At 62.9% G+C, this 57433-nt stretch carries 50 protein-coding genes and 1 tRNA gene (2 of these 51 cut by a window edge); 42 read left to right on the top strand and 9 right to left on the bottom strand.

Features of this window, described 5'->3' with window-relative positions; genetic code table 11:
- From KVP10_RS00255 to dsbG, 5 genes are all read left to right on the top strand, one after another.
- Positions 1-1863, top strand: the 3' portion of a protein-coding gene (locus tag KVP10_RS00255; RefSeq protein WP_217962443.1) for a type IV pilus assembly protein FimV. The gene continues 27 nt to the left of window position 1, outside the view; only the last 1863 of its 1890 coding nucleotides appear in the window; its start codon lies beyond the left edge, outside the window; the stop codon is at positions 1861-1863.
- A 14-nt stretch (positions 1864-1877) separates the two neighbouring features.
- A complete protein-coding gene (gene truA, locus KVP10_RS00260; RefSeq protein WP_217962444.1) occupies positions 1878-2675 on the top strand; it encodes a tRNA pseudouridine(38-40) synthase TruA in 798 nt (265 codons plus the stop codon).
- Positions 2676-2977: 302 nt separating this feature from the next.
- Complete coding sequence (locus KVP10_RS00265; protein ID WP_217962445.1) at positions 2978-3649, top strand: phosphoribosylanthranilate isomerase; 672 nt, start codon at positions 2978-2980, stop codon at positions 3647-3649.
- 171 nt (positions 3650-3820) lie between these two features.
- Complete coding sequence (locus KVP10_RS00270) at positions 3821-4798, top strand: M14 family metallopeptidase (protein ID WP_217962446.1); 978 nt, start codon at positions 3821-3823, stop codon at positions 4796-4798.
- Positions 4799-4833: 35 nt separating this feature from the next.
- Positions 4834-5688 (top strand): thiol:disulfide interchange protein DsbG, encoded by an 855-nt coding sequence (gene dsbG / locus KVP10_RS00275; RefSeq protein ID WP_246600219.1) that lies wholly within the window; start codon positions 4834-4836, stop codon positions 5686-5688.
- A 31-nt stretch (positions 5689-5719) separates the two neighbouring features.
- On the opposite strand, the gene KVP10_RS00280 is transcribed toward dsbG, so the two are convergent.
- The gene (locus KVP10_RS00280; protein WP_217962447.1) at positions 5720-6712 is read right to left on the bottom strand and encodes a Bug family tripartite tricarboxylate transporter substrate binding protein; all 993 of its coding nucleotides are present in this window, start codon (positions 6710-6712) and stop codon (positions 5720-5722) included.
- A gap of 91 nt (positions 6713-6803) precedes the next feature.
- Entirely contained in the window at positions 6804-7901 is a 1098-nt protein-coding gene (locus KVP10_RS00285) for a mandelate racemase/muconate lactonizing enzyme family protein (protein WP_217962448.1), read from the bottom strand.
- A gap of 126 nt (positions 7902-8027) precedes the next feature.
- Here KVP10_RS00285 and KVP10_RS00290 point away from each other — a divergent pair, with 126 nt between their 5' ends.
- Positions 8028-8933: a LysR family transcriptional regulator gene (locus KVP10_RS00290; protein ID WP_246600220.1), complete on the top strand. Its 906-nt coding sequence runs from the start codon at positions 8028-8030 to the stop codon at positions 8931-8933.
- Between the two features lie 65 nt (positions 8934-8998).
- On the opposite strand, the gene KVP10_RS00295 is transcribed toward KVP10_RS00290, so the two are convergent.
- Positions 8999-9075: transfer RNA gene (locus tag KVP10_RS00295), tRNA-Val, on the bottom strand.
- A 163-nt stretch (positions 9076-9238) separates the two neighbouring features.
- Between KVP10_RS00295 and KVP10_RS00300 the strand changes: the two genes are divergently transcribed.
- Together KVP10_RS00300 and KVP10_RS00305 are read left to right on the top strand one after the other, a co-directional pair.
- Positions 9239-9952 carry a VOC family protein gene (locus KVP10_RS00300; protein ID WP_217962450.1) on the top strand — a complete coding sequence of 238 codons (714 nt, stop codon included), beginning with the start codon at positions 9239-9241 and terminating at the stop codon, positions 9950-9952.
- A gap of 105 nt (positions 9953-10057) precedes the next feature.
- Positions 10058-11053, top strand: a complete 996-nt coding sequence (locus tag KVP10_RS00305; protein ID WP_217962451.1) for a tripartite tricarboxylate transporter substrate binding protein — start codon at positions 10058-10060, stop codon at positions 11051-11053.
- A gap of 41 nt (positions 11054-11094) precedes the next feature.
- Here the strand turns inward: KVP10_RS00305 and KVP10_RS00310 are convergent, their stop codons facing one another.
- Entirely contained in the window at positions 11095-11967 is an 873-nt protein-coding gene (locus KVP10_RS00310; protein WP_217962452.1) for a LysR substrate-binding domain-containing protein, read from the bottom strand.
- Between the two features lie 159 nt (positions 11968-12126).
- Between KVP10_RS00310 and KVP10_RS00315 the strand changes: the two genes are divergently transcribed.
- From KVP10_RS00315 to ptsP, 8 genes are all read left to right on the top strand, one after another.
- Positions 12127-12891, top strand: a complete 765-nt coding sequence (locus KVP10_RS00315) for a maleate cis-trans isomerase family protein (protein WP_281421942.1) — start codon at positions 12127-12129, stop codon at positions 12889-12891.
- Between the two features lie 180 nt (positions 12892-13071).
- A complete protein-coding gene (locus KVP10_RS00320) occupies positions 13072-13833 on the top strand; it encodes a glycosyltransferase family 25 protein (RefSeq protein ID WP_217962453.1) in 762 nt (253 codons plus the stop codon).
- Positions 13834-14289: 456 nt separating this feature from the next.
- On the top strand, positions 14290-16236 hold the full coding sequence (gene thrS, locus KVP10_RS00325; RefSeq protein ID WP_217962454.1) for a threonine--tRNA ligase: 1947 nt from the start codon (positions 14290-14292) through the stop codon (positions 16234-16236).
- A gap of 28 nt (positions 16237-16264) precedes the next feature.
- Positions 16265-16810, top strand: a complete 546-nt coding sequence (gene infC, locus KVP10_RS00330) for a translation initiation factor IF-3 (protein WP_217963038.1) — start codon at positions 16265-16267, stop codon at positions 16808-16810.
- Between the two features lie 49 nt (positions 16811-16859).
- A complete protein-coding gene (gene gshB / locus KVP10_RS00335; protein WP_217962455.1) occupies positions 16860-17819 on the top strand; it encodes a glutathione synthase in 960 nt (319 codons plus the stop codon).
- Between the two features lie 4 nt (positions 17820-17823).
- Positions 17824-18252, top strand: coding sequence for a PTS sugar transporter subunit IIA (locus KVP10_RS00340; protein ID WP_217962456.1), 429 nt, complete (start codon positions 17824-17826; stop codon positions 18250-18252).
- A gap of 42 nt (positions 18253-18294) precedes the next feature.
- Entirely contained in the window at positions 18295-18564 is a 270-nt protein-coding gene (locus KVP10_RS00345; RefSeq protein WP_217962457.1) for an HPr family phosphocarrier protein, read from the top strand.
- 122 nt (positions 18565-18686) lie between these two features.
- The gene (ptsP, locus tag KVP10_RS00350; RefSeq protein ID WP_217963039.1) at positions 18687-20378 is read left to right on the top strand and encodes a phosphoenolpyruvate--protein phosphotransferase; all 1692 of its coding nucleotides are present in this window, start codon (positions 18687-18689) and stop codon (positions 20376-20378) included.
- Between the two features lie 54 nt (positions 20379-20432).
- Here ptsP and KVP10_RS00355 read toward each other — a convergent pair whose 3' ends face one another.
- Positions 20433-21662, bottom strand: a complete 1230-nt coding sequence (locus KVP10_RS00355) for an ammonium transporter (protein WP_217962458.1) — start codon at positions 21660-21662, stop codon at positions 20433-20435.
- A 41-nt stretch (positions 21663-21703) separates the two neighbouring features.
- Positions 21704-22042 (bottom strand): P-II family nitrogen regulator, encoded by a 339-nt coding sequence (locus KVP10_RS00360; RefSeq protein ID WP_217962459.1) that lies wholly within the window; start codon positions 22040-22042, stop codon positions 21704-21706.
- A gap of 573 nt (positions 22043-22615) precedes the next feature.
- Between KVP10_RS00360 and KVP10_RS00365 the strand changes: the two genes are divergently transcribed.
- A complete protein-coding gene (locus KVP10_RS00365; protein ID WP_217962460.1) occupies positions 22616-23050 on the top strand; it encodes a hypothetical protein in 435 nt (144 codons plus the stop codon).
- Between the two features lie 118 nt (positions 23051-23168).
- Complete coding sequence (locus KVP10_RS00370) at positions 23169-23438, top strand: accessory factor UbiK family protein (RefSeq protein ID WP_217962461.1); 270 nt, start codon at positions 23169-23171, stop codon at positions 23436-23438.
- On the opposite strand, the gene kynA is transcribed toward KVP10_RS00370, so the two are convergent.
- Positions 23421-24263, bottom strand: coding sequence for a tryptophan 2,3-dioxygenase (gene kynA / locus KVP10_RS00375; protein WP_217962462.1), 843 nt, complete (start codon positions 24261-24263; stop codon positions 23421-23423). The genes KVP10_RS00370 and kynA overlap by 18 nt on opposite strands.
- A gap of 321 nt (positions 24264-24584) precedes the next feature.
- Between kynA and KVP10_RS00380 the strand changes: the two genes are divergently transcribed.
- The 20 genes from KVP10_RS00380 to KVP10_RS00475 all read left to right on the top strand — a co-directional run bounded on the left by KVP10_RS00380 (position 24585) and on the right by KVP10_RS00475 (position 51464).
- Positions 24585-25064, top strand: a complete 480-nt coding sequence (locus KVP10_RS00380; protein ID WP_217962463.1) for an Lrp/AsnC family transcriptional regulator — start codon at positions 24585-24587, stop codon at positions 25062-25064.
- A gap of 186 nt (positions 25065-25250) precedes the next feature.
- Complete coding sequence (purT, locus tag KVP10_RS00385) at positions 25251-26453, top strand: formate-dependent phosphoribosylglycinamide formyltransferase (protein ID WP_217962464.1); 1203 nt, start codon at positions 25251-25253, stop codon at positions 26451-26453.
- Between the two features lie 275 nt (positions 26454-26728).
- On the top strand, positions 26729-27529 hold the full coding sequence (locus tag KVP10_RS00390) for a basic amino acid ABC transporter substrate-binding protein (RefSeq protein ID WP_217962465.1): 801 nt from the start codon (positions 26729-26731) through the stop codon (positions 27527-27529).
- A gap of 140 nt (positions 27530-27669) precedes the next feature.
- Entirely contained in the window at positions 27670-28338 is a 669-nt protein-coding gene (locus KVP10_RS00395) for an amino acid ABC transporter permease (RefSeq protein ID WP_217962466.1), read from the top strand.
- On the top strand, positions 28325-29047 hold the full coding sequence (locus KVP10_RS00400; RefSeq protein WP_217962467.1) for an amino acid ABC transporter ATP-binding protein: 723 nt from the start codon (positions 28325-28327) through the stop codon (positions 29045-29047). The genes KVP10_RS00395 and KVP10_RS00400 overlap by 14 nt, the downstream gene beginning before the upstream one ends.
- A 397-nt stretch (positions 29048-29444) precedes the next feature.
- Positions 29445-30731 carry an efflux RND transporter periplasmic adaptor subunit gene (locus KVP10_RS00405; protein ID WP_217962468.1) on the top strand — a complete coding sequence of 429 codons (1287 nt, stop codon included), beginning with the start codon at positions 29445-29447 and terminating at the stop codon, positions 30729-30731.
- 18 nt (positions 30732-30749) lie between these two features.
- Positions 30750-33857, top strand: a complete 3108-nt coding sequence (locus KVP10_RS00410) for an efflux RND transporter permease subunit (RefSeq protein ID WP_217962469.1) — start codon at positions 30750-30752, stop codon at positions 33855-33857.
- The gene (locus tag KVP10_RS00415) at positions 33854-37165 is read left to right on the top strand and encodes an efflux RND transporter permease subunit (RefSeq protein WP_217962470.1); all 3312 of its coding nucleotides are present in this window, start codon (positions 33854-33856) and stop codon (positions 37163-37165) included. Before KVP10_RS00410 ends, KVP10_RS00415 begins: the two co-directional genes overlap by 4 nt.
- Positions 37166-37258: 93 nt before the next feature.
- Positions 37259-38197 (top strand): LysR family transcriptional regulator, encoded by a 939-nt coding sequence (locus KVP10_RS00420; RefSeq protein WP_217962471.1) that lies wholly within the window; start codon positions 37259-37261, stop codon positions 38195-38197.
- Positions 38198-38569: 372 nt separating this feature from the next.
- Complete coding sequence (locus KVP10_RS00425; protein WP_246600269.1) at positions 38570-39634, top strand: flavin reductase; 1065 nt, start codon at positions 38570-38572, stop codon at positions 39632-39634.
- 125 nt (positions 39635-39759) lie between these two features.
- Positions 39760-40749, top strand: coding sequence for a Bug family tripartite tricarboxylate transporter substrate binding protein (locus tag KVP10_RS00430; RefSeq protein ID WP_217962475.1), 990 nt, complete (start codon positions 39760-39762; stop codon positions 40747-40749).
- Between the two features lie 45 nt (positions 40750-40794).
- Positions 40795-42177: an LLM class flavin-dependent oxidoreductase gene (locus KVP10_RS00435; protein ID WP_217962476.1), complete on the top strand. Its 1383-nt coding sequence runs from the start codon at positions 40795-40797 to the stop codon at positions 42175-42177.
- Entirely contained in the window at positions 42174-43535 is a 1362-nt protein-coding gene (locus KVP10_RS00440; protein WP_217962482.1) for an acyclic terpene utilization AtuA family protein, read from the top strand. Before KVP10_RS00435 ends, KVP10_RS00440 begins: the two co-directional genes overlap by 4 nt.
- A 2-nt stretch (positions 43536-43537) precedes the next feature.
- Positions 43538-43855: a DUF4387 domain-containing protein gene (locus tag KVP10_RS00445; protein WP_217962484.1), complete on the top strand. Its 318-nt coding sequence runs from the start codon at positions 43538-43540 to the stop codon at positions 43853-43855.
- 144 nt (positions 43856-43999) lie between these two features.
- Entirely contained in the window at positions 44000-45406 is a 1407-nt protein-coding gene (locus KVP10_RS00450) for an MmgE/PrpD family protein (RefSeq protein WP_217962485.1), read from the top strand.
- A gap of 171 nt (positions 45407-45577) precedes the next feature.
- On the top strand, positions 45578-47119 hold the full coding sequence (locus tag KVP10_RS00455) for a YifB family Mg chelatase-like AAA ATPase (RefSeq protein ID WP_217962486.1): 1542 nt from the start codon (positions 45578-45580) through the stop codon (positions 47117-47119).
- A gap of 113 nt (positions 47120-47232) precedes the next feature.
- On the top strand, positions 47233-48138 hold the full coding sequence (locus KVP10_RS00460; RefSeq protein WP_217962487.1) for a LysR family transcriptional regulator: 906 nt from the start codon (positions 47233-47235) through the stop codon (positions 48136-48138).
- Positions 48139-48244: 106 nt separating this feature from the next.
- Positions 48245-49573 (top strand): arylsulfatase, encoded by a 1329-nt coding sequence (locus KVP10_RS00465; RefSeq protein WP_217962492.1) that lies wholly within the window; start codon positions 48245-48247, stop codon positions 49571-49573.
- Entirely contained in the window at positions 49570-50616 is a 1047-nt protein-coding gene (locus KVP10_RS00470) for a Bug family tripartite tricarboxylate transporter substrate binding protein (protein ID WP_217962493.1), read from the top strand. The genes KVP10_RS00465 and KVP10_RS00470 overlap by 4 nt, the downstream gene beginning before the upstream one ends.
- A 29-nt stretch (positions 50617-50645) precedes the next feature.
- Positions 50646-51464 (top strand): phosphosulfolactate synthase, encoded by an 819-nt coding sequence (locus tag KVP10_RS00475; RefSeq protein ID WP_217962495.1) that lies wholly within the window; start codon positions 50646-50648, stop codon positions 51462-51464.
- A gap of 78 nt (positions 51465-51542) precedes the next feature.
- On the opposite strand, the gene KVP10_RS00480 is transcribed toward KVP10_RS00475, so the two are convergent.
- The gene (locus KVP10_RS00480; RefSeq protein WP_217962497.1) at positions 51543-52274 is read right to left on the bottom strand and encodes a FadR/GntR family transcriptional regulator; all 732 of its coding nucleotides are present in this window, start codon (positions 52272-52274) and stop codon (positions 51543-51545) included.
- 94 nt (positions 52275-52368) lie between these two features.
- Positions 52369-53346 (bottom strand): Bug family tripartite tricarboxylate transporter substrate binding protein, encoded by a 978-nt coding sequence (locus KVP10_RS00485; RefSeq protein ID WP_217962500.1) that lies wholly within the window; start codon positions 53344-53346, stop codon positions 52369-52371.
- A gap of 222 nt (positions 53347-53568) precedes the next feature.
- On the opposite strand from KVP10_RS00485, the gene KVP10_RS00490 reads away from it, so the two are divergent.
- The 4 genes in view from KVP10_RS00490 to KVP10_RS00505 are tightly spaced (at most 21 nt apart) and all read left to right on the top strand, a layout consistent with a single transcriptional unit that may run on beyond the window.
- The gene (locus KVP10_RS00490) at positions 53569-54555 is read left to right on the top strand and encodes a dihydrodipicolinate synthase family protein (protein ID WP_217962501.1); all 987 of its coding nucleotides are present in this window, start codon (positions 53569-53571) and stop codon (positions 54553-54555) included.
- Positions 54556-54571: 16 nt separating this feature from the next.
- Positions 54572-55357 carry an SDR family oxidoreductase gene (locus tag KVP10_RS00495; RefSeq protein ID WP_217962502.1) on the top strand — a complete coding sequence of 262 codons (786 nt, stop codon included), beginning with the start codon at positions 54572-54574 and terminating at the stop codon, positions 55355-55357.
- 15 nt (positions 55358-55372) lie between these two features.
- Positions 55373-56353 (top strand): threo-3-hydroxy-L-aspartate ammonia-lyase, encoded by a 981-nt coding sequence (locus KVP10_RS00500; protein WP_217962503.1) that lies wholly within the window; start codon positions 55373-55375, stop codon positions 56351-56353.
- 21 nt (positions 56354-56374) lie between these two features.
- On the top strand, positions 56375-57433 hold the 5' portion of the coding sequence (locus KVP10_RS00505) for an amino acid aminotransferase (RefSeq protein ID WP_217962504.1). 147 nt of this gene lie beyond the right edge of the window; only the first 1059 of its 1206 coding nucleotides appear in the window; its start codon is at positions 56375-56377; the stop codon falls past the right edge of the window.

Here is a 57433-nt window from a genome sequence, read left to right on the forward strand (position 1 = left end):
ACCAGGCAGTGGCGTGCCATCCCGCTGGCTGCGGCCCTGTCGGCCGCCGCTTTGTCCTGCAATGTCGATGCTGCCTCGCTGGGGCACACGCGCATCGTGTCCGCGCCGGGGCAGCCCCTGCGCATCGATGTACCCATTGTCCGCCTGTCGGCCGAAGAACTGCGCACGCTGCAAGTTGCGCTGGCTCCGGCCGCGTCATGGGCGCAGGCGGGCCTGACGCCGCCCGCGGAACTGTCCAGTTTGCGGCTGGGCATGGATGACGGCCCGCAACCGGGCATGCGCATTGTCCACGTCACGTCCAGCCAGGCCTTCGACAGGCCCGTGGCCGACCTGCTGCTCGAGGTGCGAACCTCTTCAGGCCGCCAGCAGTACCAGGTCAGCGTATTGGCGCCGGCGCCGCGCGCGGCTGCCGCCAGAGGCGCCGCCGGCAGGGCCGCCGATGGCTCGCGCATAGGCAAGCCCGGCCAGGGCCACGCGGCGGCCGTGCGTATTCCTGTGCACAATGGCGATTACCTGTTCACGCTGGCGCGCCGCCATGCGGTGCCGGGCGTGACCGTCTACCAGATGATGGTGGGGCTGCTGCGCGCCAATCCGCAGGCCTTCATTCACGCCAACATGAATCTGGTCAAGGCGGGCGCAACCCTGCGTGTGCCGGATGTCTCCATGCTGACCTCGGTCAGCGACCGCGAGGCGCGCCGCATTTTCGAAGAGCAGGCACTGGAATTCGCGCGCTACCGCCAGCGGCTGGCTGCCGCCGGCGTCGCCGCCGTACCCGCTGCGGCCGCCGATCGCGGCCAGGTCACCGCTGCGGCTTCGGCCTCGGGCAAGCCCCAGTCGGCAAGTCCGCGCGACCGGCTGAAACTTTCCAGCGGCGCGGCGGACGACGCGCGGGCCGACGATGCGGTCGCGCTGCGCAAGGGGATCGCCGATTCCCAGCACAGGATTTCCGAACTCGAAGGCAATATCGGCGCGCTGGGCCAGGCCCTGCATGGGCAGCAAGGGGCCGCGGGCGCCGGCCATGGGGCTTCCGCGGGTACTGCCGAGGGCGGTGCGTTGCGGGCCTCCGCCGCGGGCGCCGCCGGTGCGGGCCTGTCGACAGGGTCTGCAGGTAATGGCTCCGGGACGTCGGCAGGCTCTGGGGTGTCGGCCGCAGGCCCCGATGGCCGCCAGGGCGATACTGCGGCGGGCGGCGCCATGCTGGCGCAGTCCGGACAAGCTGCAAACGGCGGCGATGCTGCCGCACAACAAGGCCACGCTGGCGCAGCGGGCGTGGCGGGACAGGCCGGAACCGGCACGCAGCCGGGGCAGGCCGGCGCTGTGGGACAATCGGGCCAGGAAGCCGGCGCGGCTGGCGCATCGGGCAGCGGCGCTGCCGGCGCAGGGCAGGCCGGCGCCGGATCGAGTTCGAGCGCCAGCGGCGCGTCTTCCGCGGCTTCCGCCGGCTCCGGCGCTGCCGGGGCTGCCGCGGCTTCGTCGGGCTCCGGTACCGCCGGAACCTCCGGCTCGGCTTCTTCGGGTTCCAATGCCGCCGGGGCCGCTTCCGGCTCCGCTGCGCATCCCGGCGGGCAAGCAGGCGCTGCCGATGCCGGCGCGGCCGGCTCCGCTACGCAACAGACTTCGGACAAGGCAGGATTATCGGTGTCGTGGATTCAGGAACATATGCTCGGCGTCATCACGGGATTGCTGGCGCTCATCGTATTGATCATCGCGTGGCTGCTGCGCCGGGCCAATATCGCCCGCGACGATGACGGCGACGACCAGCCCTCGGCCATCACCGAAGCGATGGTCCAGGCAAAGCTCGACAAGATCAATCTCGATCTGAGCCAGGCGCCAAGCGACGAGCCCCCGGCCACGAAGACCTGAGCCGCGGAGCCGACATGACCCGCATGGCATTGGGCGTCAGCTACGACGGCGCCTCGTGGCACGGCTGGCAGACACAGCCCGGCGGGCAGACCGTGCAGGATGCGCTGGAAGCTGCGCTGTCGGAGTTCCTGGCCGAGCCTGCATCCACTATCTGTGCCGGGCGCACCGACACGGGTGTACACGCGCTGGGCCAGGTGGTGCACCTGGATACCGTGGCACAGCGGCGCGACGAATCCTGGGTGCGCGGCTTGAACGCGCTGCTTCCGAGCAGCATTGCCGTGCAATGGGCGCAAGTCGTGCCAGACGATTTCCATGCACGGTTTTCCGCGCTGTCCCGCAGCTACATCTACATATTGCGCAATGCCCGAGTGCGCTCGCCGCTGGCGCACGGCCGGGTAGGCTGGGTCGCGCGGCCGCTGGCCATGGAGCCCATGGCGCAAGCCGCGGCGCATCTGCTCGGCGAGCATGATTTCAGCAGCTTCCGTTCTTCGCAATGCCAGGCCGCCAGCCCGGTGCGCACACTGCACGCATTGGACATCGAGCGGCGGGGCGATTATTTCATCTTCACGCTCAGGGCCAACGCGTTCCTGCATCACATGGTGCGCAACTTGATCGGCGCACTCGTCTATATCGGCCTGGGCAGGCAGCCGGCCGATTGGATGCTGGACCTGCTTGCGCAGAAAGACAGGCGCCTGGCGGCGCCCACCTTCGCCCCCGACGGCCTGTATTTCGCACAGGTGGAATACCCAGCCCGCCATGGCCTGCCCGCAAGCAGCGCGCAAGACGCGCTGGCTCGCATTCCTGCGTGGTAAGGCTCGATATTTCTTCGGCCGCTATGGCCTTTGGCACACCGGGCCGCACCGGCCTCCCGACCTCATCAGTTGCATCGGCCGCAGCAACCGCACCAGCCGCGTCGGCCTCCCGGCCGGCCTGGGCATGAGTATGCATCGCAGCGGTGCCAGGCCACACGACGATATAGTGCGCAAGCCCGACCGCTCGGGGCTGGTAATATAGGTGGGCCCGATACTCCGGCGGCCTATAGGCTGCATCGCCCGCCGCGCGCCTTCGGCGCCTTTTCTTACGTATTCTTTTCTCTTCGTCTCGCCAGGAATTCATGTCGTATCCCCGTACCCGGGTCAAGATTTGCGGGCTCACGCGACCGCAGGACATCATGGCCGCCGCGCGCGCCGGCGCCGACGCCGTGGGCTTCGTGTTTTATCCGCAAAGCTCGCGCCTGCTCGGCCTGGAACAGGCGCGCAGCCTGCGCGCAGCCGTGCCGGCCTTCGTAGACGTGGTGGCCTTGTTCGTCAATGCGCCGAGCCAGGACGTGCAGGCCGTGATCGACCAGGTGCGTCCCGGGCTGCTGCAATTCCATGGCGACGAATCGCCCGAATACTGCGCAAGCTTCGGTCATCCCTATATGCGCGCCTTTCGCCTGGGGGCTCCCGGCCTGGACACGCCGCCGGCGGTGCTGTCGGCCGTGCGCCAGCATGGCGCCGCGGCCGCGTGGCTGTTCGACAGCTACAGCCAGGGCTACGGCGGTAGCGGCAAGACCTTCGACCTGTCCCTGCTCGATGCCGTGCGGCATGCGCCCGATTGCCGGCCAGTGGTGCTTGCGGGCGGCTTGAACGCCGAGACGGTGGCCGCCTCGATCCGCGAATTGCACCCATACGCCGTCGACGTCAGCAGCGGCGTGGAGTCGGCCCCGGGCATCAAATCCGAAGAAAAAATCGAAGCCTTCATGCGCGCCGTGGCCCAGGGCGATGGCGCCCGGGCCGACGGATAACGACTATGGATAAGCCCCATGGGCGCCCGCCATATCGGGCTCGTCCATGAGGCGAATTTGCAATCAGGGCGGGTTTGCAGGCAAAGCGGATTCACGATCGGAGCAACGCTGTATTCTTAGCACTACGTGCTATGCGCCAACCCGCAGCACGCCAGAAAGAGGTATCGCACCATGAATGCCCCCGCACACACCGCTTATCTGCACGCCCAACAGTTCGCCGCGCTCACCCCCGGGCCCAGGCTGATCGTGACAGGGGCGGTGCACGGCAACGAGACCTGCGGCACCCAGGCGATCCGGCGTACGCTGGACGACATCCAGAGCGGGCGGCTGCAACTCGAACGCGGCCTGCTGACTTTGCTGCCAGTCACCAATCCCTATGCCTACGCCAAGAAAGAGCGGCAGGGCGATCGCAACCTGAACCGCAATTTGCGCCCCGGCAATCCCTCGGGCGATTACGAAGACCGGGTCGCAGACGTATTGTGCCCCTGGCTGGACGCGCACGAAGTGCTGCTCGACCTGCATTCCTTCCATACCGGCGGCCAGGCGTTTGCCATGCTCGGCCCGCGCGACAATGCCGGCCAGCTCGAGCCTTTTTCCCATGAACGCCAGGAAGAGCGCCTGGTCGCGCATCTGGGCGCGCGCTGCGTGGTGGAAGGCTGGATGCAGGCCTACGAGCGCGGCGTGCAGCGCCGCCGCCGCGAACGCCCCGATGCGCCCGCCGAGCTGCTGGATGCGGCGTATGGCGTGGGCACCGCCGAATACATGCGCAGCCGTGGCGGCTACGGCGTCACCCTCGAATGCGGCCAGCACGAAGATCCGCATGCGCCCGAGGTCGCCTACCGTGCCATCCGCCAGACCCTGGCCTTGCTGGGCATGGCGCGCATTCCGCTGCAGCCGCCGCCGCCGGAATTCACCGTGTACCACCTGGAAGATGTCGTGGACATGGATCATGCCGGCGACACCCTGGTGAAGCCCTGGGCGAGCTTCGATCCGGTGGCGCAGGGCGAGCCCATAGGCCGGCGCCACGACGGCACGCTGGTGCGTGCCGAACGCGACGGCTTCGTCGTATTTCCCAACCCGCGCGCGCTGCCGGGCAACGAGTGGTTTTATTTCGCGGTGCGCAGCGACCGCACATTGAATATCGAATGAGCCGGCCCGCGATGCGGGTACCCAAGGAACGAGTCATGTCAGCACGTAAATACTTCCTCTCCGTCTTTGCAGGCATATCCATGCTGGCCGCGGCTTGCGGCAGCGCCGCGGCGGCGGACAGCACCGCGAATACGGCCGCGAGCGCTGCGGCGGCTGCGAACCAGCCTGCGGAAAAATCCGCCGACAAAACCGCAAATGCGAATTACCCCGCCGTGATCCGCTCGCTGCAGCAGCAGGGGCTGGGCGATGTCCAGGAATTCAAGGCCGGGCCGGGCTTGCGCGGCTTCGCCGGCATGGCGGGCGAGGATCCCACCACTGTCTACGTCATGCCGGACGGCAACGCCATCGTGGGCACACGCATCAGCCCGGACGGCCGCGTCGTCGACGAAGCGCTGGTGCAGAAACTGATGGCCAAGCCCATGAGCGATGCCCTCTGGGACAAACTGGCGTCTTCCACGTGGATACGCGACGGCAAGGCCGATGCGCCCCGGATCGTGTACATGTTCAGCGACCCGAACTGCCCCTATTGCCACCGCTTCTGGGCGGCAGCCCGCCCATGGGTGGATGCCGGCAAGGTGCAGTTGCGCAACCTGCTGGTGGGCGTCATCAAGCCCGACAGCAGCACCAAGGCCGCCGCCATCCTCGGCGCCTCGGACCGGACCGCCGCCCTGGAACAAAACGAGCGCAATTTCGAGAAGGGCGGTATCACCCCAGCGGCCAGCGTGCCGCCCGACGTCCGCAAGATCCTGGGCAGCAACCAGGCATTCATGGTCGAACTGGGTTTCCAGGGCACGCCCGGCATCGTCTACCAGGACGAAAACGGCCTCGCGCAGCGCCTGACCGGCATGCCCCAGCCCGAAGACCTGGGCAAGATCCTGGGGCCGCGCTGAGCGGCACAAAGAGGGCCAGGGGGCGCCGGGCCTATTCCGCTTTGATGCCTCCTCGTTGAATGACCCGCTTCCATTTTGCGACTTCGCTGCGGATGCGGCTGCTGAATTCGGCCGGCATGCTTCCCACGGCGTCGAAACCCATGCCGGTCAGTTTCTCGTGCAACTGTCCGGTGTGAGCCGATTGCCCGACTGTTCGGGACAACTTGTCGATAATGTCGGCGCTCACGCCTGCGGGCGCGATCAGCCCGAATATGGGCGAAATATCGACTCCGGGCAAGCCCAGTTCGCTGAATGTCGGTACGTTTGGCAAGAGGCGTGTGCGATGTGCGCTGGTGACGGCCAGGGCCCTGAGGCGCCCGGCCTTGATGTATGGCGCCAGGGTGGGCACTGTTGCAAAAGCACATGCCACCTGGCCGCCCAGCAGATCGCTGATTACCGTGCCGCCTCCTCTATACGGTATGTGCTGTATGTCGATGCCGGCCTCTTGCCGCAACTGCTCGCCTGCGAGATGCGGCCCGCTGCCTATGCCCGCCGACCCGAAGGTCAGCTTTCCGGGCTGTGCCTTGGCCAATGCGATGAACGATTCAAGATCCTTTGCCTTCACTGAAGGGTGAACCACCAGAACGAAGGGAGCCGTTGCTATCAACGAAATCGGGGCAAAATCCTTCAGCGTATCGTAGGGCAGTTGCGAGCCCCTCAGCCCGGGGTTGATGGTGAAAGTCGAATCGACCATGCCTATCGTATAGCCGTCGGGACTTGATGTGGCCAGCGCTCGGGTGCCTATTATGGTGCCGCCGCCGCCGCGATTCTCTACGACGAACGGCTGTCCGAACGCCTTGGCGCATACCTCGGCCGCCAAGCGTCCGATCGTATCGGTTGCCGCGCCCGGCGGATAGGGGACATAGAAATGTACGGGCCTGTCGGGGTAACTGGCGGGGCCCGCCCATGTCGTGCGGGGCGCCAGGGATATGCCGAACAGCAGGGGCCATGTCCGGGCCATGAATGATCTGCGTGATGTGTCCATGCTTGTCTCCAGTTGTGAAATCGATAAGGAATGTTGTGCCGGGTTCTTCCTGTCATCGCTCGGATTGCGCCCGCCTCGGTACTCTCAATGCTCAATGGCGGAAATTCCCCTGCGCCAGATCGGGTTCGGGGTCGGCCCCCAGTCCGGGAGTATCCGGTACATGCACCCAGCCCTTTTCGACCGGGACGGTGCTGGCGTAGGGTACGTGCGCAAGCTCGACATAGAGCCGTTCCAGCGACGCCTCGGCCTGCTGGGCGGCAAGAAGGTGCAGGCTGGCCAGATAGCCGGGCCCGAAAAATGCAGTTTGCGGCGCGCAGATGACCGGTGTGCCGCGGCATTGGCTTGCGATATCCCATGCTGCAGTCAGTCCGAGCTTTATGACGCTCGGCTGCACATAGCGCACGGCGCGTTCTTCCACCAATCGGCCCAGGGCATAGGCGCTGCTGGCGTTTTCTCCGGAAGCTAGCGCCACGCCGCAGGTATGGCTGAGCAGGCCGAGAGCCCGGCCATCTTCGGGCGGCCACAGTGGCTCCTCGATCCAGTGCGGTTTGTATTCCGCCATCGAGGCAATGGCGGCCGGCGCCTCGCTGGGCAGCCAGGCGCAATTGGTGTCTACCATGATGGGGATGGATGAGCCTGCCGCACGCCTGGCAGCCTCCAACGCACCCGCGGTTCGCTCATGCAGCTTCAATTCGGTATAGCCATCGTGCAGTGCCCGTGCTGTCACCTGCTCGAGAAGCTGAGCGTTGCCGTAATACTGGAGCAGCGAAGCGTATGCCGGTATCCGGCTTCTGCGCTTGCCGCCCAGAAGCTCATACAGAGGCGCTTGAGCGCGTTTGGCCCGCAAATCCCACAAGGCGATGTCGAGACCGGCGAGTGCGTGGACGACGGGCCCCGATCGGCCCAGATTGTGCAATGTGCGTTGCAGCGTCGGCATTAGTGCCATGTCGTCGGCGTCTTTTCCTTCGGCCAGCGGTGCGACGAGTGTTTCGAAAATTGCCATCAGCGCTTGTGGCTCGACGCAGTATGACTCCCCCCAGGCTACGGTGCCGTCGCCGGCTTCGACGCGCACCAGTGCGCTGTCCAGTTTGTCGCGCGGGCGGCCGGCGAAAAGAGGCGGGGGGCTCCAGTGGTGAAAGGGCAGGCGCATCGGTATGCACTTTATGGACACGATGGAATTTGCGGTCATGGCAATGAGCTGGATTTTTGGAAAGCGTCGTGCTTGGCGCCCTAAATGCTGTAGGAATACATATATATGGTCAAATAGATAGATCGCATCAATTCATACAAATTTGATATGTTTAGCCGACGCGAATTGGCGCTGCTGGGCGCGATGTACAGGCATGGCACGGTGACGGCTGCCGCGGCGGCCGTCGCCATGACTCAACCCGCAGCCAGTGCGTTGCTGCGCAATCTGGAGGTCCGCCTGGGTTTCGGCTTGTTCAGCCGCGAGCACCGCCGTTTGCGTTTGACCAGCCAGGGCAGGGCGTTGATCCCGGAGGTGCTGAATGCGCTTGCGGCCATCGAGGCCGCCGACCGGCTTGCCAGCGATATTTGTCGGGGCGCACAAGCGCGTATCGCAGTAGGGGCCGTAGCGATCGCCGCAGCGAGCCTGCTGCCGCCCGCGCTGTCCCGCACGCGCCAGGCCTATCCGAACGTAGCGCTCGCCGTGCGAGCGGGCACGTCACTGGATATCATCGAGATGGCGGTGGACCATCGGATCGACCTGGGTATCATCGTGGGCGCTCCGGCCGACAAGCTCCGGGTGGCGTCGCTCGAGCTGGCGGCCTTGAGCCTGTTTGCCGTGATGCGTCGGGATCATCCCTGGGCCGACCGGCGCGAGCTTACGCTGGGCGCCGTCGCGGCAACGAATCCCATCGTGCTGGCTACGGCATTGCCCGCAGGGCTGGCGACCCGGAGCGCGATTGAGAGCTTGGGTTTGGCATACAGCCCGATGACCGAGGTCGCGCAGTCTTCCGCTGCCTGCGCTCTGGCCGAAGAGGGGCTGGGTATCGCTATTGTGGAAGGCCTGGGAGCGCGTTATGCGCAGCGCCATGGCTTGTGCGCGCGCCACTTGCTTGCCGTCGAGGACCTGACCTTGGCGCTGGTGTGGCCCAAGGACAGTGTCATGAGCCAGATTGCCGAACTGTTCAAGGAAAACCTGGTTGCAGAAGCCGCAAGATGGCATCTTCCACCCATGGGCGCGCAATCTATGGGATAGGGTGTGTGTTCGAGAGTCTGGGCCTGAACCGGCCAGATGGGTCTTGGGGGATTTTGGAAGGGATGTGGTAGGCAGTACTGGATTCGAACCAGCGACCTCTACGATGTCAACGTAGCGCTCTAACCAACTGAGCTAACCGCCTGAAAAGAACGAAATTCTAGCGTATTTTTCAAAGCCTTGTCAAAAGCGATCGAAGCCCATCGATCTGGCCCGGCGGCACGGTGCTGCGCTTGGCGCACGCCCCGTATTTGGGTACATTCAAAACCTTGCGGGAAATAATTACTGGGTACCGGGATCGCTCCGCCATGGAAGTGCTTGCGTTCGACCATCTAGTCCTGATGCTGCGTGATCGGCTCGAGGCTGTTGCGCCTTCGTTCGAAGAAGATGGATATTGCCTGACCGATCTGGCGACCCATAATCTGGGCTCCATCAACCGGCTCATCATGCTGCGCGACAGCTATATCGAATTGCTGGGCTGGCCACAGGGGCGGCCGCCCGTCCGCAAAGAAATCGCGGATTCGCCGGCGGGGCTGGACGCGCTGGTGTTTCGCAGCACCGATGCGCAGCAAACCTACGAACATTTAAAACGACTGCAATTCGATGTAAACCCGGTCCAGCACCTCGAGCGTCCGATCATGATCGATGGGAAGAGCCATCAGGTCTGTTTTGAAACTGTCCGTTTTGCGACGCAGCCGATCCCCGGATTCCGTGTGTATTTTTGCCAGCATCTGACGCCTGAATACGTATGGATGGATCATCTCTTGCGGCATGCGAATGGCGCCTGGACGCTCGATGCTATTGAGGTCCGGGCCAGGCATCCCGAAATCGTCGCGCAGATGCTGGCCAGTTTGACGCATGCAGACGTGCTCGGCACGGATGCGCAGGCGTGCCGCGTCGCGCTGCCGAATCTTCATATCGATGTCGTGCCTGATGCCACGGTCGCCAATCCCGCTATAGCCGCGGCCGTCCTGGCCGATGATCGGGGCAAGCGCTGGCTGTTCGATACCAAGCTGCACTGAAGGCGCGGTTCCCTTATCCCCGTATGCGGGACGGCGCCGGCCATGCGCGCGGGCTTTTCCGTTTTTGATTTATTCGTGGCACACCCAAGTACAAAAGGAAGAAACATGATCGGGACTTTTCATTATTTTCAGCCCCTGAGGGGGGGCATTCTGAAACTGGGCGCGGCCTGCCTGCTGGCTGCCGGGCTGGCGGGGACGGCTCATGCCGATGGCGTGCCGATCAAGCTGGTTGTGCCGTTCGCGCCGGGCGGCAGTACCGACATCGCTTCGCGCATCATCCAGCCCAAGCTGGCGGCTTTGCTCGGGCGCACCGTCATCGTAGAAAACAAGCCTGGCGCGGCGACCCAGATCGCCTCGCAATACGTGGCGCGTTCCAAGCCGGATGGCAATACGCTATTGGTCAGTTTCGACTCGCACTCCATCAACCCCATCGTGCGCCATGACTTGCCCTATGACACGTTCAAGGATTTTCGCGGCATTGCCCTGGCGCTGCGTTTCCCTCTGGTGATCGCTGCGTCTCCGTCCACGCCGGGCAAAGACCTGAAGGCATTCCTGCAGGCCGCCCGGGAACATCCCGGCAAATATAGCTATGCGTCGACTGGCACCGGATCGTTGAATTACCTCAGCATCGAGGACCTCAAGCGCCGCGCCAAGGTGGATATTCTGCATGTGCCGTTTGGCGGCGGCGGCGCGGCTGTGCAGGCAGTGCTCGGCAATGTCGTCAACCTCACGACGCTCAGCTATGCCGCGCTCAAGGCGCATATCGCTTCCGGCGCAGTCAAGGCGCTGGCCGTCACCGGCGACAAGCGCCTGGCCGATCTGCCCAATACCCCCACCGTGGCCGAGTCCGGCTTCCCGGGCTATAACGCTTATTCGTGGATCGGCATTTTCGCGCCGTCCGGAACGCCCGATGGCGTTGCGAAGACGCTGACGCAGGCATTCCAGCAAGCCTTGTCCGACAAGGAAGTCAAAGGCAAGCTGGAAGACCTCGGTTTCGAGGTGATGGCCGAGGACGGGGCCAGCGCCGATCGCTACGCGCTCGAGCAGTTCCAGCGCTGGAACACTTTTGTCAAGGAAAACGGGATTTCGTTGACGAACTGAGCGTAGGGCCTGTTCACACGAAATGGGGCGCCGCACTGGCGCTACGGCGCCAGAAACTCCAGAATGGTTTCCAGCGCTGCGTTGCGGCTGTCGCGCCGTGTGACGGCGTAGACGTCGGCCTGCAGGCCTGCTGCATCCAGGGGGCGGAAAGCCACGCCGTCCCGGCAATAAGAGCGGGTCGAGGCGGGCACCAGCGCAATCCCCAGGCCGGCCTGCACCAGGCTGAGTTGCGTAGGAACCTCGACCACCGTATGTCTCACCTGCGGGGTGAAGTCCTGCGCGGCGCAGGCCCGGTACACGCGCGCCGCGAACGACGATGATTCGCGCTCCAGCATGATGAAGGATTCTGCGGCCAGCGCCGCCAATGCCACGCCGCTCGCGGCTGCCGCCAGTGCATGTGCAGCCGGCAGCGCGACCACGACCGGGTCGGGCCATAGCAGGCGGCTGCGCAGTGTGTCGTCGTCCACTTGCTGGCGCGAGATGCTCAGGTCGATGCGGCTTTCGCGCAGGGCTTCGATCTGGCGGCTGGGCGACAGCTCGCGGATGGCAACGACGATATCTGGGCGCGCCTGCGCCAGAAGCCCAAGGCGCTGCGGCAGGGGCCCCAGGAAATGCGAGCCCGACACGCCGAGCTCGACTCGGCCGGCGAACCCGTCGTGTATCTGGCGCGCATGATGCTGCGCTTCGTCCAGCCGCTGCAGCAGCAGCCGCGTTTCCTGCAGGAAGGCGGCGCCGGCGTCGGTCAAGCCGACCCTGCGGCTGTTGCGATGCAAGAGCTGCACGCCCAGTTCCTGCTCGAGCTGCGCGATTTGCGCGCTGAGCGGGGGCTGCGAGATGTGCAGGCGGTCGGCCGCGCGGGTGAAATTCAATTCTTCGGCGAGGACCGCGAAGTAGCGTAGCTGGCGTAGTTCCATACGGATATCCCTAGGCGGTGGCCGGCCGTGGGCGCGGGTAGCCGCGCCGGGCCCGGCCCGCCCAAGTATAGGGCAAAGCTCGATCTCGATACGTAATCGGTATTGGTTCGTGGCGCCGCGATGCGCCATGATGATGGCTCTTGTATCGAGAGGCTCACCATGCCGGAAAACCCCGCCCGCAGCTATCGCATCGGCCAGATCGTTCCCAGTTCGAACACGACCATGGAGACCGAGATTCCCTTCATGCTCGACAGCCGCCGCGAGCTGTTTCCCGAGTGTTTCACCTATCATTCCAGCCGCATGCGCATGAAGAAGGTGACGGCCGAGGAACTGCGCCAGATGGATGCCGAGTCCGACCGCTGCGCGCTGGAGCTGTCCGATGCGCGCGTGGACGTGCTCGGCTATGCCTGCCTGGTGGCCATCATGAGCCAGGGCCCGGGCTATCACCGGCAGTCGGAAAAGCGCCTGCATGAAGTCACGGCATCCAATGGCGCCGCGGCGCCGGTGGTCTCCAGCGCCGGGGCATTGGTGCAGGGCCTGCATGCGCTGGGCGCGAAGAAGGTTTCGGTGCTGACGCCTTATATGAAGCCGCTGACCGGCCTGGTGGTCGACTATATACAAAGCGAAGGTATAGAAGTACGCGACAGCCTGTCGCTGGAAATTCCCGACAACCTGGAAGTAGGGCGCCAGGATCCGCTGGCGCCGGCCGAGCATGTCAAGCGCCTGGACACGCGGGGCGTGGACGCGGTGGTGCTGTCGGCCTGCGTGCAGATGCCCTCGCTGCAGTCGGTGCAGGAGGTCGAGGACAGGCTCGGCCTGCCGGTGGTCACGGCGGCAGTGGCCACCGTTTATCGCATGCTCAAGGAACTCGGCTTGAAAGCCGAGGCGCCGCGGGCGGGCAGCCTGCTGTCCGGGCGCTACTGAAACCGTGCCCGCGGCCGGCCGGGACAGGGCCGCCCGGGTTCCGTAGCGCGTCCTGTAAACCCGGGGGCACATGCTTCAATGCGGGCCAGCAGGGATGGCGCCGGCGCCGTCCGCGGGCCCCGAAACCCAGGGGAGCCTGGGCTATACTGCGCCTGTTTCCATTGACAGACGCGACGGCTTTTGGACTACGCGCAAATTCCCGTATCTACGGCGGCCTGGGGCCTGAACGGCATCCTGGTGGTGAACGTCAAGGCCTACGCCGACCGGCGTGCCCATATCGAGGGCGAGCTGGCGCGCTTCGGCCTGCACGGCGAGCTGGTGCTCGAGCACGACGCCGACGAAATCACTCCCGAAATCGACAGCCTTTATTACCGGCCCGAGGCTGGCGAGCGCTTGACGAAAGGGCACAAATCCTGCGGGCTCAAGCACGTCGCCATCATGCAGCGCATCGTCGCGCGCGGCTGGCGCCATTGCCTGGTCCTGGAGGACGATGCCGTGCTGCTGCCGGGCTTTCGCCGGGGCGTGGACGCGGCGCTGCGCGAACTCGACCGAGACTACTCGGGCGCGGCCACGGTCTGCTATATAGGCTGCGGCGGCAACTGGTATACGCCGCGCAGCCAGCGCCGGCCCGGACAGTCCCTGTATCCGGCGACCAAGGGGCGCCTCGCGGATTCCTACATCATAGGCGCCGATGCGGCGCGGCTGCGGCTGGACTGGATCGCCCGCAACAAGATGCGCGGCGCCATCGACAATGAATTCGATCGCATGGACACCGAGCTGGGGATCCGCATGCTGTGGCTCGAGCCCACCGTGGTGGAGCAGGGCACCAAGCTGGGCAGGTTCGGCTCGACTCTCGAGGGCCGCTGGCCGGCGCCGATCCAGGGGGCCCTGCATCGGCTCGAACGTTTCCGGCGCAAGTACCTGTACCAGCTTTGGCGCTGAATGGCCGCCGGCGCCGCTACGGTTGCCCGTTTATTGCGTTTTATGCAACAGCCCGGGCGGAAATGCGGCCGCAGACGCGGTTTTATCGGGTATTCCGGCCGGAATGTCTTCGGACAGTGTTACACTCATAAGCAATTTCCTGTTTCCGATTTTCCGTACCCGAAGCCCGACATGACATCGACCGCGTTGCGAACTACTAGCTGGAACCGCTGAAATCGCCGCGTTTTTCGTCTGTCCTTCGTACGTTATCGAGACATCCACAAGACGCGGCCGGTGCCGCGTTTTTGCTGTCTGCCGCCCCAAAGTTAAAAATTGCCCCTTTTCTACCGGGCGGCGGCCTGTTGTGGCACGGGAAGGGTTTTGCTGTCGGCGAGCCCGAGGCATAGCGGCCTTGGGGGCTGCAGGCCGGCGCGACCGGCGGTATCGGGGCATTTTTTCGTTTCATCAGGATAATCTATGGTTCACATCACCCTGCCCGACGGCTCGCAGCGCGAGTTTCCCGGCCCCGTCTCCGTCAGCGAAGTCGCCCAGTCCATAGGCGCCGGGCTGGGGCGCGCGGCGCTGGCGGGCAAGGTCACTCTGCCGGGTGCGCAGCCGCGGCTGGTGGACACCAGTTTCGTCATCGGGCAGGACGCCAGCCTGGCGATCGTCACGGCCAAGGACAAGGAAGGCCTGGACTTGATCCGCCATTCCACGGCGCACCTGCTGGCCTATGCCGTCAAGTCGCTGTTTCCCGACGCCCAGGTCACGATCGGCCCGGTCATCGAGAACGGCTTCTATTACGACTTTTCCTACAAGCGCCCGTTTACGCCCGAAGACCTGCAGGCCATCGAAAAGAAGATGGCCGAGCTGGCCAAGAAGGACGAACCGGTCTCGCGCGAGGAATGGCTGCGCGACGACGCCGTCAAGTTCTTCAAGGGCATAGGCGAGGACTACAAGGCCGAGATCATCGCCTCGATTCCTTCCAACGAGCCCATCAGCCTGTACCGCGAAGGCGACTTCATCGACTTGTGCCGCGGCCCCCACGTGCCGTCCACGGGCCGGCTCACGGTGTTCAAGCTCATGAAGGTGGCCGGCGCCTATTGGCGCGGCGACAGCAAGAACGAGATGCTGCAGCGTATCTACGGCACCGCGTGGGCGACCAAGGAAGAGCAGGCCGCGTACCTGACCATGCTCGAAGAGGCCGAAAAACGCGACCATCGCAAGCTGGGGCGTGAACTCGACCTGTTCCATTTCCAGGACGAGGCCCCGGGCCTGATCTTCTGGCACCCCAAGGGCTGGGTCATCTGGCAGCAGGTCGAGCAGTACATGCGCAAGGTCTACCAGGACAACGGCTACCAGGAAGTCAAGGCGCCGCAGATCCTGGACCTTTCACTGTGGAAGAAGACCGGCCACTGGGACAACTACGCCGAGAACATGTTCACGACGGAGTCCGAGAACCGCGTCTATGGCCTCAAGCCCATGAATTGCCCGGGCCATGTGCAGATTTTCAACGCCGGCCTGCATTCGTACCGCGAGCTGCCGATACGCTATGGCGAATTCGGCCAGTGCCATCGCAACGAGCCGTCCGGTTCGCTGCACGGGCTGATGCGAGTGCGCGGCTTCACGCAGGACGATGGCCATATTTTCTGTACCGAAGACCAGTTGCAGGACGAGTGCGCCGCGTTCACGGCCCTGCTGCAGAAAGTCTATGCAGACTTCGGTTTTACCGAGATTCTCTACAAGGTGGCCACGCGCCCCGACAAGCGCATCGGCGCCGATGAAGTCTGGGACAAGGCCGAGAGCGCCCTGATGGAAAGCCTGGCGCGCACCCATTGCGACTTCGAAGTCTCGCCGGGCGAGGGCGCTTTCTACGGGCCCAAGATCGAATACACGCTCAAAGACGCGATCGGTCGGCAATGGCAGTGCGGCACGATCCAGGTGGATTTTTCCATGCCGGCGCGTCTGGGCGCCGAATATGTGGATACCGACGACCAGCGCCGCACCCCCGTGATGCTGCACCGGGCCATCCTCGGCTCGCTCGAGCGTTTCATCGGCATGCTGATCGAGAATCACGCCGGGGCGATGCCGCCCTGGCTGGCGCCGGAGCATGCAGTGGTCTGCTGCATTTCGGAGCCCTCTGCGGAGTATGCCGAAGAAGTCACTCTAAGCCTGAAAAAACAAGGGTTTAGAGTCAGTTCCGATTTGCGTGGTGAAAAAATCACCCGTAAAATTCGTGAGCATAGTATGCAAAAAGTACCTTACATTCTCGTTGTAGGCGACAAGGAACGCGAAACCGCCAAGGTGGCGGTGCGCGGCCGCGGCGGCGCCGACCTGGGGGTCATGTCCCTGGCCGACTTCGCCAGCCGCTTGCGGCAGGACATCGACAGCCGGCGCGACGCCGGACAGGCCGCGCAGGCCTGATTTTCAACAACTCCAAGGAGTCTTAGACATCGCTACCGACAAAGCTCATCGCATCAATGGGGAAATCCGCGTTCCTGAAGTGCGGCTCATTGGTGTGGACGGCGAGCAGCTGGGCATAATCAAAACCCCGGACGCGCTCCGTTTATCCGAACAGAACGACGTGGACCTCGTCGAAATCGCGCCCAACGCCGCTCCTCCCGTTTGCCGCCTGATGGACTACGGCAAATTCAAATACCAAGAACAAAAGCGGCAGCAGGAAGCCCGCGCCAAGCAGAAGATCATCCAGGTCAAGGAAGTCAAGTTCCGCCCCGGCACTGACGAGGGCGACTACCAGGTAAAGCTGCGCAATCTGCGCCGCTTCATCGAAGAAGGCGACAAGGCCAAGGTCACGCTGCGTTTCCGCGGCCGCGAAATGGCGCACCAGGAACTCGGCATGCGGGTGCTCGAGCGAGTGCGCGACGACCTAGCCGAGATCTGCTTGGTGGAAGCCATGCCCAAGCTGGAAGGCCGCCAGATGGTCATGGTGCTGGCGCCGCGCAAGAAGGCGCCCGTCAAGCAGGATTCCGCCGCCTGAGTTTTCTTTCATCCCAGCCCGCCCGCCGGCGGCCTCGCGCAGGTGCACCATGCATGTGTTGTTCGTGATCGACCCCTTGCCTTTGCTGAAGGCGTACAAGGATTCTTCCGTAGCCATGATGCGGGCTTTGCAGGCCCGTGGCCATGAACTGAGCGTGGCCTTGATGCGCGACCTGTACATCGACGAGGGCGTGGTCAAGGTGCGCGGCACCCGCATTTCGGTGGACGAAGGCGCCGACCTGCACGGCCATGCATGGTGGCGGGAACACGGCGAAGCTGCCGATGCGGCCCTGGCCGCGTACGGCGCCGTCGTCATGCGCAAGGATCCGCCCTTCGACATGGAATACGTGTACGCCACGCACCTGTTCGACTACGCGCAGGCACAAGGGGCGCGCATCTTCAATTCGGGCTCGGCGATACGCAATCATCCCGAGAAACTCGCCATCACCGAGTTCGCGGGCTTTACCTCGCCCACGCTGGTGTCTTCGGATATGGCGCGGCTGCGCGCTTTCCATGCGCACTACAAGGATGTCATCGTCAAGCCGCTGGACGGCATGGGCGGCACCGGCATTTTCCGCTTGCGCCAGCCCGAGGCCAATCTCGGCTCCATCCTGGAAACGCTCACGGCCAACGGCACTCGCACCATCATGGCGCAGCGCTATATCCCCGAGATCGTCGACGGCGACAAGCGCATCCTCATCATAGGCGGCGAGCCGGTGCCTTACGCCCTGGCGCGCATCCCGATGGCCGGCGAGACCCGCGGCAACCTGGCTGCCGGCGGCCGTGGCGTGGCGCGCCCGCTCACAGCGCGCGATCGCGAAATCGCCGGGGCGCTCGGGCCCAAGCTCGTGGAACGCGGCCTGCTGCTGGTCGGCCTGGACGTCATCGGCGATTATTTGACCGAAGTCAATGTCACCAGCCCGACCTGTTTCGTGGAAATCACCGAGCAGACGGACTTCGATGTGGCCGCCCGCTTTGCCCAGGCGCTGGAGCGCGCCGCGGAGGGTTGAGCGGATGGCTGCTATCGTGCTGGTTATGCATGCGCCGCTGGCTACGGCGTTTGCGGAGTGCGCCCGCCATGTGCTGGGCAGCGCGCCGGCGCTGCAAGTATTCGATGTGCAGCCCGAGGGCAATCCCGACGAACTCGTGCCGCGCCTGGCCGATCTGCTGGCGCAGGCTCGTAGCGCCGGGGAAGAAACCCTGATTCTTTGCGATATCTACGGCGCGACGCCGTTCAATATCGCCAAACGCGCGCTTGCCCAGGACGCCCGGCAGGGCGGCCAAAGCCGGCTCTTGACCGGCACGAATTTGTGCATGGTATTGAAAGCCCTCACCGAAAAGCAGAAAATGCCCGAGCAGCTGAGCCAGCAGGTGCGCCAGGGCGCACTCAAGGGTATCGTCGACACCGGCCCCGCCGATACCGATGGCGATGTCTGTGCCTGAACCCACCCGAGCCGTCACGCTTTTTTTCGACTCCTGATCCTTATGCCGACCATAGACATCGTAATAAGCAACAAACTGGGCCTGCACGCGCGTGCCGCGGCGAAGCTGACGCAGCTCGCTAGCAGGTTCAAGGCCGACATCTTCGTGGCGCGCGGCGCCCAGCGCGTCAACGCCAAGAGCATCATGGGCGTCATGATGCTGGCGGCGGGCCAGGGCGTCACCGTCAAGGTGGATGCCGAGGGCGAAGACGCCGAGCAGGCCTTGCAAGACATCCGTTTGCTGTTCGAAAATAAATTCGGCGAACAGGAATAGCGTAGACGCAAAAGTAAAACAGGCGCCGGCAGGCGTCGCCACCGACAGGCCCACCCATGACTCCAGCAAGCTCGGCACCCGGCATCAATCACGGTTCCATGTTGTGCATGCAGGGCCAGGGGGTGGTCAAGGGTTTCGCCATAGGCCGCGCCGTGGTGATGGGCGCAGCCACGCTGGAAGTGGCGCACTACCGCATCCAGCCCGACGACGTGCAGTCCGAGTGCGAGCGCCTGGAAGCGGCCGTGGCCGCGGCCGCCGAAGAACTGAACAATATGGCCAGCAGCCTGCCGGCCGATGCGCCGCGCGAACTGGCGGCCCTGTTGACCGTGCACGGCATGCTGCTGGTCGACCCCATGCTGCTGCAGCAGACCTGCGACCTGATCGCCGAGCGCCAGTACAACGCCGAATGGGCCCTGGCCACGCAAGGGCAGATCCTGGGCGAGCAGTTCGCCGCCATGGAGGATGAATACCTGCGCGAACGTGGCGCCGACGTGCGCCAGGTCATCGAGCGGGTGCTGCGCATGTTGTCGGGCTCCATGACGCTGCTGCCGCTGCTGGACGCCGACCATGCCGACGAGTCCCTGATCGTGGTCGCGCGCGACATCTCGCCGGCCGACATGCTGCGTCTGCGGGGCGCGCGTTTCGGCGCGTTTCTCACCGACCTGGGCGGCCCGACCTCGCATACCGCGATCGTGGCGCGCAGCATGAATGTGCCTGCGGTGGTGGGCCTGGGCCATGTACGCTCGCTGGTGCGCGACGGCGACATGCTGATCGCCGACGGGTCCACGGGCGCGGTGCTCATCAATCCGTCGGAACAGGTGCTGGACGAATACCATCGGCGCCAGCAGGCCTACGCCGACGAGCGCGCCGCCCTGACGGTGCTGCGCGACGCTCAGGCGGTGACGCTGGACGGCGTAGCCATCCGTCTGGAAGCCAATATCGAGCTGCCCGAAGAGGCGGCCGTCGCCATGGCGGCCGGCGCCGACGGCATCGGCCTGTTCCGCAGCGAATTCCTGTTCATGGGGCGCCCCGACTTGCCGGGCGAAGAAGAACAGTACCAGGCCTATTCCACGGTGGTGCGCACCATGCAGGGCCGGCCGGTCACTATCCGCACACTCGACCTCGGGGCCGACAAGACGCTGGACGGCGAGGTCACGGTGGCCACCAATCCGGCCCTGGGCTTGCGCGCCATACGCTATTGCCTGGCCAATCCCGAATTGTTCGCCGTGCAGCTCAAGGCGCTGCTGCGCGCTTCCCGGCATGGTCCGGTGCGCATCCTGATCCCCATGATCTCGCACATGCACGAGGTGCTTGCCACGCGCCAGGCGATCGCCGCCGCGCGCGCCGAACTCGATGCACGCGGCGAAAAGTACAGCGGCAAGATCGAACTGGGGGCCATGGTCGAAATTCCCGCCATCGCCATTGCCATCGAACCCTTCGTGGCCGATCTGGATTTCTTATCCATAGGCACCAATGACCTGATCCAGTACACCCTGGCGATCGACCGCGGCGACAATGACGTGGCCGATCTGTACGACCCCTTGCATCCGGCCGTGCTGCGCCTGATCGCCAATACCATCAATGCCGGCGAGCGTGCGGGCAAGCCCGTCTCGGTGTGCGGCGAAATGGCGGGCGATGCGCGCGTCACGCGCATGCTGCTCGGCCTGGGTCTGAAGGAATTCTCCATGCATCCGCAGCAGCTGCTGGACGTCAAGAAGGAAGTCCGGCTGGCCCACACCAATGCGTTGCGCGTCAAGGTGGCCTCGGCATTGAACCGGGCGGAGCCCATAGACCTGGCCGCGCTGGCGGCCTGATCGGGGACAGGGGATAGGGCCGACCCGGGGCTCCGGGCCGGCGGTACTGCAGGCTTAGCGGTGGTAGGCCGATTCGCCATGCGAGGGAATGTCCAGGCCTTCGCGTTCCACATCAGGTGCCACGCGCAGGCCGCCGCACAGCTTGTCGGCGATGAAGTAGCCGATCAGCGCCACGATGCCTGACCAGATCACGGTGCACGCCACGCCTTCGAACTGCACCCATAGCTGATGCGGGACTTCGGCCATGGTCTTCAGCCCCGGCCCGCCCAGCGGCTGGGCGTTGAACAGGCCCGTGAGCATGGCGCCGACAATGCCGCCCAGGCCGTGGATGCCGAACACGTCCAGCGTATCGTCGGCGCCCAGCATGCGCTTCAAGCCATTGACGCCCCATACGCAGACCGCGCCCGTCAGCAGGCCGATGGCCAGCGCGCCGCCGGGCCCCACCAGCCCCGCGGCCGGTGTGATGCCCACCAGTCCGGCCACCATGCCCGAGATGCCACCCAGCAGCGAGGGCTTGCCCTTGTACATCCATTCGACTCCCGTCCATGCCAGCACGGCCGCCGCCGTGGCCAGCAGGGTGTTGAAGAAGGCCAGCGCCGCGGTTTCATTGGCGCCCAGCGCCGAGCCCGCATTGAAGCCGAACCAGCCCACCCATAGCAGGCAGGCGCCTATCATGGCCATGGGCAGGTTATGGGGCTGCATCGATTCCTTGCGGTAGCCAATGCGTGCGCCCAGGTAGTAGGCGCCGACCAGGCCGGCGATACCGGCATTGATGTGCACCACGGTGCCGCCGGCGAAGTCCAGGGCGCCTTTTTTGAACAGCCAGCCGTCGGACGCCCAGACCATATGTGCGATCGGCACATAGGCCAGGGTCATCCAGACCACTGTGAACACCAGCACCGCCGAATAGCGGATGCGTTCGGCGAAACCGCCGATCAGCAGCGCGCAGGTGATGCCGGCGAACGTGGCCTGGAACGAGGCGAAGGTGAGTTCGGGGATGCTCGCGCTCATGGCGAATTTCTGTGTTGCCAGGTCCAGCATGCCGCTGAAGAACAGGCGCGAGACGCCGCCTATCACCGGGCTGCCTTGCGTGAACGCCAGGCTGTAGCCGTAGATGAACCAGAGCACGATGGCGATGCAAAATACCGACAGCACCTGCACCAGAATAGAGAGCACGTTCTTGCTGCGCACCAGCCCGCCGTAGAAGAGGGCGAGGCCGGGAGTGACCATGAGCAGTACGAGCAGCGTCGACACGCTGACCCACACCATATCCGCTTTGTCCATGTAAAGCTCCTGAGGTGAATGACGAATGTCGAGTCGCAGAATCAGAGGGCTTGATCGCCCGACTCTCCGGTGCGGATGCGTATCGCCTGGTCTATCGGGGTGACGAAGATCTTTCCGTCGCCGATTTTGCCGGTGTGGGCCGAGGCGCACAGGCTTTCGACGGCGCGTTCGACCATATCGTCGGCCAGCGCCATTTCCAGCCGCAGCTTGGGCAGGAAGTCGACGGTGTATTCGGCGCCGCGATAGAGTTCGGTATGGCCTTTCTGGCGGCCGAAGCCCTTGACCTCGGTGACGGTCATGCCTTGTATGCCGAGTTCCGACAGGGCGGCGCGGACTTCGTCCAGCTTGAAGGGTTTGATGATGGCGGTGATCAGTTTCATCTCGGGTTTCCTGAAAAAACATGAGGTCGATCACACAGAAGCAAAACCCGTGCCAGATTTTCCAGGCAGAGCCTGAGCCGGGATCGCGCGTGTAGGGAGGGGCGCAGCGGGGGCGTGTGCGTACTGCGCCTGCCGGGCTTGGATCGTGGGCGGGGCGAGCCCCGGCGTGGTGCCCAGAGCCATATGGCGGCGCGTTATGCCCGTTTCTGGTGCATGATCGGCGCCCCGGCGCACCATCGTGGCCCGGGAATCGCGCCTGCAACGTTGCGTACATGCCTACAAAACGCCGGCGAATAAGTAACAAGAGCTTGGTGTCGCGCCGGTTTTGTTTCGTGGTGTGTATGCGGCCCGGTGGCCGGCGGCACCGCAAAGCGGGGCGCGGCGGGGCCTGCAAGCCACATTGCAGTCGATCGCCGATTTCTCTTGAAATCATGAATTACATCGGGGTATTGGGCATACGGCCGCGGGTGCATAGAATCAAATTAAGCCACTTGTAAGACAAGACTGCATCGAGCCGGTGGCCCTGCAGGTGCCGGCCCGACCCGGAATTTTCAACAAGAGAGGAACTACGCCATGAAACAAACCCGTATGCATCTGGCCATCCTGGCCGCCGGAGCTTGCCTGAGCCTGCTGGCCGCATGCTCCAAGAGCGACGACAAGGGCGCGCCCGATACCACGGCGCCTCCCGCCGAGGCCCCGGGGGCTCCGGGCGCGGCTCCGGCCGCACCGGGGGCTGCGCCCGGATCGGCGCCTACTCCCGAGCCTGGGGCGGGTTCGCAGAGCACGCCGGCCCCGTCCAGCGGAGCCGCCGACGAAAGCGCGTCCGACAAGGCCAAGGATCTCGGCAACAAGATTGCCGACAAGGCCGGCGAAATCAAGGACAGTGCTGTCGACAAGGCCGGCGAAGTGGGCGATGCGATCAAGCGCGGCGCCGCCAGCGCCGATCACAAGATCCAGGATTCCGTCGGCAATGGACAATCCACGCCGCCGTCCAGCCCGGGGAATTGATGCCCGGGCGGCGAGCCTGATTCTGCTTCTGTCTCCTTGTTTGGGCCGGGCTTCGCTCGGCCCTATTTTTTATTACACTGGCATTGTTGTAGTTCGCCTTATGTCCCCGGAGCCCGCCATGACCATCCGCCCAGACTGGTTCGAAGAATTCCAGAAAAACATGTCCGATCTGATCGCTCGCAGCCCGGCGGCCGATATCGAGCGCAACGTAAAGGCCATGATGGCGCAGACCTTCTCGCGTCTCGACCTGATCACTCGCGAAGAATTCGACGTGCAGGCCGGCTTGCTGCAAAAGGCGCTGGCGCGCATCGACGCGCTGGAGTCCCGCATCAAGGCGCTCGAAGGCGAGCCTCCCGCACCCGAGCCCGAGTCACAGCACGGTGCGTAGCCGCCAGAGCTCGGGAAACAGCACCACGTCCAGCATCTTGCGCAGGTAGGAAACCCCCTCGGTGCCGCCTGTGCCGCGCTTGAAACCTATGATGCGCTCTACCGTGGTCACGTGGCGGAAGCGCCATTGCCGGAACGAATCCTCGATGTCTACGAGCTTTTCCCCCAGTTCATAGAGTTCCCAGTGGCCCTGCGGGTCGCGATAGACTTCCAGCCAGGCGGCCTCGACCGACGCGTCGAATTCGGTGCGTTCCGTCACGGGACGCTGCAGGCGGGCGGGATCTATAGGCAGCCCCCGGCGTGCCAGCAGGCGTACGGCGCCTTCGTACAGCGAGGGGGTTTCCAGCGCTTGCCGGACCTCGGCCAGGCGCGCCGGGTTGTGGGCATGCGGGCGCAGCAGCGCGGCGTTCTTGTTGCCCAGTATGAATTCGATTTCCCGATACTGATAGGACTGGAAGCCCGACGAATGGCCCAGGTACGGGCGCATGGCCGTGTATTCCGGCGGGGTCATGGTGGCCAGCACAGTCCAGGCCTGCACCAGTTGGTCCATGATGCGCGAGACCCGCGTCAGCATCTTGAACGAGGGGCCGAGTTGCTCGGCGTCGATGTGCTGGCGGGCGGCGCGCAGTTCGTGCAGCATGAGCTTCATCCAGAGTTCGGTCGTCTGGTGCTGGATGATGAACAGCATTTCATTGTGTTCGGGCGACAGCGGATGCTGGGCATCCAGCAGTTGGTCCAGGGCCAAGTAGTCGCCGTAGCTCATGTCCTTGGAAAAATCCATGCTGGCGTCGTGCCATCCGGCGCCTTGCTGCGGATCGGAAGTCATGTCGGGTTACTCCTAGTGTGGGGAAGAGGGCGCCGTGCCGCGCCGCTGCGAATCAGGAATATGGTATAGAAGAAGCCGGTGCATGAGCATGCAAAATGACGCCGTGCGCAAGCCCCATAATCAATAAAATGCCGATACGGGTGCTGGGCGCGCAATAAAATGCCCCCGCGCTTTGCCTTCGGCTTGCTGCTCACCCGCGGCCTGCACGCTGCTCGGATTCGCCAGGCACGGCACAATCCGCAGGGTCTGTGTCGTGTCCGGGCTTATTGTCGAGGGGGCGCTTTTTGCCTTGGGACGGCCCGGTGGATAGAAAAGACGAAAATGGAACTGGACGCGATCAATCTACGTATTCTGGCCTGCCTGCAAGAGAACGGCCGCATCAGCAACCAGGATCTGGCCGACAAGGTGGCGCTGTCGCCCTCGGCCTGCCTGCGCCGCCTCAAGGCCCTGGAGGCCAGCGGCATCATCCTGGGCTATGAGGCGCGCCTGGACACCGAAAAGCTCGGCGTCGAGATCGAGGCCTTCGTGCAGGTGTCGATGCGCGAAGAAGAAGAGGGCTGGCACGACCGTTTCGTGGCCGAGGTCGGCCTGTGGCCCGAAGTCTGCGCCATCTATGTGGTCACCGGCGAAAGCAACTACATACTGCGCGTGCAGGCGGCAAGCCTGAAGGACTATACGGATTTCATCGTCAACAGGCTGCACCGCACCCATGGCGTCACCGACATACGCTCCAACATGATCCTGCAGAAGCTGAAAGAAGTTCCTGCGGGCCTGCCGGGCAGGCGCCCGGCGCGGCGCTGAGCGCCATTCGCTCAATATGCGCCGCGGCAAGCGGCGCCGGCATGGCGGCGCCGGCATAGCGGTACTGGCGAGGCGGTACTGGCTAGTAGCGATACTGGAAAAACGGCTCTGGGATAGCGATGCTGGCATATGGCGGCGCCGGGCAATTACAATGCGGGTTCCTTATTTCCGCATGCGCCCGCGACCATGACCACGATCGGATCTCCGCTGTTTCCCAATGCCACCAGGGTAATGCTGCTTGGTTCGGGCGAACTGGGCAAGGAAGTCATCATTGCCCTGCAGCGCCTGGGCGTCGAAACCATCGCGGTCGACCGCTACGAGAATTCGCCGGGCCAGCAAGTCGCGCACCATGCGCGCACCATCGCGATGAGCGATCCCGATCAATTGAAGGCGCTGATCGAGGCCGAACGGCCCGACATCGTAGTGCCCGAAATCGAAGCCATCGCCACGCAGGCGCTGGTTGAACTGGAAGACGCAGGCGTGGCCCGCGTCATTCCCACGGCCCGTGCGGCGCGCCTGACCATGGATCGCGAGGGCATACGGCGCCTGGCGTCCGAGACCCTGGGCCTGCCCACCAGCCCCTATGCCTTCTGCGATTCCTTGCAGGCCATGCAGGACGCCATCGACGGGGGCATCGGCTATCCCTGCGTGGTCAAGCCGGTGATGAGCAGCTCGGGCAAGGGGCAGAGCAAGGTCGACGGCCCCGAGCAGGTGCGCCAGGCCTGGGACTATGCCATGGCCGGCGGCCGTGTCAGCCACGGCCGGGTCATAGTCGAAGGCTTCATCGACTTCGACTATGAAATCACTTTGCTCACTGTGCGTGCCCGTGGCGCGGACGGCGCGATCCAGACGCATTTTTGCGAACCTATCGGCCATCTGCAATCGGCCGGCGACTATATCGAGAGCTGGCAGCCTCATCCCATGAGCCCCGCGGCCCTGGAAGAGGCGCGCCGCATTGCCAAGGCCGTGACCGACGACCTGGGAGGGCAGGGCGTGTTCGGTGTCGAGTTGTTCGTGAAGAACGACAAGGTGTGGTTCAGCGAAGTAAGCCCGCGTCCGCACGATACCGGCCTGGTGACCATGGCCTCGCAATGGCAGAGCGAATTCGAACTGCACGCCCGCGCCATACTCGGGCTGCCGGTCAGCACGGCGCTGCGCAGCCCCGGCGCCAGCGCCGTCATCTATGGCGGCGTCGATGCCCGGGGCATCAGCTTCGACGGCGTGGCGCAAGCGCTGAGCATCCCGCAGACCGACCTGCGCCTGTTCGGCAAGCCGGAAAGCTATACGCATCGCCGCATGGGTGTGGCGGTGGCTTATGGGGACAATGTGGCGGATGCGCGCGAGCGTGCAAAGGCCGTGGCATCTCTTGTCCAGCCGCGGCGCGCGTGACGCGGGGCGCCCTTGCCAGGCCTTGCCTTGCGCCGATATTCCACGGATATTCCCGCAAAAACTTTCTGCAAGCTGAACAAAGAGCGGCTCTTGCAGCGGCATGGCGGCCGGCATGCGCCGCGGCGGCGCTCGGCTTGACTTACTGCGCTTGCCGCTCTCATACTTGCCCCCACACGCTCTCGATTCCGGGGTGCTGCAGGGCCTCCGCCAAGTAAGGCAGGCCATGGCGCCGGCGTCGTAGAAGTCCTTAGTCTTAGTCCTGAAGGAGATCTTCCTTGAAAAAATCAATCACCACTCTGATGGCTGGCCTGCTGTTTTCGGCCTGCGCGTTCACGGCCAGCGCGGCTTCCGGCGGCAAGCTCACCATACTGGTCGGGGCGGACACCACCTTCCCGCCATTCGAAACGGAAGTCAACGGCAAGGTCTCGGGCTTCGACATCGACATGATCCAGGCCATCGCCAAGGCCGAGAACATGCAGGTCACCTTGAAGACCATGCCGTTCAACGGCTTGATCCCCAGTCTGCAGGCTGGCTCGATCGACGCCGCGGTGGCCGGCATCACCATCAAGAAAAGCCGCATGCAGAACGTCGATTTCAGCGATGCCTATTACAAGTCGGGTCTGTCCGTGCTGGTCAAGGCCGATTCCAAGATCAAGAGCTTCGCCGATCTCAAGGGCCATGTCGTGGCCACCAAGAAAGCCACGTCTTCGGTCGACTACATGACCGAGCACGGCATCGACTCGCGCTACATCAAGCAGTTCCAGGACATCGATGTGGCCTACCAGGCGCTCATGACCGGCGGCGCCGATGCGGTGGTCTTCGACAATCCCGTCAACGTCAATTTCAAGACATCCCACAAGAACGTGAAGATCGTCGGCGACCTGCTGACGGGCGAATACTACGGCATCGCCATCACCAAGAAAAAGCCTGAACTCGTCGACAAGATCAACGCCGGCCTGGCCAAGATCAAGAAGAGCGGCGAGTATCACCAGTTGTTCGTGAAGTATTTCGGCGGCGATACCCGCGGCGCCGTCAAGGGTGTCGAGAAGCCCGACAGCGTGGCGGTATCGGGCTGATCTTGTACATGCGTCCGGCCTAGGGCTTGTTCACGCTGAAAGGGACACCCCTTTTAGTGTGAACAAGCCCTGGTGCCGGGCCCGCCGAACCGGCCTCGCCGCCGCGGCAGCGAGGCCGACCAGACTGAACAAGAAGGCTTATGAATACAATCTGGCAGAATTTACCCGTCATCCTGGATGGCCTGCGACTGACGATCCAGTATTCGATCGTGGCCATCATCCTCATGGTCATCATCGGCCTCATCGCGGCGCTGATGCGCCTGTCCAAGTCGGCGGTCCTGCGCTGGATCGCGACGGCCTATGTCGAGATCTTCCGTTCCACTCCCTTGCTGGTCCAGTTGTTCTTCATCGTGCTGGGGCTGCCCGCCATCCTGCCGGTGAACCAGTGGTTCGGGCAACTGACCTATCCGATCCTCGCGGCCGCGGTAACGCTGGGCCTGAACGAAGGCGCCTACGTCACGGAAATCATCCGCGCCGGCATCCTGGGCGTGGATCGCGGCCAGAAAGAAGCCGCTGCCAGCATCGCGATGACGAACTTCCAGACCATGCGCTACATCGTGCTGCCCCAGGCGTTCAAGCGCATGATTCCGCCGCTGGTCAACCAGGCGGCGCAAACCATCAAGGACACCTCGCTGCTGGCGCCCGTCGGCATCATCGAGCTGGTCTACAAGGGCGAGGTCGTGATCTCGGCCACTTTCGCTTCGTTCTCGATCTGGGGACTTATCGCCGTCCTGTACTTCATCATCATCTTCGCCGTATCGAAGTGCGCGTCCTACCTCGAGAGGAGGCTTCAAGTTGATAAACGTTAAAGATCTGCACAAATCCTTTGACCAGCACGAGATCCTCAAAGGGATCACGAACCATGTGGACGAAAAGGAAGTTGTCGTGGTCATCGGCCCTTCGGGCAGCGGCAAGAGCACGTTCCTGCGCTGCTTGAACGGCCTCGAGACGGTGACCAGCGGCGATATCGAGATCGCCGGCATGAGCCTCACCGATCCCAAGACCAACATCCACCAGTTGCGCCAGCACGTGGGCATGGTGTTCCAGCAATTCAATCTGTTCAAGCACCTGACCATACTCGAGAACATCACCATAGGCCCGCGCAAGGTCAAGAAGATAGGGCTCGAAGACAGCAACCGGATCGCCCGCGAACTTCTCGCCAAGGTGGGCCTGTCGGGCAAGGAAAGCAGCTATCCCGACCAGCTCTCCGGCGGCCAGCAGCAGCGCGTGGCCATTGCCCGGGCGCTGGCCATGGGGCCGAAAGTGATGCTGTTCGACGAGCCCACTTCGGCGCTCGACCCCGAGATGGTGGGCGAGGTCCTGCAGGTCATGAAGGCGCTGGCTGTCGAAGGCATGACGATGGTGGTGGTCACGCACGAAATGGGTTTTGCGCGCGAAGTCGGGCATCGCGTCATCTTCATGGACGACGGCTACATCGTCGAAGAGGGCAAGCCGCAAGACATATTCTCCAATCCGCAAATGGACCGCACCAAGAACTTCCTGGCAAAGGTACTTTAGTGCGCAGGTGCTTTGGTATTCCGTACCACCAGGCCCCAGAAGTGTCGGGGCCGGGAGCCTTCTGCCTGAAGACCGCCTGAAAATCGGCTGGATTTCCGTGGGCTGAGGCTTTGGGCAGGCCGGTGACGCAAAGGCTGCGGCTTGTCTCGTAATGGATCGAAACGGCTAGTCGTAACTGATAGTAATGTGGAGCCGCCCCCAGCGCCACGTCCCTATGCCCGCCAAACCCTTGCCACGCCTGGGAGTCGCCCAGCATAGCCATGGCGGCCATGACGTTTTTTCATGCAACGACCCTAGTTGTGTGCGTAACAAAGCGCCTGTTATTCTGCTCAAGCTCCGTTGGTGAGCTGGGAACCTCTCGGGCATCGGCGGCGTCGATATCTCTTTCGGGGTCGTTATGAGCGAAACTCAGCCGGCACAGGCAAGGCGTTTCCCACTGGGCCGCATCCTGCTTGCAATAGCGGCAGTAGCGCTGATCGTGCTGGCGATCGCACATTTGCGCGGTTCTGGAAAAGGCAGGCGCGGCGCGCCGCCACAGGTGGTGTCGGCGGCCGCTGCGGCCGTGGGTGACATGCCCGAGATCATCAGCGCGTTGGGCACAGTGACTCCAGTGGCCACTGTCACCGTGCTACCGCAGCTCAGTGGCTATCTGACGGCCGTGGGCTACCAGGAAGGGCAGGACGTGGCCAAAGGGCAGTTTCTTGCCCAGATCGACCCGCGCCCATATGAAATTGGCAAGCGGCAGGCCCAGGCCCAGCAGGGTAAAGACCAGGCTGCGCTGGCCCAGGCCCGTTCCGATTTGGCCCGTTATGCGTTGCTGAATCGGCAGAAATCGATCGCTGAGCAAACCTATACCGACCAGCGCTACGCGGTGCAGCAGGACGAGGCTGCGGTCAAGGCGGACCAGGCCAGCATTGCTCAGTACGAGCTGGATCTGGACTATTGCCACATCACCGCGCCGGTATCCGGGCGGGTTGGCCTGCGGTTGGTCGACCCTGGCAACTATGTCACCGCTTCGACGCAGCCGGGCATCGTGGTCATTACCACCATGAAGCCGACCACGGTGGAATTCACTGTTGCGCAGAATCAGCTTGCCAAGGTACTGCGACGCGTTAATTCGGGCGCCAAGCTGCCGGTCACGGTGTACGACAGCGAGAACAGCCGCCAGCTCGCCAGCGGCACCCTGTACGCGATCAGCAACCAGATGGCCACCAGCACTGGTACCGTGACTCTGCGGGCGACTTTCGCCAACGACGACGAGGTTTTGTTTCCCAACGAGTTCGTCAATGCCAGGTTGTTGGTGGATACCTTGCACAATGCAGTGCTGGTGCCGACTGCCGCGGTGCAGAGCGGTGCCCCCGGTGACTATGTCTACCTGGTCAATGCGGGGCAGACTGTGTCGGTGCACAAAGTGACCCTGGGCCCGAGCGACGGCAAGCATACCGTCATCCTTTCGGGCCTGTCGGCAGGTGACGTCGTGGTTACCGATGGACTGGACCGGCTGAGCGATGGCGCCAGGATCAAGGTTGCCCAGTCGGCATCATCCGCGCCCGGCGCGCCGGGCGCCGCTTCGGCCTCGGCATCCGCAGCGCCCAAGTCTACTGCCGCCAAGACCGCTGTGCCCGCGGCCGCGAAGGGCGAAGCGCATGTCGCGGCGCCCGGTGCCAGGGCCACAGCGTCGTAGACAGCAGGCGTGCAAGCCATGAACATATCCCGTCCGTTCATCCTGAGGCCGGTCGCGACACTGCTGCTGATGATAGCGCTGGTGCTGGTGGGGTTGGTCGTGCTGCGATTCCTGCCGATCTCTTCGCTGCCCGACGTGGACTATCCGACCATACAGGTGCAGACCTTCTACCCGGGTGCCAGCCCCAGCGTCATGGCGACCACGGTCACGGCGCCGCTGGAGGTGCAACTGGGCGAGATCCCAGGCCTGCAGCAGATGACTTCCTACAGTTCGGACGGGGCTTCGGTCATCACCCTGCAGTTCAACCTCTCACTGAACCTGGATATTGCCGAGCAGGATGTCCAGCAGGCCATCAATGCGGCCAACAGCTTCTTGCCCAGCGGCTTGCCGGCGCCGCCTACCTACGCGAAGGTCAACCCCGCCGACCAGCCCATCCTTACACTGGCGGTGACGTCCAGGTCGATGTCGCTGACCCAGTTGCAAGACGCTGCCAACAACCGCCTGGCGACCAAGATTTCCGAGGTGCCAGGTGTGGGCCTGGTGTCGTCGGCCGGAGGCAATGTGCCGGCGATACGGGTCGAAGCATCCCCCCAGAAGCTGGCCGCCTATGGGCTGAACATGGACGACCTGCGCTCGTTGCTGGGAGTGGTCAACATCAGCCAGCCCAAGGGGAATTTCGATGGCCCCGAACTCGACTACACCATCAACGATAATGATCAGATCACTAGCCCCGAGCAGTATCTGAACACGGTCATCGCCTACCAGAACGGTGCGCCGGTGTTCATGCGAGACGTCGCCACCATTACCGAGGCCGCGCAGAATGTCGATCAGGGTGCCTGGTACAACCATACGCCGGCCATCGTGCTCAACGTGCAGCGCCAGCCGGGCGCGAATGTCATTGCCACAGTCGACCAGATCATGAAAGAGCTGCCAGTGCTCAAGGCCACATTGCCTGCGGGCATGCAGGTCGCCGTGGTCTCCGACAGTACTGGCGTGATTCGTTCTTCGGTGTCGGATGCCGCTTTCGAGCTGGTGCTGGCGGTAGCTCTGGTGGTGATGGTGATCTTCGTGTTTCTGCGCAATCTGCCGGCCACCGTCATCCCCAGCATTTCCGTGCCAGTATCGCTGATCGGCACCTTGGCGCTGATGTACGAACTGGATTATTCGATCGACAACTTGTCGCTGATGGCGCTGATCATCGCCACGGGTTTTGTGGTGGACGACTCGATTGTCATGATCGAGAACATCGTGCGCTACCTGGAGGCAGGGAAGACTCCCTTGCAGGCAGCGCTGGAAGGAGCGGGGCAGATAGGTTTCACCATTTTGTCGCTGACCGTCTCGCTGATCGCGGTGCTGATTCCTTTGCTGTTCATGGGGGGCGTGATCGGCCGCTTGTTCAGCGAATTCGCCGTCACGCTCGCGATTACCATCGTTATTTCAGCGGTGGTGTCGCTGACGCTTGTGCCAATGCTATGCGCTCGCCTGCTGCGGGCACAGGCGCAGCGCAGCCCAAGCCGTTTCGAGCGTGCCAGCGAAAGGCTGTTTGACAAGGCTTTGGCAGCCTATGAGCGCGGGCTGCGCTGGGTGTTGGACCACCAGACGCTGACGCTGCTGGTGGCCTCCGCCACCGTGGCTCTTACGGCAGTCCTGTACATCACCATTCCCAAGGGCTTGTTTCCCGTGCAGGACGTTGGCGTGATCCAGGGCATCAGCGTGGCCGACAATTCGGTGTCCTATAAGACCATGGCGCAACGCCAGTCGGCGCTGTCCGATGCCATACTTAAGGATGCCGATGTGGTGTCGCTGACGTCGTATGTAGGCATAGACGGGACCAACGCAACGTTGAACAAGGGGCGCTTCTTGATCAACTTGCGGCCGCGCGACCAGCGTTCCTCCACCGCCTTGCAGATCGTGCGGCGCCTGCAGAAGGAAGTCGCGGGGGTGCCCGGGATCAAGCTGTACATGCAGCCCGAGCAGGACCTGACTCTGGACACCACGGTTTCGCCGAATCAATACCAATTCGTGCTGCGCGGGCCTAGCCAACAAGCGTTCGAGCAGTATGTGCCAGCGCTGGTCGAGCGGATGAAGCAGATCTCTTCCATTACCGATGTGACCAGCGACCTGGATAGCGACGGCCTGAGCATCAACGTCGAGGTCAATCGCCAATTGGCGGCGCGCTACGGCATTACTCCTGCGACCATCGACAATGCGCTCTATGACGCCCTGGGTCAGCGTATCGTCTCGACCATCTTCGAGCAGGCCAACCAGTACCGGGTGGTTCTGGTCGCCCAACCCAAGTCGCTGCCGACAATACAGTCTCTGGGCACGCTGTATTTGCCCAGCCAGACCAGCAGCAGCGGCCAAGTACCGCTGTCCCAGATCGCCACCATCAAAATCGTCAAGACTCCACTGCAGATCAGCCATCTGGCTCAGTTCCCGGCCGTCACGGTGTCGTTCAATCTGGCCCAGGGTGCGTCCCTGAGCACGGCCGTGCGCGACATCCAGCAGGCTCAGCAGGCTGTGCATCTGCCAGCGTCGATCACATCCACGTTCCAGGGTGCCGCCCAGGCGTACAAGGATTCGCTGTCTAGCGAGATATATTTGCTGATCGCTGCGCTGGTGGCTGTGTATATCGTGCTGGGCGTGCTCTATGAAAGCTTCATTCATCCGGTGACGATCCTGTCGACGCTGCCCTCTGCAGGCATAGGCGCGTTGTTGGCGTTGATGATCGCCGGCAGCGACCTGGACGTGATCGGCATCATCGGCATCGTCTTACTGATCGGCATTGTCAAGAAGAACGCGATCATGATCGTGGACTTCGCGCTCGAGGCCGAGCGCGAACACGGCAAGCCGCCCCGCGAGGCAATCTTCGAAGCGTCGCTGTTGCGCTTCAGGCCCATCCTGATGACGACCCTGGCGGCCATGTTGGGCGCTTTGCCGATGCTGATGGGAACGGGAACCGGCTCGGAACTGCGCAGGCCGCTGGGCCTGGCCATCATCGGTGGCTTGACTCTGAGCCAGATGTTGACGCTGTTCACCACGCCGGTGATCTACTTGTTCTTCGACCGGGTCGCTCGGCGCCTGCGAAGGCGTGGGCGTGATGCGCCGGCGGAGATCGTGCCGTGAACATTCCGGGACTGTTCATCCGGCGGCCAGTGGCGACCACTCTGTTGGCAATTGCCATTGTATTGTCCGGGATGCTGGCCTATTTTCATCTGCCGGTCGCGCCGCTGCCCAATGTGTCGTATCCGGTCATCGTAGTACGGGCCAGTATGGCCGGCGCCAGCCCCGACGTCATGGCCACCACCGTGGCCGAGCCCCTGGAACGGCGCCTGGGCACCATCTCCGACGTCAATGAAATGACCTCGATCAGTAGCGTGGGAACCGCCATGATCGTGATCCAGTTCGGCTTGAGCCGCAATATCAATGGCGCGGCGCGAGACGTGGAGGCGGCGATCCAGGCGGCCCGCGCGGACCTGCCTACTACGCTGCGCGGCAACCCCAGTTACCGCGAATACAATCCGGCAGATTCTCCCGTCATGGTCCTGGCCCTGACCTCCGACACCCTGACCAAGGCCCAGCTCTATGATTCCGCCGATTCGGTCATTCAACAGCAACTGTCGCAGATCAACGGGGTAGGGGAGATTACTCTGGGCGGCGGCGCTCTGCCTTCGGTGCGGGTCGAACTTCAGCCGGGCAAGCTAAATAGCTACGGCATCGGCTTCGAGGATGTGCGCGCGGCGATCAGTGCGGCCAATGCCGACAGCGCGAAAGGGCATATCGACCAGGATGGCATACGCTACGACGTGGTATCCAACGACCAGATCAGTAAGGCCGCGCCATACCGGGACCTGGTCATCGCCTACCGCAACGGTGCCCCGGTGCTCCTGCGCGATGTCGCCGACGTTCAGGATTCCAATGAAAATATCCGTAACGCGGGCTTGTACAACGGCAAGTCGGCGGTGTTGGTAATCGTCTACCCGAGGCCGGGCAGCAATGTGGTTGATACCGTCGCGCAGATCCGCAAGGTGCTGCCCTCGATCGAGGCGACGCTGCCCAATGGCATCCACGTAGGTGTGGCAATGGACCATTCCGAATCGGTGCATGCATCGGTGCAGGACACCGAACGCACCTTGTTCCTCGCCGTGCTGCTGGTGGTCGGCGTAGTCTTCGTGTTCCTGCGTTCGCCGCGGGCCACCCTGGTGCCGGCGGTGGCGCTGCCACTGTCCATCGTGGGAACATTCGGGCCGATGTACCTGCTGGGCTATAGCGTGGACAACCTTTCTCTCATGGCCCTGACCATAGGCACCGGCTTCGTGGTTGACGACGCGGTGGTGGTGCTGGAGAACGTCACCCGGCATATCGAAGCGGGCCTGAGCCCGCTGGATGCCGCCTTGCAGGGTAGTGCGGAAGTCGCCTTCACGGTCATTTCCATGAGCCTGTCGCTGATCGCCGTATTCCTGCCCATTTTGCTGATGCCGGGCATCGTAGGGCTGCTGTTCCATGAGTTCGCGGTGACATTGTCCATCGCCATCCTGATCTCCCTGGTAATTTCGCTGACGGTCACGCCTGTCATGTGCGCCTATGTGCTACGCGGCCACCATGCCGAAAAGCCGCAGGGCCGCTGGGCCATGTACTTGGAGGCGCTGTTCGAACGCTTCAAGCGTTTCTACTCCCGCACGCTTTATTTGGTACTCGACCACGCGCGGACTGTGATCCTGACGCTCATCGCCCTGCTGGTGCTGAATGTCTTCCTGTTCAAGCTGGTCCCTACGACCTTTTTTCCGGAGCAGGACACTGGCATCCTCATCGGGCACATCATCGCCGACCAGAGCATTTCCTTTCCGGCGATGGAGAAAAAGCTCGCGCAACTGCAGGCGATCGTGCAAGAGGATCCGGCGGTCGCTTCGGTGGCCGGCTTCACCGGTGGGCGGTCGTTGAATTCGGCCACAGTGTTCATCGAACTCAAACCGCTGGCGCGGCGCAAGATCTCTGCTGCCCAAGTGGTCAACCGGCTGAGGCCGAAGCTGAACCGAGTGTCGGGCGCGCGGCTGTTCCTGCAGGCGCAGCAGGACTTGAGGATAGGAGGGCGCCAGTCGGCGTCGGAATACCAGTACACACTCACCAGCGACGACCCTCAGGCCTTGTATACCTGGACTCCGAAGCTGGTGACCGCGCTGGGCAAGTATTCGTCGCAGATACAAGATGTGAACACGGACTTGCAGCAGCATGGCCTGCAGACGTACATCACGATCGACCGCAGCACCGCGGCGCGCTACGGCTTCCAGCCGAACCAGATAGATACGGCGTTGTACGACGCTTTCGGGCAGCGCACCGTGACCACTATCTACAATCCTCTCAACCAATATTTCGTGGTAATGGAGGTGGCTCCGCCATATTGGCAGTATCCGCAAGGGCTGGACCGGGTCTATTTCAGTCGCGCGGCCGGCAATCCGACCGGCACCCAGCAGACGCGCATGCCCGGAGGAACCGTTTCGGGAGTCGTACTGTCGAGCGCTACAGGCCCGTCGCAGTCGGCCGCATCGGGCTCCAGCATGCTCAATGCCGATGCCCAGGCGAACCGTCTCACCAACAGCATTTCCAACAGCAAGGGCGGCAGCTCCAGTGGCAGCGCCGACAGCACGGCAGCCGAGACCATGGTGCCGCTGTCGGCACTGGCCAGCTATACCAACAGCCATACGGCCACTCAAGTCAATCACCAGAGCGGCCTGGTCGCTGCGACCGTTTCGTTCAATCTGCCGATCGGCGGTTCGCTCAGCCAGGCCGCCGTCGCGATCGGCAAGGCCGCGCAGGACATCCACATGCCGGCTTCCGTCCATGGTGCCTTCGCTGGGGCGGCGCGGGCGTATTCGCAATCCATGGGCACCGTTCCGCTGCTGGTACTGGCTGCTCTGACTGTGGTCTATATCGTGCTCGGCATCCTCTATGAGAATACGATTCACCCGATCACCATCCTGTCGACACTGCCCTCAGCTGGAATCGGCGCTACGCTGGCCTTGCTGCTGTTCGACACGCCGTTCTCGGTGATTGCCATGATAGGTATCATTCTACTGATCGGGATCGTCAAGAAGAATGGCATCATGATGGTCGACGTCGCCGTCCGGCTGCAGCGCGATCGGGGGCTGGATGCCAGGCAGGCGATCCATGAGGCCGCCGTGCTGCGCCTGCGGCCGATCATGATGACTACAGCGGCTGCGGTGCTGGGCGCAATGCCTCTGGCGGTAGGCATAGGGCAGGGGGCGTCGCTGCGCCAGCCACTGGGCATCACGGTGATGGGCGGCCTGGTCCTGAGCCAGGTTTTCACCCTGTACACTACACCGGTGATCTACCTGTACCTGGATCGGCTGCGCGCCAGGCTGACGGTGTGGTCGTCCAGCTTGCCCTGGAATCGGAGCCCTGACACCCAGGCATGAAAATGGATTGCAGCGGACTGGCCGGCTCACTGCAGGATCCGAGCTAAACTCATGATCAATCCCATGAACCAGCCCGGAATGGATTCCCTCCCGATGTCCTCGATACGTCAGGCGCTGCCGCTTTCGATGCGTATCGATCTGGCGGAACTCGAAACCTTCATCGCCGTTGCGCAGCTGGGCAGCTTCAGCCTGGCCGCGCAACATTTGCACATCACCCAGCCTTCGGTGACGAGCCGCATCCAGCGGCTCGAGGCGGTGCTGGATACGAAGTTGTTGATCCGTACCACGCGCACGGTGCAGACGACGCCGCAAGGGGCGCTGCTGCTGCGCGAGGCGACCCAGGTGCTGCACGGCCTGCAGAGCCTGGTCGAAAACTTCCACCAGCAGGCCCAGGCCTCGCGCAGCCGCGTGGCGGTGGCCGCGACTCCGATGCTGGCGGCCGAAGTCTTGCCGCTCATCATTCATTCGTACTGCCAGAAATATACTGACGTGCAGATCGAGCTGCGCGACCTGCGCTATCGCGATGCATTGAATGCACTGTTGTCGGGAGAGGCGGACGTGGCGGTGCTGGCCTTGCAGGAACACGATCGGCGGTTCCGCTTCCAGCCCGTGCGGGAAGACGACATGGTGCTGGTCGTGCCTTCCGATCACGCCCTGGCGCATGCCAGCAGCGTCAGCCCCGACGCGATGGCCGCGTATCCGCTGGTTGTCCTGCAGCATTACGAGCCCATGCTGGCGCGCATTGCCGAGGACATCGGCCGCCGCGGCCTGGCTCTGCCGCCCGCCCAGACCGCCGGCAATCTCAACACCATCATCGGCATGCTCGACGCACGCCTGGGCATGACCTTGCTGCCGCGCTCCATGACGCGGCGCCCGCGGCAGGAAGGACATGTCGTCGTGGAAATCGAGGGCATCCGCCTGAGCCGCAGCTTTGGCATCGCGACCTTGCGCAATGCAGCCTTGAGCTCGACGGTGCAAAGCTTCTGCCGCTATTTGCAGCAGGCGTTTCCCGAGGCATCGAGCCTGGGTTGAAGGGCTGCGCGGCGCCGCGAACGTCGCCGGCGCCACTCCGATCGTCTTGCGCCATTCCGATCGCATTTTCCATCCATGGCTTGCCCTTTCCGGGCGTCCGTATTCCGGCCTTCGAAGGCGGCTCCGGGGCTGCGCCGGGCGCAAGGCAAAACATGGCCTCTGCGCCTGCGTTACATGGCTTTGCCGGCTTGCGGCGCCGCCGGCCATTAATAGGCACCATCAATAAATAGATTGGCATTCACAATTTCTCTAAGGTCTGTCCGGCTCCTAGAATTTCCTCATCCGCGGCACATGCAAGCTGCCGCGATGGAGAGCAAAATGCAGAGCGTGCCGACTCAGTCGAAATTGGATCCGCGGGATCTCCGCAACGTGATGGGAACCTTTCTGACGGGTGTGACCGTGGTGACGACCCGTGACGCACAGGGCCGCAACTATGGCGTCACGGCCAATTCGTTCAGTTCGGTATCGCTCGACCCTCCGCTCATCCTCTGGAGCCAGTCGCTCACGTCTAAGAGCCACCCCGCGTTCCGCGACAGCGACTACTTCGTGATCAACATCATGGCCGACAACCAGATCTCGGTGTCGAACCATTTCGCCAAATCGGGCGAAGACAAGTTCAGCGGCATGAGCTTCAGCGAGGGCATAGGCGGCGCGCCCGTGATCGACGAGTGCGCGGCGCACCTGGAATGCCGGAAGGTCGCCACCTATCCGGGCGGCGATCATGTGGTGTTTCTCGGGCGGGTGGAAAATATGCGCCATCGTCCGGAGTCCAAGCCGCTGGCTTTCGGCAGGGGGCGCTATATGGTGGCCTATGCCCACGACCTCGGCCCCGTGTCGCTGGAACTGGGCGGCTCGAATCTCGCCGATATCGAGGCCATACGCGTGGCCACGGCGGCGCTCCCCGAAATCTGCGAGCGGGTCGGCCAGCACACTCTGTGCCTGGCCGTATGGGGCAACCGCGGTCCCACGGCGATCCGCTGGGAGCCTTCGAGCAACCCTGTCAGCGAGAATTTGCGTACCGGCTATGTCATGAGCATCGTCAGGTCGGCCACGGGCAGGGCGTTCACCGCCTTCTTGCCGCCGAGCGTGAGTTCGGCGCTGGTGGAAGAAGACCTGCGCCTGTCGCGCCGGGACGATGACGACGACATGGCCCGCAAGCTGCGCTTCGAGGCCCACGTCGAAGAGGCGCGCCGGCATGGGCTGGCCAGGGCGACCGAACCCGGGGCGTCGCCCGTGCACCAGGTTGCCGTCAATGCCTTCAGCGCGCCGGTTTTCAATGCCGAAGGCCGCATGGTCCTGGCGCTGTCGCTGACTTCCAGGGCCAGCCGCCTGGACCCCGATTGGGACGGCGCCGTGCCGCAGGCGCTGGCGGCCGCGGCGGCACAGCTTTCGCAGCGCCTGGGCTACCGGCCGCCACAGCAAGCCGCGCAGGCCTGAGGCGGTGCCGCAAGCCGGGTTTGCCGACAAAACATGGGGCTTCCGGGTTTCCGGATTCCCACGGCGATTTTCACTACCACAAACCATCTACCCACTACTACAGCTATCTACCGATTACAGGAGACATGATGATAAACAGACGCGATTTCGCCAAGACCTTGGCCGCCGCTCCTTTGGCGCTTGCCCCGTTCATGCGGGCGCGGGCCCAGGGAGGCCCGTATCCGAGCCGGCCTATACAACTGGTAGTCGGCTTTCCTCCGGGACAGGCCTCCGATACCGTGGCTCGCCTGATCGCCAAGAGCATGAGCGATGTGCTCAAGCAGCCCATCTTCATCAACAACAAGGTGGGGGCGGCCGGCATCGTCGCCAATGTGTTCGTCAAGAATTCCCCGGCCGACGGCTACACCTTGCTGCTGAGTTCGTCGGGGCCGCTGGCCATCAACCCCGCGCTCTACCAGAAGCTGCCCTACAACCCTGCCAAGGACTATGAGGCCGTGGCCCTGCTGGATACCAGCGTGGAGTTCCTGAGCACCGCCCGCAATATGCCTGTGAACAATCTGCAGGAGATGATCGCCTATGTGAAGGAGCGTCCCGGCAAGGTTTCCTACGGATCCAGCGGCTACGGCACGACGGCGCACATCATGATGGAAATGCTGAAAAAGGCCACCGGCATGCAGATCACCCATGTGCCTTACAAGGGCTCCGCGCCAATGGTGATAGACCTGATGGCCGAACGCGTGCAGTTCGCGTTCGACACCTCGTCTTCGATATTGCCGCAAGTAAAGGCCGGCAAGCTCAAGACGCTGGGCGTGAGCAGCGGCGAGCGCGACCCCGTGGTGCCCGACGTGCCGACGATCGCCGAGCAGGGCGTGCCGGGCTTCGACGCTGCCGCGTGGTCGGGGATTCTTGCGCCGGCCGGCACGCCCGCGGCCGTCATCGAGAAACTCAACGCCGCGGCCAACCATGCCTTGGGCACGCCCGAAGTCAAGCGCCACTACGCGCTGCTCGGTTCCTTGATCGATGGAGGCAGCGCCGATCACTTCGCCCAGTTCCTGAAGAAAGAGCAGGTGAAGTGGGGCCGCGCGGTCAAGGACTCGGGCGCGCACATGGACTGACCGCCAGGCGTGCCGCTCATCATTTCATCGCAAAAGGAAGCAACAATGTCCACACCCAGCCGCCAAATGAGCCTGATCGCGTTCATGCAGGCCCAGAATTGCTCCAACTATGTAGGCTCCTGGCGGCACCCGTCGTCCATGAGCGATTTCATGTCGCCGGCCTATTACCAGCGCATTGCCCGCACGCTGGAAGATGCCAAGTTCGACATGGCCTTTTTCGACGATCGCCTGGCGATGCCCGACATCTATGGCAAGGACCACCGCGACACCGTCGCCAACGGCATCCGCGCGGTCAAGCTCGATCCCTCCGTGGTGCTCATGACCATGGCCGCCGCCACTTCTCGGCTGGGCCTGGGGGCGACGTATTCCACCACGTACTACGAGCCCTATCATGTCGCGCGGCTGTTCGCCACGCTGGACCTGATGACCGGCGGGCGCGTGGCCTGGAACGTGGTGACCTCGCTGAACAATTCCGAAGCCGAGAATTTCGGCTACGAAGAGCACCTGGAACACGACCTGCGCTACGACCGGGCCGACGAGTTCATGGAAGTGGTGACCGGCCACTGGGACAGTTGGGAAGACGATGCCTTGCTGCTGGACAAGACGGGCGAGGGCAGGTTTGCCGATCCCGACAAAGTGCACCGCCTGGATCATGTGGGGAACTATTTCCGCTCCAAGGGGCCCTTGACCGTGCCGCGTTCCGCGCAAGGCCATCCCGTGCTGCTGCAGGCGGGGCAGAGCGGCCGGGGCATGGCTTTCGCCGCGCGCTGGGCGGAACTGGTGTTCGCCTCGTATCCCTCGCTGGAGGCCGGGCGCAAGCAGTACGAGTTTCTCAAATCCGCCATCGCCAAGGCGGGGCGCAACCCCGACACCGTGAAGGTAGCCCCGGCCGTCAAGGTCATCGTTGCCGACACCGCGGAACAGGCGCGTGAGCAATACGAGCTGACCGCCGCCCTCGCCAAGCCGATCGATTCGCTGGCCCTGCTGTGCGAAGTGCTCAATGTCGATTTTTCGGCGCGGCCCTACGACCTGCCATTCACAGACGAGGAATTGGCTGCCGTATCGTGGCAGAGCCTGAGGGACAAGGTCATCGCCAAGACCGGCAAGAAGAATCCTTCGGTGCGCGACTTCGTCGAGGGCTCGGGGCGCGGCACCTTGAAGGAGGGCCCCACCTTCGTCGGCACCGCTTCCCAGGTGGCCGACGAGATGCAGGAATGGTTCGAGCACGCCTGCGACGGCTTCGTCGTGTCGGCGACTCGCGTGCCCGGTTCGTACGAGGACTTCGCGCGCCTCGTGGTGCCGGAGCTACAGCGGCGCGGCCTGTTCCGGCGCGAGTATCCGGGCAACACCTTGCGCGACACCCTGGGGGTCTCACGGCCCGCCGTGCACGCCTGGCGCCCGAACGCCGGCAGCCGGAGAGCCGCATGAAGACCGAACTCAAGATCCTGACGCCTCAGGGCATGCTCGGTTACGGCATTCCCGAGGAGCATTTCTGGCGCGGTGTCGAGCGTGGAGTGGACGCCATGATCGTCGACTCGGGCTCTACCGATCCCGGGCCGTATTTGCTGGGCCTGGGCAAGACGCTAGTGACCCGGGAGGCATATGTCCGCGATCTTTCCCTGATACTCAGCGCAGCGGCCCGGCACAAGATCCGCTTGTTCGTCAGTTCCGCCGGCGGCCCGGGCATAGACCGGCACGTCGACGAGATGATAGAACTCATCGGCCAGATTTCCCGTGAAAACGGCTACCGCTTCAAGCTTGCCGCCATCTACTCCAATATCGACAAGACGCTGCTGCACCAGCGCCTGGACGAAGGCCGCGTGACCGAATGCGGTCCGTCCGGCGACCTGACGCACGAGGCCATAGACCAGGCGGTGAACCTGGTGGCGCAGATGGGGGGCGAGCCCTATGCCAGGCTACTCACCGAGCATCCCGACGTCGATATTGTCGTCAGCGGCCGTTCCTACGACCCTTCGCCGTATGCCGGCCTGTGCAGCCTGCATGGCATAGACCCCGGCGTTTATTGGCATATGGGCAAGATCGTCGAGTGCGGCGCCAATTGCGCCGAACCCAAGGGGCGCGTGATCCTGGCCACGATCCGCCGGGACAGTTTCGATCTCGAACCCATGAATCCCGCGGAACGCTGCACGCCGGCGTCGGTGGCCGCCCACACGCTTTATGAAAAGACCCGGCCCGACATGCTGTACGGCCCCGGCGGGGTGCTGGACCTGCGCGGCGCCCGCTACGAGGCGCTGGACGAGCGCCGGGTCCGCGTCAGCGGCAGCGTCTTCACTCCCTCGCAGCAATACAGCATCAAGGTGGAAGGGGCGGCAGTCTCAGGCTACCGCACGATCTTCGTGGGCGGTGTGCGCGACCCCATATTGATAGGCCAGATCGACACATTCCTGGACGGCGTGCGCAAGCGCGCCGAGGCGACCTATCCCGAGCTGGCTGCGGGCCAGGCCCAACTGGTCTTCCACGTATACGGCAGGAACGGCGTCATGGGAGACCTCGAACCGCTCAAGCACGTCGTGCCGCACGAGATCGGCCTGCTGGGCGAGGTGACGGCGCCGACGCAGGATCTGGCGAATGCCATCTGCAGCAGCGTACGCATCTCCGTGCTGCACATGCCGTACCCGGGGCAGCTCGCCACCGCGGGCAATTTCGCCATTCCCCTGAATCCCCCCGAAAACCCCATCGGCCCGGTATGCAAATTCACGGTCTATCACCTGATGGAAATCGACGATCCGGCCGGGTTCTTTCCCGTACGCCACCTGGAGATCTGAGCATGCCCGAAGCTTCATTGAGACAACTCGCCAAAGTGGTGCGCAGCAAAAATTCAGGACCTTTCGAAATCACTTTCGACGTCATATTCGATCGCAAGGATGTCTACGAGCGGGTCAGGGACAGCGACGTGTTGCAGGCCGAGCGCCTGGCGCAGATCTACGGTGTCGGCGTCAATGACGTCATCACCTGCATGTTCTTCGAGCCGGCGCTGGCCTTCAAGCTGACCCTGCGCCGCACCTGGGGCCAGGGCACGACGGGGGAACGCGACACCTTCGGCGCGCAGCAGCACGCGCCTTTGCTGGACATCCGGATTCCCTGAGGCTCTCGCAGCGCGGGCCGCCCGCCCGGGGTTCGGCTCGAGGGCCGCGATTCCGTGCCGGCATCTGTCCGTGCTTTGCATGTACGCCGAAATCCCCGCGTTTTCCGCGGGCCATGTTTTCAAATTCCAGATAGTGAGTGCATCATGACCTCGATCGCAGTACCCAAGCAGATACAAGACGCTGCCTTGACCGAATCCGCCACGCTGGCCGAATTTGCCCTGAACCTGGATCTCGCCCAGGTGCCGCAGGCGGTGCGCACGCTGGCCAAGGAACATTTTCTGGACGCCCTGGGCATTGCCTTGGCATCCACACGCTTCGATTTCGGCCGCGCCATACTCCAGGGCACACGCGAACTGGGGCAGGGCGCGCAAGCCACCGCCATAGGCAGCGGGGAACGCCTGCCGGCCACCTCCGCCGCCCTGGTCAACGGCGTGCTGGCCCACGGCCTGGATTTCGACGACACGCACATCGGCGCCATCTACCACGCCACGGCGCCGGCGCTGGCCGCCGTGCTGGCCGCCGGCGAAGCGGGCGGGGCGAGCGGCGCCGAAGTACTGACCGCCTTCATCGCGGCGCTGGAAATCGGCTGCCGCCTGGCCACCGTGGGCGCGGGCGATTTCCATGACCGCGCCTTCCATCCGACGTCCTTGTGCGGCACTTTCGCCGCCGCGGCCGCCGCGGGCCGGCTGCAGAAGGCCGACCAGCAGGCCCTGGTCTGGGCCTTGGGGCTGTGCGGCAGCCAGGCCGCCGGCATATTGGAACGGGGCACCTCCTGGCTCAAGCGCCTGCATCCCGGCTGGGCGGCGCATTGCGGCCTGTCCGCCGTGGCCCTGGCACGAGCCGGCTTCAGCGGGCCGGATACCGTGCTCGAAGGCCGCCGGGGGTTTTACGCCTCGCACATCCAGCGCATCCCCGAAGGCGATGCGCTGCCCACCGCGCAACTGGGCCAGGCCTGGCAGACGCTGGGCATCGCGCTCAAGCCCTATCCCTGCTGCCATTTCATTCATGCCTTCGTCGACGCCGCGCTGGAACTGCGCGGCCAGTTCGCCCTGGAAGACATCGAGCGCATCGACTGCCTGCTGAGCGCCGGCCTGCACAAGATGGTCGCCGAACCGCGTGCACGCTGCATCCGCCCCGTGACTCCGTACCAGGCATTGTTCAGCGTGCAGTATGTGGTGTCGGTCGCGCTGGTGCGCGGCCGCGTGGACCTCGCCACCTTCTATGACGAAGCGCTGGACGCGCCGGAAGTGCTGGCCGTTGCCGACAAGGCGTATTGCCTGCCCGATCCCGCCAGCGATTATCCCGTCCACTTCCCCGGAGAAGTCATCGTGCACCTGAAGGACGGCCGCCGTTACGCCTGCCGCAAGGCGACCAGCCTCGGCACCCCCGAAACGCCTTTGTCCCGGGCCGCCATCGAAGAAAAATTCATGAAGAACGCCACGCGCGCGATTCCCGCGGAACAAGCGCGGGCCTTGATGGCACAGGTCCTGGATATCGAGAACCAGGCGTCGCTGGCCGGCATCATGGCGCTGTGCCGGGTGCAGGAATAAAGGCATAGGGGACAGGCGCCCGGTGATCCGCGCCTGGCCATGACGCGTGCTTGAGTAGAACCCTCGTGGGACAAATCGGATACACGGCGCAGCACGTGCCGCGTGATCCGCGTGATACTTGGCCTTCCGGCATGCGAGACAGACTCGCGTGCGGCATTGGAAGGAGGGCGGATGTCCCTGGCGGTATTGGCCAGCCGGGCCTTGTACGGACTGGAGGCATTGCCGGTACGGGTCGAGGTCCACGTAGGACCCGGCTTGCCGGCGTTCAACGTAGTTGGCCTGCCCGACGCCGGCGTGCGCGAAAGCCGCGAGCGCGTGCGTTCGGCCATCATCAGCAGCGGCCTGGAATTCCCGGCCGGGCGTATCACCGCGAATCTGGCGCCGGCCGACCTGCCCAAGGAATCCGGGCGCTTCGACTTGCCTATTGCATTGGGCGTGCTGCTGGCCTCGGGCCAGGTGCAGGTGCCTGGGCGTCGCCGCGGCAGCAGCGGCGAGCCCGACCTGGCCGGCTATGTCTTCGCCGGCGAATTGTCCTTGACGGGAGCCGTGGTGGCGGTAGGGGCGCCGCTGGCCATCGCCTTGGCGGTGGCGCGCAGCGACCCGGCCTTGCGGCTGGTGCTGCCCGCCGCCAGCGCAGGCGCCGCCGCGCGCGTTCCCGGGCTTACTGTGATGGCCGCACGCACTCTGCAAGAGGTCGTTGCGCATTTCTCGGAACGGGCCCAGTTGCCCCGTGCAGAGCCCGAGATCCCGCCGCCGGCCGAAGAAAGCGACGCGTGCCTGTCCGAGGTGCGTGGCCAGCCCATGGCGCGCCGCGTACTGGAAGTCGCCGCCGCGGGCGGCCACAGCCTGCTGATGTCGGGGCCGCCGGGTGCGGGCAAAAGCATGCTGGCGTATCGTCTGCCGGGCCTGTTGCCGCGGCTGGCCGATACCCAGGCGCTGGAAGTCGCGGCCCTGGCCGGCATTGCCGGGGCTGCCCAATCGGTCAGCGACGCGCCGCCTTTTCGGGCTCCGCACCATTCGGCCTCCGCGCCGGCAATCGTCGGCGGAGGCATGCACCCCAAGCCGGGCGAGATCAGCATGGCCCATCACGGCGTATTGTTCCTGGACGAGCTGCCCGAATTCGAGCGCCGGGTGCTCGAATCCCTGCGCGAGCCCATGGAGACCGGCAGGGTGGCTATCGCCCGGGCCTCGCGCACCCTGGCTTTTCCCGCATCGTTTCAATTGATCGCCGCCATGAATCCATGTCCTTGCGGCTGGCTCGGGCATGCCACCATGCGCTGCTCCTGCAGCCTCGATCGCATCGAGAAATACCGCGGCAAATTGTCGGGACCGCTCCTCGACCGCATCGACCTGCAGATCGCCTTGCCGCCTGCCGACGCGGCCTGGATGGACGCGCCGCCCGGCGAGGCAACGGCTCTGGTGCGCGCCAGGGTGGAACTATGCCGCAGGCGCCAACTGGACCGGCAGGGCTATCCCAATGCACGCCTCGGCGTCACCGACCTGGATCGCTATTGTGTGCTGGATGCCGCCGCGCGCAAGCTGCTGGGCCAGGCCATGTCGCGCTGGAGCTGGTCGGCGCGCGTGGCGCACCGCGTGCTGCGCGTGGCGCGCACGCTGGCCGATATGCAGGGGGAAGACGCCATAGGCGCGGCGCATATCGGCGAGGCCATACAGTACCGGCAGCCCTGGAGCAGGGCGCCGCGGGGCGCATAGGCATGGATTAGCTGTTCCAGCCTGCCCGGCACATGGCCGCGCTAATTGTGCGAGTATTGCAGCCGTACGATAGGATATATTCCAGTTAGGCATCTAAATTATTCTAAATTCGCATGGAATTTTCGCACAACGATATTGAGGCGTTCATTGAAATCGCCCGTAGCGGCAGCATTACCCGCGCGGCGGAGAATATCGGCATTACACAGCCGTCTGTTTCCAAAGCGCTGCGTCGCTTGGAAGATGCCGTGGGCTTGCCGCTTATTGAACGTGGAATGCGTGGCGCCCGCTTGACTACGGAAGGACAACTGTTTTTGGAGTCGGCAAAGCGCTTCGAGTCCCGGCATTTCGAGTTGGTGCGCATGGCGTCGGAATTGCGCTCTCGCCATTCTGGCCTGCTGCGTGTCGGTGTTACGAGTCCGGCAAGCGACAGCATCCTGGTGCAGTCGATGTCCGAATTGATACGCCGGCGCCCTGGAATGAGATTGCAATTGCGTATCGGCAAGTCAGATGAATTGAATTCCGCGGTGGAAGACGGCCTCCTGGATCTTGCCGTTGTGCCGTCTTATCCGGAACAGACCTGGAGTTGTGCGCAGACGGCCTTGAGCAGCGAAGATGTGCATATCGTGGCCCGGAATAATCACCCTCTAGCGAAGCTGCCTACGGCGACGCTGCAGGATCTGACGCCATATGGCTGGGTCATGCCTTCGGCGCAGAGCGCGGGCGCCCGGTTTTTGCACCAAGTGTTCGAGTACCACGGTGTTTCGTCGCTGAAGGTAGTGCTGGAAACAGAGTATGTTTCCGAAGCAGTAATGGGTACGATCGCGCAAACAGATTTACTCGCGATGGTCCCCAGCGCCATGCTGCGATCCTGGATAGGCGTTATTGTCCCGCTGACGATTCCCCAGATACGGATTCAGCGCACTCAAGTATTGCTGTCGCGCCCACAGGCGACTTGGTCTCCCTTGATGAGTGACATGAGAGATTTGCTGCTGATGCATCGCCCCTCGTCTCGTCCTTGATTACCCTAAATATTCCGAAATGGCATGAAATTGAATGCTAATTGGAATGTCTAAGGGGGGATTTCGACATTAATCTGACTGCTCCTTTCAATAGCAGGATGCAGTCATGTCACCCGTAAATATCGTACTCGTCGTTGCCGATAACCTGGGCTGGGGCGAGCTCGGGTGTTATGGCGGCGGCGCCTTGCGCGGGGCTCCGACGCCGCGTATCGACAATCTGGCGCGCGAAGGGCTGCTGCTGCAAAACTTCAATGTTGAGAGCGATTGCGTTCCCACGCGTTCGGCATTGATGACCGGGCGCCATCCGATACGCACGGGCAGCCTGCAGTCCGTGCCGCCTGGCTTGCCCCAAGGCTTGACCCGTTGGGAAAAAACATTGCCCCAACTGTTGTCGGCCCGAGGATATGCCTGCGCTCATTACGGCAAATGGCATCTGGGGGACATTCCGGGGCGCTATCCTTCCGACCGCGGGTTTGACGAATGGTACGGCATCCCAAGAACTACCGATGAAAGCCAGTTCACGTCTAGCGTGGGTTTTGACCCGAGCGCAGCACAACTGCCCTATATCATGCGAGGGTCTGCCGGCCAGCCTAGCGAGCAGGTCAAGCTGTATGACTTGCAGTCGCGCCGTCATATCGATGAAGAACTGGTGCGCAAGAGCTGTGAGTTCATGAGCCGCCATGCGGGCTCCAAACGCCCGTTCTTTCTTTATCTGCCGCTCGTCCATCTGCATTTCCCTACGCTGCCGCACCCGGATTTCGACGGGCGCACCGGCAGCGGCGATTTCGCCGATTCGATGGCCGAAATGGATCATCGCGTGGGTCAGGTGCTCGACGAAATCGACCGTCTCGGCATCGCGGAAAACACCTTGTTTATATTCTGCAGCGACAACGGCCCGGAATTCCGGGCTCCTTACCGTGGGACGGCGGGCCCATGGCGCGGAACCTACCACACGGCCATGGAGGGAAGCCTGCGCGTGCCGTTTATCGCCCGCTGGCCGGGACGCATTACTCCCGGGCGAGTCAGTAATGAGATCGTGCATGTGACGGACATTTTCTCGACATTGGCGCATGTCGGTGGCGCTCAGCTGCCGGCGGACCGGCCCATAGACGGAGTCGACCAGAGCTCCTTTCTCTTCGATAACGCAAGCAAGTCAGCGCGCGAAGGTTTTGTCTTCTACATCAAGAAGGAAATGCGGGCGCTCAAGTGGCGGGATTGGAAGCTGCATTTTTATTGGGAGCCGGAGGTCAATGAAGGCAAGGGCAAGCTGGAGTCTCCCTATTTGTTCAATCTGACCCGCGACCCCAAGGAAGAAACAGATGTACTGGTCTACAACACGTGGGTGCTTGGCCCCATGTTGCGCATGGTCCAGGCATTCAATGAGAGCGTGGAAGCCTTCCCCAATACCAAACCGGGGGCAAGAGATCCCGTATGAATACGCCGCGCCGATGGATCATTTCTTCAAACCCACAATGCGAGAAAAATATGCGTGATTTCAAGTCGCGTCTGCGGCACTCTATCCAATGCGTCGTGTTGGCTGTGACCGCTCTTGTCCTTGTCGCTCCAGACTGTGTCGCCGCCTCGTCGAGCAATGACTACCCCGTCAAGCCCATTACGTGGGTGGTTGGCTGGCCGCCTGGCGGAAGCGCCGATTTGGCAACACGGCTGGTCGCGCGGCAACTGGAGAAGGCGCTGCATCAAACGGTCGTGATTGAGAATAAGCCCGGCGCTTCGGGCGTCATTGCGCTTAATCAGCTTGCCAGATCTGCGGCGGACGGCTACACCATAGCCACTGTGCCGGGTCCCGTCCTCAGTGCCACGCCCGCACCGGAGTTCGGCAAAGAGCTGGTCGGCGTGGCGATGTTGGGCAAAGGCCCCGCTGTGCTGTTCGGCACCACGGCCAAGCCGATGCCCGCGACGCTTCCCGATCTGATCGCAATACTCAAGTCTCAGCCGGGCAAGTTCAGTTTTGCGTCATCCGGCACCGGCACCGCTCAACATCTGGCCGGCGAATTGTTCGAAAAAATGACCGGTACACAAATGAACCATATCCCGTACAAAGGTGGCTCACAAGCGGTGACCGATGTAATAGGGGGCCAGGTGCAGTTGGGGTTCCTCGGCATTACTGCAGTGCTGCCCCACATTCTTGACGGCAAGTTGCGTGCTTATGCCGTCACCACGGCCAAACGCTCTTCGAATCTGCCCGACACGCCGGCCCTGGCTGAAACGCTGCCTGGTTTCGAGGCCACTCAATGGTTTACTGTTGCGGCGCCTGCGGGTACTCCTGCCGATCGGATACTGAAGATCAATGACGCCATTAATGACATTCTGAAAACGCCGGAAGTTATAGCGGGCTTTAATCGGATAGGCATGGTTCCCGAGCGCCTCGGTCCGGCGCAGACCACCCAGTTTGTCGTGCGCGACCTAAAACGTTGGGAAGCGCTGGCGCGCGAAAGAAATCTGCCCATAGGCCATTGAGCCGGCCGGCAACCAAGGAGAAAGTCAGTATGATCACTACAGGGTTTCAAGGCTTTCCTATTCCCGAGCGCCAGAACAAGCCCCGCACCAGAGGCTTGTCGATGATGATCGACTGGGGTATGGGAATACATCGGCAATCCGACACGGTGGCGTCCGCCGGAGAATATATAGACTTTGCCAAGATCGCAGCTGGCATTGCTCGATTCATGCCCTCCGATCTGCTTTCGGAAAAGCTTGCAAACTATGCAAAGCATGGGATTTCCACATCGCCTGGCGGCCTGTTTGCAGAGCTGGCATTGAAAATGGGCCGCTACGAACAATTCGTCGAAGACGTGATTGCTACAGGCTTCACGGGCATCGAGGTCTCCGACAACTTGCTTAAACTTTCCTCCCGGGAGAAAAGCGACGCGATCGGCCTGGCGAAGAAAAAAGGGTTGAAGGTCTTCGGAGAAGTAGGGCGCAAGGAAGGGGCACTGGATGACGACACCTTGATCCATGATGTCGAAGTGTGCCTGGATGCGGGTTCCGACTGGGTCTTTCTCGAAGCCTCCGAGCTTTTTGCGGGCAATGAGGTACGTGGTGCACTCATCGCTGAGCTGGGCAGGCGTTTTCCCGTTGATAAACTCATCTATGAGCTTCCGGTCGTTGTGATTCCCGGCATTACCCGGGATTACAAGCACAAGATTTGCGCGTGGCTGGTCAAGGAGCTGGGCACCGAAGTCAATCTCGCGAACATCGAGTGGGACGAGATGTACATCACGGAATTGGTGCGGCGCGGCTTTGCCGGCGACACTTCGCACCCTCGAGGTGCTTATCGGCTCGCTGGCTTCGAGCCCGGAGATCATTAGCCAATTGTTCCGAAAGCCCGTTTCCCGGGCGTCCGCGTAGGGATGCGATATTGCGCCCTTTGGGTAAATGGCGTGTTTTCAGGTGTCATGATGTCCCGAGCTTCGCGTCTGCAGTGAGCGCTCGGCGCCTTGCACGTGGGCGAGCATTACGGCTTGTGCGCGGTCTGGGCGGCGTTCGCGGATGCTGTCCAGGATCATTTGATGCATTGCGGTAGACACAATCTGCATTTCCGCATTGGCCTGGCTTTGCCGCGCATTCATCATCACAGCGAGCACGCCGCGCAGTTGCTCGCGCAGTCCTTGCAGTATCCGATTGTGCGACGCCTGTACCAGGCCGGCATGGAATTCGAGATTCAGGTCCAGATATTCGCTGGACGTGGTCGACGGGTCGCGCATGCGGCTCACCAGCGTCTCGAGTGCCTGAATGTCTTCGGGAGTTGCCCGCTTTGCCGCCAGGGCCGCGGCTTCGACTTCGAACATCCTGCGGATGTCGAGCAGGTCGTCGATGAGGAAGCCGACGGTACCAGTGCTGCCCATCATGTAAAGCAGGCGCTGATCAAGCAGGTCCCATCGGTCCGTCTCGTTGACGTATGTGCCCGCGCCGTGCCGGACGTCGACCAAACCCACCGCAGCCAGGACCTGGATGGCTTCCCTGATGACGGTGCGGCTGACTCCGAACCTGGTGCACAATTCAGCGTCTTTGGGCAGCGCCGTGCCGGGCGGCAGGGTTCGGTCCAGAATCTGGACGGCGATCTGCTCGAATACGTCTTCGTGTAGGCGCCGCTTATGTTTGGATGGTGATTCGGTCATGGGCAGGTCATGGGCGATGGCCTCGACATTATAAAAGAAGCGGCTTCGGAAAGAGCCCCGGCATCATGGCCGAAGCCCCGCTCGCCTGCCCGGCTCAAAGCAGTGGAATGCCGGTTTCCTTGATCAGGTGGGCCCAAGTCTTTGTGTCCTGTTCGACCCACTTGCCCAATTCTTGCGGAGTGGTCGGCGTTACGATATAGCCGCCAGTGGCCTCGAGTTTCGTTTTGACATCGGGGTCTTTCAGCGCTGCGACGATGACTTCGTTGAGCTTTTTTACTATGGCATCGGACGTTCCGGCGGGGGCGAAAATTGCGTTCCAGCCGGTCGGGATCGTGTAGGACTTCACTGTCTCGCCGATACGCGGGACGTCCGGCAGCAAGCTGATCCGATTGGCGCCGACGAAACCGATGGGCTTGATGTTGCCTTGTTTCAATTGCGGCAAGGCGGTAGGCAGGTTAAGCGACATCAGGTCCACCTGTCCTCCGAGCAAGTCCGTCAATCCGGGCGGTTCGCCGCGATACGGTACCGTGATCATCTTGATGCCTGCGTCGATTTGCAGCGCTTCGCTCGCCACGCGCGAGGTCGTGCTTCCCACGGCTATGCGCAGCATCCCCGGCTTGCTCTTGGCCAGTGCTATCAGTTCCTTGGCATTGTTGGCCGGCAGTGTTTTGCGCGCGACGATTATTGCGGGAATTACGCCTGTCATCGTGATGGGTTTGAAATCCTTTTGCGCGTTGTAGGGCAAGGTCTTGTATAGGCTCGGGTTGATGGCGTTGGTCGAATTCGTGCCCAGCAACAATGTGTACCCGTCGGGTTTGGCATGCGCAGCGATGGTTGTGCCGACAATACCTCCGGCTCCCCCTTTGTTTTCGACCACGACGGTTTGTCCCAGGTCCTGAGTCATTTTCGCTGCGATCAGCCGTATCGAAAGATCAGAAATCGAGCCGGGTGGGAATGGAACGATGATGGTGACCGGCCGGGCCGGATAGTCCGCCGCGGATGCAGGGCCAGCCGCCAGTGCGACCATGCTCAGCAAGGTGGCCGAAGCCAAACGTTTCAGAAAAGGGTGCATGCCATATCTCCTTTGTGGGGGGGGAATCAATCGCGACGATCTGCGACGCCTTATAGCTACTCGAATGAAGTAGTATCTTATCAATATAGAAATAGTATGTCTATAAGGAATATTATTGGAAATTCGTGTTAATTCGCCAAAATATAAATTTTTATCTTGATAGATATAATATGTCTATATAAAATTCATAGTACTATTTGCAACGATTACAACGAGGAATCCATGAGCCTACTGACACGCAACGCCCGAGGCGTCTATCCCATCGCCGTAACTCCCTTTGCAGATAGCGGCGCCATCGACTACGCAAGCGTGGACCGGCTGCTCGATTTCTATCTGGAGTGCGGGGCCCCCGGCGTCACGCTCCTGGGCGTGCTGGGCGAAGCGAACAAGCTGTCGGAAGAGGAATCGCTGGAACTGACGCGACATGCTCTGCGCCGCATCGGAGGGCGGGGCGATATCGTCGTCGGCACCAACCACACAGGATTCGAGAATTTCCACCGATTCGTATCCAAAGTCATGGAAGCTGGCGCGTCGGCTGTCATGGTCGCGCCCGCCCGAGGCCTCGCGACGGAGGAGCAGGTCTGCAACTTTTTCGGTGAGTTGGTCGGCACTATCGGAACTGGCGTGCCCCTGGTTCTTCAGGACTATCCGCAGAACACCGGTGTATATCTATCAGTGGACACCATGGAGCGCCTGGTCAAGGAATTCGACAGTATCAAGGTGATCAAGCACGAGGAGGGTTCGGCGCTGCGCAAAGTCACGCGTCTGCGCGCCCAGGAACAGGCCGGCCGTCGCGAGCGTGTCAGCATTTTGGTGGGCAATAGCGGCATTCATCTGCCGCAGGAGCTGCATCGCGGCGTCGATGGCGCGAATACCGGCGTGGCATTCCCGGAGATGCTCGTCGAGGTGTGCGAACGCTTTTCCAGTGGGAAGCCCGAAGAGGGGGAAGATCTGTATGACTTGTTCTTACCCCTTATCCGGCACGAGCAGCAGCCCGGTATCGGCTTGGTAATACGCAAGGAAATCTTCCGCCGTCGCGGCCTGATCGATTCCGCTCGCGTGCGCTCACCGGGGCCGCGGCTTAACGGCGACGATCATGCCGAACTCGGTCGCCTGCTGGCGCGGCTGGATCGCAAGCTGCGCGACAGCGGCGAACAGCAAATCATATCTTCTTATCCCGTGCAGGCCTTGGATTCTGTTCGAGCCTGAGCACACAAGGAAAATCATGGACTATGGAATTCATGGGCGCACTGCGCTCGTACTTGGCGCGGGCGGTGGGCTCGGCTCCGCGGTTTGTCTGGCGCTCGCGCGAGAGGGCGTGAATATTGCCGCGGCCGACGTCAATGCCGATGCGCTCCAAGCCACCCGGGAAAAGCTGGCCGGCCTGGGTGTGAAGGTATTGGCGCGCGAATGGGATCTCGCTGACATAGGCAGCCAACGCGGGCATCTCGACGCAATCGAACGGGAAATCGGCTCCATCGATATTTTGTTCAACAATACAGGAGGCCCCGCTCCTTCTCCGGCATACCAGTTCGATGCCGCTACACTTGCGGGGCAGTTCCAGTCGATGGTTGCATCCGTCATGGCGTTGACCAGCCTCGTACTGCCGGGAATGCGCGAACGCAAGTGGGGCCGGATTATTACCAGCGCGTCCTCGGGCGTAGTGGCCCCGATTCCGAATTTGGCTGTTTCGAACTCGCTGCGATTGGCCCTGGTTGGTTGGGCCAAGACTCTGGCCAGGGAGGTGGCTGCCGACGGCGTGACCGTCAATATCGCCATTCCGGGGCGGATAGCAACTGCCCGAGTCAAGTTCCTGGACGAATCCAAGGCCACGCGCCAGGGTGTATCCGTGGAGAATGTCACTGCGGAAAGTTTGGCCAGCATACCGATGGCGCGTTATGGAGAGCCCGGCGAATACGCGAATGCCATCGCGTTTCTTGCCAGTGCAGGGGCGTCGTATGTCACCGGTAGCCAGATCCGCGTCGATGGCGGCCTGCTGTCCAACATTTGAATTGCTTTCATCACCATGCTTATACCCACTCTCGCTGATGTCGGCGCTGCGGCATCCCGTTTGGCCGGCGTTGCGCATCGTACGCCCGTCTTGCAGTCGCGTACGGCCAATGCACGCCTCGGTGCAGAAATTTTTTTCAAACCGGAAAATCTCCAACGCATGGGGGCCTTCAAGTTTCGTGGCGCGTATAACGCCATTTCGCAACTCACGGACGCTCAACGCCGCGCAGGTGTTGTGACATATTCGTCGGGAAACCATGCGCAGGCCACTGCGCTGAGCGCGCGCCTGCTGGGTGCGCCGGCGGTCATCTTGATGCCGCACGACTCGGCCAAGTCGAAAGTGGAGGCGACCCGCGGGTATGGTGCGGAAGTGATTTTCTACAATCGCTTCGACACTGACCGGGATGCCCTGGGGGCTGCCGTTGCGCGCGAACGAGGCTTGACCATGGTACCGCCGTATGACGACCCCCATATCGTGGCGGGGCAAGGAACGGCGGCTCAGGAATTGATGCAGGATGTGCCTGGCCTGGATCTGGTCGTGGCCAGCCTGGGCGGTGGCGGGCTGCTTTCGGGAACGGCTGTTGCCGTGCATGGCATGGCGCCGAAAGCGCAGGTTATCGGGGTGGAGCCGACAACGGGCGACGATGGGCTTCAGTCGCTGAGGGCTGGCCGTGTGATACGTATCCCGCCGCCTCAGGGCTTGCCCGAAGGCGCATTGGCGACGCATCTCGGGGCTTTGAATTTCGAGATCATCAAGCAGCATGTCGCCGATATCGCGACCGTCTCGGACGAAGACATCGTTGAGGCCATGAAGTTTTATGTCCAGCGCATGAAGCTGGTCGTGGAGCCGACGGGTGCCATGCCCTTGGCTGCCTTGTTCAACGGTTCGATCGATGTGCGCGGCAAGCGCGTAGGCATCATCATCAGCGGGGGGAACGTGGATCTCGAACGATTGGCTGCGCTTATTGCCGCGCCCGGCACAGGCAGCGCTCGATAGATTGTTTACAAAGGACTTGCAATGCAATCACCGTTTCTGCACATCCCTGGCACGCCGCTGGACCCCATCATGGCGCTGTTCGAGGCATACAACCACGACTCGCGCCCCGAAAAACTCAATCTCGTCGTCGGCGTGTATACCGACGAGAATGGCAGCATTCCGATATTGGACTCGGTGCGCAGCGCCGAGCAGGAGTGGTTCGCACAAGGCAAACCGAAGAACTATCGGCCCATCGAAGGCACTCCCGGATTCCGTCGAAGTGTTCAAGATTTGTTGTTCGGCGAAGACAGTGAAGTCATCACCGACCAGCGTGCCGCTACGCTCCAGAGCGTAGGAGGGACGGGCGGCCTGAAGATCGGAGCCGATTTATTGAAAAAAGTCCTGCCCGACGCGGTCGTGGCCGTGAGCGACCCGAGTTGGGAGAATCATCGCGCCTTGTTCGAAGCCGCCGGGTTCAAAGTCGTGTCCTACCCTTATCACGATCCGCAGTCTCATGGCGTGCGATTCGATTCCATGTGCGCCTTCTTGCGAACGCTGCCCGCAGGTTCCATAGTCGTTTTGCATGCTTGCTGCCATAATCCCACGGGTAGTGATCTGAGCCCCGATCAGTGGCGCATGCTAGTGGATTTGACGGGTGAAAACGATCTTTTCCCCTTCATCGATATCGCGTATCAGGGGTTCGGCCGCGGCTTGGCCGAAGACGCGCTGGCGGTACGCCTTTTTGCGCAGGCTCACAGGGATTTCCTTATTGCGAGCTCGTTTTCCAAGTCGTTTTCCCTGTATGGGGAACGTATCGGTGCGGCGACCATCGTGTGTGGCGATCCGGCTGTCGTTTCGAGGGTAGAGGGGCTGGCCAAACGGCTGGTGCGAACGAATTATTCCAATCCTCCCACACATGGCGCCGCCATCGTAGAGACTGTTCTTCGCACTCCATCGCTGCGTTCGTTGTGGGAATCGGAGCTCGGTCATATGCGTACGCGCATCCGGCGCATGCGCGAGCAGCTTGCCGATGCACTGGATCGCAACGATTTGGGCGGGTCTTTTCAGTTCATCAAGGCCCAGAACGGCATGTTTTCCTAT

It is taken from the genome of Candidimonas humi (assembly GCF_019166065.1).
Taxonomy (GTDB): Bacteria; Pseudomonadota; Gammaproteobacteria; order Burkholderiales; family Burkholderiaceae_B; genus Candidimonas; species Candidimonas humi.

Excerpts from the sequence above, each read along its gene's own strand:
- truA (WP_217962444.1), top strand. The coding sequence starts at position 1,878 with ATGACCCGCATGGCATTGGGCGTCAGCTACGACGGCGCCTCGTGGCAC.
- KVP10_RS00265 (WP_217962445.1), top strand. The coding sequence starts at position 2,978 with ATGTCGTATCCCCGTACCCGGGTCAAGATTTGCGGGCTCACGCGACCG.
- KVP10_RS00270 (WP_217962446.1), top strand. The coding sequence starts at position 3,821 with ATGAATGCCCCCGCACACACCGCTTATCTGCACGCCCAACAGTTCGCC.
- dsbG (WP_246600219.1), top strand. The coding sequence starts at position 4,834 with ATGTCAGCACGTAAATACTTCCTCTCCGTCTTTGCAGGCATATCCATG.
- KVP10_RS00280 (WP_217962447.1), bottom strand. The coding sequence starts at position 6,712 with ATGGACACATCACGCAGATCATTCATGGCCCGGACATGGCCCCTGCTG.
- KVP10_RS00285 (WP_217962448.1), bottom strand. The coding sequence starts at position 7,901 with ATGACCGCAAATTCCATCGTGTCCATAAAGTGCATACCGATGCGCCTG.
- KVP10_RS00300 (WP_217962450.1), top strand. The coding sequence starts at position 9,239 with ATGGAAGTGCTTGCGTTCGACCATCTAGTCCTGATGCTGCGTGATCGG.
- KVP10_RS00305 (WP_217962451.1), top strand. The coding sequence starts at position 10,058 with ATGATCGGGACTTTTCATTATTTTCAGCCCCTGAGGGGGGGCATTCTG.
- KVP10_RS00310 (WP_217962452.1), bottom strand. The coding sequence starts at position 11,967 with ATGGAACTACGCCAGCTACGCTACTTCGCGGTCCTCGCCGAAGAATTG.
- KVP10_RS00315 (WP_281421942.1), top strand. The coding sequence starts at position 12,127 with ATGCCGGAAAACCCCGCCCGCAGCTATCGCATCGGCCAGATCGTTCCC.
- thrS (WP_217962454.1), top strand. The coding sequence starts at position 14,290 with ATGGTTCACATCACCCTGCCCGACGGCTCGCAGCGCGAGTTTCCCGGC.
- gshB (WP_217962455.1), top strand. The coding sequence starts at position 16,860 with ATGCATGTGTTGTTCGTGATCGACCCCTTGCCTTTGCTGAAGGCGTAC.
- KVP10_RS00340 (WP_217962456.1), top strand. The coding sequence starts at position 17,824 with ATGGCTGCTATCGTGCTGGTTATGCATGCGCCGCTGGCTACGGCGTTT.
- KVP10_RS00345 (WP_217962457.1), top strand. The coding sequence starts at position 18,295 with ATGCCGACCATAGACATCGTAATAAGCAACAAACTGGGCCTGCACGCG.
- KVP10_RS00355 (WP_217962458.1), bottom strand. The coding sequence starts at position 21,662 with ATGGACAAAGCGGATATGGTGTGGGTCAGCGTGTCGACGCTGCTCGTA.
- KVP10_RS00360 (WP_217962459.1), bottom strand. The coding sequence starts at position 22,042 with ATGAAACTGATCACCGCCATCATCAAACCCTTCAAGCTGGACGAAGTC.
- KVP10_RS00365 (WP_217962460.1), top strand. The coding sequence starts at position 22,616 with ATGAAACAAACCCGTATGCATCTGGCCATCCTGGCCGCCGGAGCTTGC.
- KVP10_RS00370 (WP_217962461.1), top strand. The coding sequence starts at position 23,169 with ATGACCATCCGCCCAGACTGGTTCGAAGAATTCCAGAAAAACATGTCC.
- kynA (WP_217962462.1), bottom strand. The coding sequence starts at position 24,263 with ATGACTTCCGATCCGCAGCAAGGCGCCGGATGGCACGACGCCAGCATG.
- KVP10_RS00380 (WP_217962463.1), top strand. The coding sequence starts at position 24,585 with ATGGAACTGGACGCGATCAATCTACGTATTCTGGCCTGCCTGCAAGAG.
- purT (WP_217962464.1), top strand. The coding sequence starts at position 25,251 with ATGACCACGATCGGATCTCCGCTGTTTCCCAATGCCACCAGGGTAATG.
- KVP10_RS00395 (WP_217962466.1), top strand. The coding sequence starts at position 27,670 with ATGAATACAATCTGGCAGAATTTACCCGTCATCCTGGATGGCCTGCGA.
- KVP10_RS00405 (WP_217962468.1), top strand. The coding sequence starts at position 29,445 with ATGAGCGAAACTCAGCCGGCACAGGCAAGGCGTTTCCCACTGGGCCGC.
- KVP10_RS00410 (WP_217962469.1), top strand. The coding sequence starts at position 30,750 with ATGAACATATCCCGTCCGTTCATCCTGAGGCCGGTCGCGACACTGCTG.
- KVP10_RS00420 (WP_217962471.1), top strand. The coding sequence starts at position 37,259 with ATGTCCTCGATACGTCAGGCGCTGCCGCTTTCGATGCGTATCGATCTG.
- KVP10_RS00425 (WP_246600269.1), top strand. The coding sequence starts at position 38,570 with ATGGGAACCTTTCTGACGGGTGTGACCGTGGTGACGACCCGTGACGCA.
- KVP10_RS00430 (WP_217962475.1), top strand. The coding sequence starts at position 39,760 with ATGATGATAAACAGACGCGATTTCGCCAAGACCTTGGCCGCCGCTCCT.
- KVP10_RS00435 (WP_217962476.1), top strand. The coding sequence starts at position 40,795 with ATGTCCACACCCAGCCGCCAAATGAGCCTGATCGCGTTCATGCAGGCC.
- KVP10_RS00440 (WP_217962482.1), top strand. The coding sequence starts at position 42,174 with ATGAAGACCGAACTCAAGATCCTGACGCCTCAGGGCATGCTCGGTTAC.
- KVP10_RS00445 (WP_217962484.1), top strand. The coding sequence starts at position 43,538 with ATGCCCGAAGCTTCATTGAGACAACTCGCCAAAGTGGTGCGCAGCAAA.
- KVP10_RS00450 (WP_217962485.1), top strand. The coding sequence starts at position 44,000 with ATGACCTCGATCGCAGTACCCAAGCAGATACAAGACGCTGCCTTGACC.
- KVP10_RS00455 (WP_217962486.1), top strand. The coding sequence starts at position 45,578 with ATGTCCCTGGCGGTATTGGCCAGCCGGGCCTTGTACGGACTGGAGGCA.
- KVP10_RS00460 (WP_217962487.1), top strand. The coding sequence starts at position 47,233 with ATGGAATTTTCGCACAACGATATTGAGGCGTTCATTGAAATCGCCCGT.
- KVP10_RS00465 (WP_217962492.1), top strand. The coding sequence starts at position 48,245 with ATGTCACCCGTAAATATCGTACTCGTCGTTGCCGATAACCTGGGCTGG.
- KVP10_RS00470 (WP_217962493.1), top strand. The coding sequence starts at position 49,570 with ATGAATACGCCGCGCCGATGGATCATTTCTTCAAACCCACAATGCGAG.
- KVP10_RS00475 (WP_217962495.1), top strand. The coding sequence starts at position 50,646 with ATGATCACTACAGGGTTTCAAGGCTTTCCTATTCCCGAGCGCCAGAAC.
- KVP10_RS00480 (WP_217962497.1), bottom strand. The coding sequence starts at position 52,274 with ATGACCGAATCACCATCCAAACATAAGCGGCGCCTACACGAAGACGTA.
- KVP10_RS00485 (WP_217962500.1), bottom strand. The coding sequence starts at position 53,346 with ATGCACCCTTTTCTGAAACGTTTGGCTTCGGCCACCTTGCTGAGCATG.
- KVP10_RS00490 (WP_217962501.1), top strand. The coding sequence starts at position 53,569 with ATGAGCCTACTGACACGCAACGCCCGAGGCGTCTATCCCATCGCCGTA.
- KVP10_RS00495 (WP_217962502.1), top strand. The coding sequence starts at position 54,572 with ATGGACTATGGAATTCATGGGCGCACTGCGCTCGTACTTGGCGCGGGC.
- KVP10_RS00500 (WP_217962503.1), top strand. The coding sequence starts at position 55,373 with ATGCTTATACCCACTCTCGCTGATGTCGGCGCTGCGGCATCCCGTTTG.